We start from the raw sequence: 57,671 nt of genomic DNA on the forward strand, positions 1-57,671 counted from the left end.
AGTCAGCGGCACCGCCCGCGCACAACAATTGGCTGGTCTGGCGCTCGCAGACGAGGCTCGGCAGCAAATCGCCGAAGAGGCGATGCTGGCCGCCCTGCATGATCAGGGGCAGCTCGACCGACTCCCGGAGATCGGACTATGTCACGGCATGGCCGGGCTGCTCCACTCGGCCTGGCGGATGTCCGCCGACGCACGAACCGCGCGCATTGGGAACGAACTCCCCAGACTCGCTGTCCGGCTCACCACGCAACTCTCCCTCACCACTCCACAGCCTGGGCTCCTCGACGGCATGGCAGGAGCCGCGCTCGCCCTACACGCCCTCGGCGCTGGAGCCGTCGCGGCGAGTTGGGACACCGTCCTGCTCTTGGCCTGACCCGGAGGAAACCCCGTATGGATCCCCGTCCGTGGTGGCAAGTCAACGTCGCCTTCCCCGACTGGGCCACGGCCGAGCACACCGCCGTGACCCATCTCGCTCCGCTGCTGATCAAGGCCGAAGATGAGCAGCTCATCAGCGCCTGGTTCTTCATGCGCAAGACGCCCTGTTGGCGGGTCCGCTACGTACCCACCAGCGGCCGGACCCAGGACTACCTTCGCCACCACCTGAACGACCTCATCGGGCAGTGCCACATCGACGCCGCGACCGAGGTCATCTACGAGCCCGAAACGCACGCCTTCGGCGGCGGCCAGGCTATGACGTGCGCCCACGACCTGTTTCACATCGACAGCCGGCATCTGCTCACCTATCTCGCCTCCTCACCCTGCGTCGAGCAGCGCCGCGAACTGTCGATCCTGCTCTGCACCGCCCTGCTGCGTTCCGCCGGGCTGGACTGGTATGAGCAGGGCGACGTGTGGGCGCGGGTAGCCGACCACCGCGATCTCCCCGAACCAATCCCTATAGACCGGCGGCGCACCCTGGAGGCTGGCCTGCGACGGCTGATGAGCGTGGACGCCGACCCTCTGATGCGCGACAGCGAACATCTGGCGTTCGCCTGCGAATGGGCCGCAGCCTTCGCCGCCACCGGTCACGAACTGGCTGCCCTGGCGGCTCGCGGGCTGCTGTACCGCGGCCTGCGCGCCGTTCTCGCCCACCACATCATCTTCGCGTGGAACCGGTTCGGCCTCTCCCACGCCGCCCAGGCTGTCCTGGCCCATACCGCCAAGCAGGTCGTGTTCGGATGCGATCCCTCGACCATCCCCGATGCCGATACCGCTAGGAGCCGACGAGGATGAACGCCTTGGAGCGGATCGCGCAGCGCTTCCCTCTGGTCGCGCGTCCTCGTCCGGCGTGCCTGTCCCTCACCGCCCGCATCGCCGAGTTACGCGATCTCGCTGATACCGCCGCTATGGGCACGAAGGCTGCCCACCTTACGGTCGCCGCTGAGGTGCTGAACAAGGCGGCATTGGTCGCCAGTGACTGCGGCGTCACCGCCCTGGCTCGGTCCCTATGCTGGCGCCACTTCGCCGCCTACCTGCCCGCCTGGCCACTGGACGCAACCCAGGCACGCCATGCCCTGGAGCCACTCGTCAATCTCGCCCGGCTGGCCATCCGCGAACGCGACGGAGCCCGCGGCTACCTCCTGCTGCGCACCCTTTTCCAGACCGTCAGCGACGGCGGCACGGCCGACATCAACGGCCATCGCGTCCCGTTCGACGGCCTCGCCAGGTCAGCGAACGATCTCCACACCGTACGCAAATGGCTGTGGGGTATCTTCCTGGCCGAAGGCATCCGGGCGCTCATCAGCGCGGGCCAGTGGGACCAGGCGGCCGCCCACGCACAGCAGTATCGCGGGATCGGACAACGGCTTCTGGACGGCCGACAAGCCACGATCGTCGCGCACTGCCTCGCCGGGCGCACCGACGACGCACAGAAGCTCGTTGCCGACAGCGCACCCGAACAGCCGTGGGAACATCTGGTGGCCGAATGCCTGGACGCGCTATGCAGCCGTGCTATCGGGCTCTCACCCGGCAGCACCGACGCCCACCTTCAACGCCAGTTACTGGAACTCGACCGCGCGCCAGGACTATTGGTCTTCCGCACGCGACTCGGCTTGACCATCCTGGACCTGACGACCGAGACCGACGGGCCCTTGGCCGACTGCATGTTCACCTTCCTGATCGGCGACATCATCGCCACGGCGGACGGGTACGCCGCGCGAGAAGTCCTGACCCACGAGCGGACCCGTGCGCTGCTCAGCCTTGCCGAGCAGCGCGAACTCAGCTCAGCAGTACAGAATGCCGGGCTCGGACTTGGCACCATCCCCACCCCGTTGATATCCGACCTCTTCTCAGCCGTGAAAACGAGCGAGACGGTGATAGCGGCTGGCCTGAACGTGCCCGCCGAGTCCATCAAGGGGCATGCGTCCACCTAAGTTCCCATCCCGGCCGTGGTTGTCGAGCGCAGGACCCCAACCACGGCGCGGAGGCGGCCAACCGGAGCGCCTGATCCAATGCCGAATCAGACTTCTCGGTCGAGCCGCATCTCGCGACCAACAGAAGGGAACTAAAGAGTGCAATGTACGCAATATGCACAGCAACAATGCTGGCATATGCGACCCGTGCACCATCTGCAGGGGTCCAAATGTTAGGAACCCGTCACACATTCGCACAAACTATCGAACTGGCCCCTACCGTGCGATATGAGAACCTCTCATATATGGAGTTTTAGGATCAAATTGTCCCGAGGACTCCCGATGCACAATTTTGTCGGGGGTGTTGATTATCTTTGCAGTATGGGCACCTCGCCGTCGGCGGACCGATTCGCCATCCCCGACGATCACCTGCGTTTCATGGCGCTGCAAGCCTCCCTCCTGGCCGCGGATGCCCTGACCGAGCCAGCCATGAGGAGCGACAGCCGAGCAAATGCGCTGACCAGGGCGTACGGGCTCGTGATGGCGTTACGTGGCCCTGCACACTCGCTAGGTTTCGCCGAATTCCGGACCCTGGTCAGAGGCCCTGTCGCCGGACTCCTTCCGCCCGGTTGCCCACCCGAGGGACTCGAGGCCATATACGCGATCAATCCGAAAACCGGCGAACGGAATGTCGAGCTGGAAGCCCTTGAAGGCGAATTCGGCGAGGTCGCGCGGGAATGCGGCGTTCTGCCCTACTGGCCTTGGCTGCGCCAGGAGCTGACGGAGCACAAAGCGTACGCGCTGTTCCGTAAGGGCGGGAATCAGGCAGCCTACATCCTGAGGAGGAGCTTCGTCATCCGTAACGCGGCGGGAACGCAGGCGATGTTACAAATGATGCCCAAAGAGCTCAATGACCTATATGGGCGGGTGCCAGAAGACCGCGTGTACGACCGCCGCTGCTTCCTCTGCCCGTTGTGCCGATGGCCGATGCAAGTGCTGCCGAACGGACCGATCGTCACGGTGTCGTGCGCCAACCGCGATCACCGAGATCGTGGCGCTCGATACCTGTTCGACGATGACGGGCTCGACCGGGCTCCCCGCCTCGTCAGGACCCGCGACGTCCGCGATCGGCTTCTGGCTCCTGCCGCGAGCGACGCGATCGTGCACGAGGCCGCCCGGGTCCTCATGGTGGACCCTGCCTGTTGGCGCTCACACGTCATCCCCGGGCTGCTGGAGACAGCTCTTCATGACGAGTTGAGCTCCCGGGGCGTACAGGTCGAGCTCTGGCCGGAGATGGATCGTTACGACCTGCGGGTCATCGTTGCCGGACGCCAACCTCGCGTGTGGAAGATCGACGTGAAGGACGTGCTCTCCGTCGATGCCCTCATCAACCGACTGGACAGGAAGAACGCCGATGGCACCGGCCTGCACCTAGTCGTCCCCGACCGCCTCAGCAGCGACGTCCCGCTGCTGAGACGCCGGCTCTCGAGCACTGGCTGGAAGGTGCGAACCGCCTCGCAGCTCGCCCGCGAAGTCTGCAGGGCCCAGGGGGTGCCATGGCGATAGGGCGGCAGGAGTCGGACACCGCGATGAAGGCCGCCGAGCTGGCCTTGGTGCTCGCCGCATACTACTTCCCCGGCGCGGACGGCGAGGAGGCGCGGTTCACGGACGCGGCCTTCCTCCTGTCCGGCCACCTGCACTGCTGGGACCGCTGGCAGGGCCTGCCGTACCCGGAGAAGCAGCGGATAGCCCGCCTGCTAGCCATGCGCCCGGAACGCTACGCCAACCCGACGGTTTTCGCGCGGACGATGCGGCATGTGCTGTCCTTTCAGGGCGAACGGCTTCCCTCGTTCCTCCTCTCCGCTGACCAGAACGGCGCGCGGCCGATGCTCGGCGGGGATCTGGACGGGTACGCCTCCCGGCTCCTTGCCGAGTTGGGCTCCACGCCTTCGCGCGCTGGAACGATGCAGACCGCGCAGCCTGGCGCCTGGCTGATCAGACACAAACCCGATGGCCGCACCGTCGAGGTGACTGTGCCGCACTTCCAGGCCGCGAAGGCGCACCTGGTCAAGCCCCCAGCCGTCCGCAAGGCGCCTCGGCGCGGAGAACTCCGCGTGAAGATCGAGGATCTCCTGGCTCTCGCCCAGCGATTAGACGCCTTCAGACCGAGTTCTCGGCGATTCCTACATGCGACGCTGATCAAGCTAATCGCGGGGCTACGCGACGTGGACGGTCCGCTCAAGGATGACATCGCCTTTGCGAGTGGAGTGCTCCGGCTGTTGAATGCGCCCACGGGGACGGGCAAGAGCGTCCTGATGCGCGTACTCGCCGTACGCCTCGCGCTCGACGGCGTGCGGGTGGCCGTGGTCGTTCCGAACGTCGAAGCGAGCCTCGCCACAGCGCAAGAGATCGACGACGACCTCGCGCTGCTCGGTGACTCGTCGGCCTGCACGCCGCTGATGTCACCTAACGGGCTGAACGAACGGATGGAAAAGACTCTGGAGGGCTCGACCACCGAGGACGGTTGGGGCGAGTCGCTCGCCTGGCGAATGAATCAGCTCGCATATGGATGCGCCCTGCTGGAGCTCATCGATCCCGCCTCCAGGCCTGAAGCGGGGAAGGAACCCTGTGACGGGCTCTTCCGCCCAGACGGCAAGGGTGGCACGCACCGAGAAACACGCAGTTGCCCATGGAAGCCGACGTGCCCGAAGTTCGCACAATCACGTGCCGCGATTACCCATCGCGTGGTGGTCACCAACCATCGCAACTTCCTTGTGGGCAAGCTGCAGGTCACGGTGGAACTCGACGGCCGGCTCCGCAGCCGGATACCGATCTCCGAGTATCTGCTGACCGCGTTCGACGTCGTGATCATCGATGAGATCGACCAGTTCCAGTCAACGGCGGTGGAGACCTGCGCCCGCGAAATGCTCCTGTCATCCCGCGGCCGATGGGACGAGGTACCGCTCAAGCGGCTGGACGACGACCGAGCACGTATTCCCGTTCGTGACTCCTTGCGCATAACGCCCGCCCTGAGCAAGCTGCGCGCGCTCTCCGATCAGCTTGTCAACTTCGTGGCCGACGGCTCTCTGCGGATCCCAGACGTGACACCTGGGCTACACACGACGAAATGGCAGCTCCCGACCATCTACGACCGCACGTTGATCGGCGCCCTCTTCGACGTCCCCGGCGACGCGCCAGCGAGTCCCGCTATCTACCAGCGGCTCGACGCGTTGTTTCCCGACTACGAGCCCGACCGCGTACCCGGGGCTCTGGAGGAACCGCTCGCAGCGGTCAAGGAGGTTCTCCTGACCTTGCTAGGGCACCCCGACGAGAGCTCGCTGAACGAGGCGCGTTTGCGGCTCGACGCCATACTCTCCGCCAAGGTGGAGCGGCCAGAGGCCAGAGCTCAGCTCGTCACCATGATGGTGCTCAAGGCCTGGTACGCCGCCCTCCAGCATCACGTGCGAGAGCTCCAGGGAGAGGCTTCGCGCCTGCGTTCCTTCGATCTGTCATCCGCGCGAGAGTTCACCGACGGCCTCGCGGCGCACACTCTTCAGGGTCCCTTCCCGTATGGCCCGCTTGGCTACCCCCTGGTGGGGTTCCGTTTCGCTGGGCTCAATGACCCGGAGAAGTCGACTGAGCTTTCCCTTCAGACGATCACCGGGGATCCGCACGCCTTTACGACTCAGCTCGGCGGCTTGGTTGCACTCACCGTGTGCGGTCATGAGCGGATCGTCCTCGGGCTTTCGGCTACCGCCTTCTTCCCCGGGGCGGTCCGCGAGCACATTCACGCCCCGCTGACGTGGTGGATGACGGATGCGGACGAAGACGCCATCACCGTCAGAGACGGCAGGGTGCGCAAGGGGGCCGAGTACGTGCAGATCTCCGGCCAACCCAAACAGAACAAGCGCTATGAGCTGATTGAGATGGGCGAGCGGCTCCACGAGACCCACATCCTCAAGCACCTGCAGCACATGCGGATAGTTGATCAGGACCGCGCGCGGGTAGCTCTTGCTGTCAACTCCTACGAGCAGTGCCTCCATCTGGCACGCGGCATCCTCCAGGCTGCCGGCTACACAGGTGGTCTGTGCGTCGCCGTCCCTGCCGACAAGCAACGGCGGGAGGAGCTTCTGGCGCAGTTCCCGCTGCCCCGCGGTGTGAAGACGCTGACGGCCGACGAGTTCGAACGTTTCCCCGAGCACGGCGACATGCTGGTCGCGCCCATGGCCAGGATCACCCGAGGGCTGAACATCGTCATCGGCATTCGTTCGGCGCTGTCCGCCATCTTCTTGTGCGTCAGACCACTCGCGCTGTTGTCGGAGCCGGCTGAGATGTTCGCCAGCATCAACGCGGCGGGTCACAGCGGCATTGAGCCCTCTGGGCGTCCGTCCGTAGCATTGGCCGCCGCGCGGCGACGATCTCGCGATCGCCTGTACCTGGTCTTGCGTGCCGCCCCGCACTTCCGCGGGCAGGACGACACACTCCAGGAAGAGGTCGTCGCGGGTGTGATCGTCGACTTGATCCAGCTCGCCGGACGCGCCAGGCGCGGGGGGACGGACATGCGCCTGTATCTCGTCGATCACGCCATTCACGACCAGACTTGGCGGAGCGATATGGGCACGATCATCCGTCGTATGTACGCGACCTGGCCTGCCGGTACGCGGACGATTATGGCCGCCGTATACGGCTCTGCCCTCACCTCCCTGCTCAAGGATGTCGCCGGGATCAACCCCGACGACCTGTCCGACGAGGAGCGGCCGACCTTCCGTCTACTGGCAGGTGACGAATGACCACGCCGAGCGCGGGGGCACGCAAGCTTGCTGCTCTGGTTACCGCAGAAGGGCTTGACCTGGCGGAGTTGCTACGCCGCGCCCGCGAGCGCTTCCCGCGCCAACCCGAGACTCTGCTGTCCCGATTCGCCGAGGAGGCGGTATCGGCAGGGCTGCTTGTAGCGGAATCCGGCAGGCTGCGGCATGCGAGCGGCGAACCGCCAGCCGCCGCCCAGGAGGCCCCCAGGGTTCTGCGCGCTGTCGCCGTCGACGTCGAGTCCGTGGTGCGCACCACGGACCGCGAGCCATACACGAGCCGGAGAATCTTCCAGATCGGGGCGGTCCGCATCGGTGCCGACGCGGAGTGGTCCGCGACGAATCGCTTCACGCGCTGGCTGGAGCTTCCTCCCGGAGAGGACTGGCCGATCCTGTCGGAGGAGATGCGCGTGCGGCACGCCGCAGCAGCCGTTCCTGCCGCCGAAGCGCTCTCGGATCTTCTCGCCTATTTGGACGGCGCCAATCTGATCGTCGCCTACAACGGCACGGACGCCGACTTTCCCATGCTGGCGGAGGCCCTGAGCCGCGAAAATCTCCCGGCCCTGCCCGGCACACAGGTGGACGCCTACTATCTAGCCTTGGCGCTGTGGCCTGGTGCCCCCTCCCACCGGCTCGCGAATCTGGCAGAAGATCTCGGCGTCGACCGCGCCGGGCTTACCTGGCACGACGCCGCAGATGATGCGGAACTGCTGGGCAGGATCCTCGAAGCGGGAGCGTCCGCCCTCAAGGAGTGGCCCTCGGACCTGGTTGATCTCGTCGCGACCGTCTGTCCGGACTCCATGGCCTGGCGACTGCTGTGGGAGGTGACGGGTAGCGGTGTCCCCTATGATCGCGGCCAGATCCGCCACCACGCTGACGTGGCCGAACTCCTCAGTCGCCTCCTCGCTGACCATCAACCACGGCGCGGCCCGGCGCTGTCGCCCATTCCGGACACGTTGTCCGTACCGGCGAGTCTTCGGGGAGAGGACGGCCGGGTTGATCCTGCAGCACTGGCCGCGATGAGTCACGGTGCGACGGTGGCGCGGCGCCCGGCCCAGGACCAGATGGCGAAGGTCCTCCACACTTGGGTGGCGGAGGGCGTCAGCGGAGCGGTCGAAGCCCCCACCGGAACAGGCAAGAGCTTCGCGGTGATCGCCGCCGCCCTGGACTGGCTGGCGGCGGACCCCGCGAGAACGGCCATCATCACCACCTTCACCAAACAGCTCCAGGCCCAGCTCGCTCATGACCTCGGCACGCTGGAAGCGGAGATACCCGGACTGCTCGACCTCACCGACGTCGTCAAAGGCAAGGCCAACCGGCTCTCTCTCCGGGCCCTACTGATGGCTATCGCCGACGCCACCGCCCCTCGTCCGGTACCAGTACGCCTCGGGTTCCGCGAGTTGCTGATCTATCTTGTCCTACGCTTGCTGGACACCGGTGCCCTGCCGCCTTGGGCGACACGATCAGTGGACCCCGCGGACCTACCGCCCTTCTTCGCCGAATACCTGGGCCCAGCTATGCCGGTCTGGCTGGCAGCACTCTCACAGGCCGAGTGCGGAGACTACGCGCTCGACCCGGATAAGCCGATCTCGCTCCACACCGACACGGTGCCAGAAGCGATCTCCAGCCGGCGGCTCATCCTCGCCAACCACGCTCTGCTCCTGGCCCACCTCGAACATCTCGAACTCCTCGGCGAGAACAGCCTGCTGATCATCGATGAGGCCCACGAGCTGGAGAACACTGCGACCTCCGCTCTCACCGCGACCCTCCGTTACCCGGCGATCGAAGACCTGCACGCCGAGCTACGGATCTGGTCCAGAGACGCCGCCTCTAACCGTGCCGGGCAGGCGGCTCGCGAGGCTATCTCCAGCCTGGGCAGGCTCCTCGACCAGGAAAGCCTGCCCAGGGTCGTCAGTCAGGCGTTCGACGCGCGTTCGTCAGGGACCGCCGCAGGTACCCGCACGGCTACCCTCGCAGCGCCCTTCGGGGGGGTATCAGGGCTGGGACCGGTGCGCACGCTACAGGGACTCCTCTCTCGGCTGGCCGGCATTTGCGATGCGGTGGTCGGCGCTATGAGCGCATACCGCGCAGATCACCCACTGGACTATTACGGAGCTGAACGCATCGGCACCCTGATCAGCCGTACCGCGTCGGCTCGCTCGACCGCTCTCCGCATCGTCGCCGATCTGGAGCTCGTTCTCGGCTCCGTACCGGTCCAACAGTTCGACGGCGAGAAAGCGGGCTCTGACACTGAGGCGGACATCGAGCCGGTGGAAGAGGCCGAGAGCGACAAGCCGACGGTCTCCGGCGAGTGGGGCGAACTCCCCCCTGGGACTCCCAACCGGATTGTTCACGCGAAGGAGGATGGCCTGCCGAGGGCGGGCCTGCGCAACTATCGGTTCAGCCTCGCCACCTCGCCTATCGAACTCGCCGAGGACGCTGACTGGAATCGGTTCCTCACCGCTTTTCGCCGCACTTACCTAGTCTCGGCGACGCTGAGAGTAGCGGGCGAGTGGCAGTTTCTCCGTTCCCGCCTCGGCCTGCCGCGAATCCTGCGCACCCTGGAACTGGCAAGCCCCTTCGACCTCGCCCAGCAGATGCGGTTGGTGTGCCTGGCCGATTTCCCGTCCTGGGCGGAGCAGGCAGACGGCGCCAGTAGGACAGTCGCGCACCAGCTCGCGGGCTACGTCGCCGAGATGGTCCACCCCGCCAACGAAGAGCGGGGAGGCCACCACGGTGGGGCGCTCGTCCTCACCACCGCCCGTTCGACCGCAGGGGGGATCGCAGATCGGCTCGTCACGGCGCTGCGAACCGCTGGTAACCCCACTCCAGTGTTGTCGGCGCTCGTACTCGGCAACCGGCAAGGGGTTGAGCGGTTCACCGATCCCTCTTACGGGGGAGGTGTCCTCGTCGGCACCAAGGGGCTGTGGCAGGGCGTCGACATCGCCGACCCCGACCGCCTCCGGCTGGTCTGGATCAACAAGCTGCCTTTCGCGCCCTTCGCCGATCCGGTGATCCAGGCTCGGCGAGCGGCGGTGGCGGTACGAGCCGAGTCGCTGGGCGCTGACGATCCAGAAGCCGCCGCCACGGAAACGTACTACCTGCCGCTTGCCGCCTTGCAATTGCGCCAGGCAGTCGGCCGGCTGATCAGATCGGAGCGCCACCGTGGAGTCGTGGTGATCTCCGACAGGAAGCTCGCCGGGGCGTCCGCATTGAGACGCACCTACCGGCGCGTGTTCCTCGGCTCCATGGAACCCGAGCTCCTGCGCGGCGAGCACGGTGCGGGCAACGTCGAGATGATGATCGATGCCTGGCGCGGAATCTGGCGTTTCCTGGCGGACCACGGCCTCATCTCCCCCAGTCGCACCGATGAACTGTGCGCGGGTGAGGCGCTCGACAGGCAAACCACGCTCCCACAGACGCGTGCGATCAGGCTGCTCGAACTCGGCCACGAGGAGGCGGAGCAGCTCCGCACGGGAGGTGGCCTCGCCGACGAGGTCGTGAGACGGTCGGCGACCATCGCTGGGCTGCTCCGGCTCCAGGACGGGCCGATGGAACTGAAGCCAGCGCAGGAGAAGGTGATACGCGCGGCCGCTGAGGGCAGAAATGTCCTGGGCCTGCTCCCTACCGGTTATGGGAAGAGCTACTGCTTCCAGTTGCCCGCGCTCGTTCTGCCTGGCGTGACGCTGGTGGTCTCCCCGTTGATCGCGCTCATGCATGACCAGGCGTTGGAGCTGAACCGCTCCATCGGCGGGGCTGTCCGTGCCCTGATCGGACCGATGCGCGAGTCGAACTCCCGGGCCGGTCGTACCGAGGTGGGCGACCAGCTCCTGCGGCGAGGTGACCACCGTATAAAGATCATCTATGTGTCGCCCGAGCGCCTGTGCCAGCGCAGGTTCCGCGAACTCGTACGGTCAGCCGTACGCGATGGTGTCATCACCCGGATCGCGGTGGACGAGGCGCACACCGCCATCCAATGGGGAGACGACTTCCGGCCGTCCTTCCGCCGCGTCGAACGGTTCCTTGCCGAGCTGCGCGCCAACTACGGCCTGGCGGTGACGGCGCTGACCGCCACCGCCAACCATGCTGTCCGAGCCGGTCTCAGAGAGCGCATGTTCGGTCTAGGTCCCGGCGAGCCGGACGGTGACCTGGTGACCGTCCAGGAGAACCCCATCCGGCCCGAGCTGGCGATCTACCGGCGGGTGATCGCCACCGCCGGCCCGTCCAAGGTCGCCAAGCTGATCGAAGCGGTCGTGCGCGAGTTGGACGGTCACGCGATCTTCTACTGCCTCACTGTCAAGGAGGTCGTCGCGCTCCATGCCCACCTCCGCGACCACTTGGGCGAGGGCTGTGTTCACGTCCGCAGGTTCCATGGCCGTCTCACCGAGGCGGAGAAGGCTGCGGTCATGACCGAGTTCCGCGAGGCCCCCGCACGGGACGAGGACGGCTTCGTTCCCCTTCTCGTGGTTGCCACGTCGGCGTTCGGCCTGGGTGTCGACCGCAAGGACGTCAGGACGGTGTTTTGTGTCTCGCCGCCCACCGACCTGGCGGCCCTCTACCAGCAGATGGGGAGAGCAGGCCGTGACAGTGCCGCCTCTTCGCAGGAGAGCGTGGTCAACGCAGGGCTGGCGCTGGCCACGAACCGGAGCATGCGAACCGTTCAGTTCATGACCGACAGGGATGTCTCCGCCCTCCTTCTGCGGCGAATGGCCATGGCTGTCCTCGGGGCTCGCAACTACGTCCTGGACCCACCTGGCCTGGCCGACCGACTCATCGCCGAGGACCTGGCCGCGGGCCGCATCGACCCGGCCACGGCGCGGGCAGGGAGCACGCACGACCGCTACGTCGAGGCTGTCGCGCGGGTCTTCGCCACCCTGGCAGACCTCGGCGCGGTTGAGGATCTCGGAGACTTCCCGCCTTGCGTTTCCCTTGGACCAGGCGAGCTCGTAGACCCGTCAAGCGATCTGAACGAGGTGGAGGAGCGACTCATCACCGCCGTACTGGAGCTTCCCCCGCGAAGAGGTGACCTGCACCGGTCGGCGTTGTCGATCGCCGCGCTGGACCACCATCTTGCGGAGCGAATCGACGGGTACCGCGCGATGGTCGAAGGTCCGGCCGAAGCCTGGCAACTACTCTCCGACCTGCACGATCGAGGGCGCCTGGATGTCTCGGCTGCACCGTCGCGACACTTCGTCACAGGCGTCAGGCCACGCTCCGCCCGGCTCCCCGACGGCTTCCACGACGCCCTGTCGGGACGCACCGCGAGAGCGGCTGCCGAGCTCGAACGGCTCCATGACTTCTTCGACGACGTCGGCACCTGCGCCAACCGCAAGTTCGCCGACTACTTCGGGGTCGACCTCCTGCCGGAAAGCTGCTGCTCAGGTCCAGAGAACCGGTGCTCCGCCTGCTGGGACCGCCGACTCGACATCCCCAGAGGGGAACATAGGCCAGGCGTTGGGCACGCGCTCTACGCCCCCGTCCGTCTGGACCACGACGACTCTGGGGCGGGTGCCAGACTGCTCGGCCGCCAGATCTCGGCATTGCTGTGGCACGTCTCACGGGGGCTCAACACCGACCACCTGCGCCTGGCCCTGCGTGGCGAGGACTCCTGGTTCCACGCGGGCGCCAGACAACGAGTACGCCTGCCGCGCACGATCACCACGAGCCGCTATTTCGGCGCCGCGCCAACCGTGACCCGGGCGATGGTCGAGCGGATCCTCGCGCGGTTGGAGGAGGAAGGAACGGTGTTCTTCGACGGTGGCCGATGGCGGGACGCCGGCAACGTCCGACGCGAAGCGGCCCGCCGGACAAGGGAGGGTCGATGAAGCCCTGGCACCCTTACGTAGACGACCCGCTCTTCACCGCCGAGCTAATTCTCGGTCACGACGCCTTGGCGGCGGACCAGGTACAGCGGCTGACCGCGTTTCTGGAAGCGTTAGCGGCTCATCGAGGGGTCATTCACACCGCGACGGCCTTCAACGCCGTCTACTTCGGCTACGACCTGGAGTATGGCGGCTATGTCGGAGGCCCTATCGACTTCGACGACTTTCCCGGGGTCGAACCGGCCATGGCGCCCGTCGGCGCGCTGGTGAAACTCGACGCCGGATCCGCGCCCCTCTACGGCGAGGTCCTCTACAAGGAGGGCGCGCACCCGGCCTTGCGGGCAGACGGGGAGACACCAGACTGGCTGTCCGGAGCCCCTCCGGGAACCGCCGGGCCTGATCCCGCGGCTGCCCCGATGGACCGGTTGATTCTCGACTTCGACGCGTTCGGGCCGGGCGTGACAGTGGCTTGCGAGCGGCTAGACCGGCTTCGCCACCGCGGCCGGGTACTCGACCAGTTCGGGCACCTGATCCTGCCCAGCGCTCCAGACCATGACGACTTCGTGCGGTACCTGACCGGGCCCGCCCGCCGGAGCCTGATCCGCGGACCGCTCCCCTTGCTGCTGTCGCACGATGCCGATGACGCCGATCTGGAGGCGGGCGTGCGGTCGGCTCTCCAAACGCTCGACAAGATCCTCCAGCTCGCGCCTGGACTCCGTCGCTGGCAACGCTACGCCTTCCCCCGCGCCGCCCTCGCAGCCCGGCTCGCGGACGGAGGCGAGCTGGGCGGCGGCGACATCCGATCGATCGTCAGCGGTCTCACACAAACCCCGGACCGACGAAGGCGGTTCCAGCCGACCAAGGTCATCAGCTATACCGCCATAGGTTCCCGCATCGCTTCCATCGTCCGAACCCGCACCACTCTGACCGGCATGGCCTACGCCGCGGCGGTGTGCCACATCAACACGGCCGTCGCCGACGTCATCAGAGGCGAGACAGACGAACGCGGGCTCTTCCCCTCGGGCGGCCATCTGCGACTCGACGACTCCTTTCAGGGAGGCGGAATCTGGCGGATGTCGTTCCCTGGCGGAACTCACGCCACCATCGACCCGCTCCGCCCACTCGGCCTCGGCTGGATCGGCAGCCTCCCGCCTATACCAGAGCAGGAGCCTCCGCTCGCCGAACCCGTTCCAGATGAACGGCTCACCATCTCCGACTCCCAAGTGAGCTGGACCGTACCCGTCCGGCTGTGGCAACTGCGCGAGCAGGTCATGCCGCTCCCCAGGCTGCCGGAGGGGGAACGGCTCCCGGCCCTGCTCCGTCTGAGGTTGAATCACGACGGCCACCAACTCGAGCCCGAGGAGTCGGATCAGAACGTCCTGGTCGTCTGCGACCGCGACGAGCTCCGCCTCACAGGGATCTGCTGGCCCCTGGAATACTTCCCCGGCATCCTGCTCACCTTCTGGTGGCCCCGCGGCGCTCCAACGCTCAACGGCACTTCGACCAGGCTCGACGTGCCCAGGCTCGTCAACGGTGAACTGCTGAGCCACCGATACGACCCGGCCATCGTCACCCGTGACCGAGCCCCCAGCGGAGCGGGGCTCAAGGAGCGAATTCTGCGAGCAGTGCGGCACACGGGCCTGGTGCGGCCAGATGGGACGGCCCTGCTACCCGAACGGGCGCTGGCTCCCACCGTCCTGGAGCCGAGCGAAACGGATCATGCCTTACTCGCGCCCGCCCTGGAATCGTTAATCGCCGAAGGTGAGCTCAGCCGAGCCAACGCCGGCCTCACCTCTGACGGTCAGCTGGTCTTCCCTGTTGGTGCGGAGCCGTCAAAGATCGGTGTGCTCCTGTGGCGGCCCGCCATCTCGACCCCGACGGTTCGACTTGGCACCTACGACGTTCAGTCATTCCTGCGCCGACTCCCCGCAGGAACCCAGGCATCTGAGGCGAAGCAGGCGGAGTATCGCGAGCTCAGCGAGCGCTTCGGAGTCGGTTCCGAGCTACCCCCGGGCTTCACGCTGGTGAGCGCCCACACACGCGGCGTCGCAAGAGGAGAGGAGAAGCACTCATGAAGTCGGGTCACACACACGGCGGAGGCGCATTTGCGGATGCCCTCGCCCTGATGGACGATCCCATCGGCTCAGCTGCGGCCGAGCTGACCGCTTATGACCTCCGGTTCGCCGCCACACGCTCTCAGGACCAGGACAGGAACGCCGTCCTGCGGTACCTGGGCCTTGGCAACCTCAGGCCCAGACAGTGGGGCGACTCACTGGCGGAGAACGTGCTCCGTCGCCTCCGCAGACCTGACCGCTTCGACCTGCGGTCCATCGGCCTGTTGCTCACCCAGCCGCTGGAACAGGTGCTCGCCGACTGGTTCGCCGGAGGCGCGGCTGACCTTCCTGACGAGTGGCCAGACGCACTCAAACGGCTTGCCGTGTGGGCGCGGATGTGCCCATGCCCGGGCAGCGAGCGCCTGCTCATCCGCGCCGCCGAACATTCCTGGTGGCTGCCTCCGGCGACCCCGGCAGAGCTCGGCCAGGAGGTCATCGAAGCAGCACGAACCCTGGCTGAGGCAGTTTCCGATCACGATACGGAGAGGATCATGATCCCCGAGAATCTCGAAGACGCGCTAACCACTGCGCAAACCGAAGCGATCATCGAGGCCGAGCGAGTCGTCGACGAGTTGCGGGCGGGGCATCTCCCGGATAACCGTCTCACAGCCGCCTTGGCGACCCTTGGCGAGGTCGTCGAACAGGTCGAACTTCACCTCGCCTCGGCAGGCACCTTGCCGGGAGATCATTCCGTACCCGCGCTCCTCCAAGCCCTCGGACAGGTCCGCGAAACCTCGCTCCAACGTGACCGACTGAGCCGACTCACCGAGCTCTCCGGAGACACGGAAGTCGAAGAACTGGACGTTCTCCGGGCAACGGTGGAGGAACTGCTGACCGCACAGGCTTGGGAGGAAGAGCAGTCCGCACTCGCGGCAGCCCTGCTCGCGATCGGCGACATCGTCGAACTGGTCGAGGCCGCAGACGGTCAGATGCCCGCTGATCGGGACCAGCTCTTGGGATGTCACGAACGCGCTCGCGGCCTGCCAAGCAATCTGGCGCATTTGGTGAGCTACGCCCTCATGGGCGCCGTGCGATGGCGTTCGTCAACGCCTGAGGCACCAGCCCCGCAAGCCGAGCTAAGCGTCATAGAGGCGCCCTCGCGCGCCCCGGCCTCAGAACCGCACAGTGCAGAGCCGCAGAAGATCACCGAAGTCGCTCCTCGCGACGTCACCGACGCGCTGGCCGACCTGGTGGCCGAGCGGCGCTTCTCAGCGGCGTACACGGTGGCGACCGCCATCGGCCGGCCGGTCGGCGAGCTGTGGGCTTACCGCGTGGCCGCACTGGCGGAGGCCGTACGCTCGGACACTGGCCCCTGCGCTGCCCGGCTCGCGACCGAGTACGAAGCAGTGACCGAGGTAACCCCGGAGCCCCTACCGCTCCTGCTGGCCGTTCCCGCCCTGATCCGTGCCGCGCTCGTCACCGGTGAGCACCGTGCAGGCGCGCTACTGCTGGACGCGGTCGGGCACCTCGACAAGGATCTCGGCAGCGTCGCGCACCATGTGGGCACCCGGGTGCTGCAGGGAGTCCTCCTCCACGCCCCGCTCATTGGTGTGCTGGCGGACGTGACCGAACTGGAGAAACGCGTCGATGACGCGCGGATGGCAGCACGCAAGTTCTCCCAGCGGCGGCGCAAGCTGCGATTCCAGCGGGCAACCGAGATCGCGAACGCATGGCTCGCGCCCGACGGGATTCTCGGGAGTCTCCTTCACGCCGCCAGTGCCGACGATCGGGCGTCAGCACCGCAGATCGCCCAGATAGTCAAGAGATTGAACGACCCGGTCGCTATGAACAAGGAGATCGACCTCCTTGACGCCACATACCGGACGAGCGCCAAGAAGCCCATCACCGGCGCCGCCCGTCAGAACCTGCTCACCCTGGCTTCGGGCGCCCTCACGACGGTTGGAGCCTGGCTGGAAGCCGTGGCGGCGTTGGGCCGCCAACTGAGTCAGGACAAGTCATGGGCGACCGACGAGATCGCTGACATGCGCGCCGGGATCCTGGCACTGCGTAGCCCAATTCTGGCCGGCCTCCAGCCGCATGCGAGCCTCGACCAGCTCACCCGCGCCGCGACTCAGGCCGCAGTCACCTCGCTGACGTCCGTCTTCGCGCTCCTCGACGGCTCTCAGACGCTCCCACCCGGCGAAGCCCAAGCCGACCTCGCCCTGACGCTTGAGTGCCTCAAGGTGCCCGGCGCCTTGCTCGACAGCGAGACCGGAAGAGTTGACATCCGCGCGAATCAGCACGACACGGACGTCTACCTGGAGGCATTCAGCCTCTCCTGGCAGGGTGCCTTCGCCCGCCAGGTCGCCGCGGAGAACTACGCCGCCGCCCACGAGATTGTGAACGTCGCGAGAAGCGGACTGCTGCCGCGCGAGTCCGTCGAGTTCGCTGCCGAAGCCGACATGCTCACGGCGGAACAGAACACTCGGGTACGACTCCACGCACTGCGGGAAGAGGTGCGACTGGAACTGCAGCGCGCCAGACTGCAAAACCATGTGTCGGAGGACGAGTTCGAGCAGTTGTCCACAGCACTCCACCACGCCGCCCCAGGAGAGCGCCCCGACCTCGACGCGGTTCGCGATGAGCTCCAGACGCTCGCGGAGTTGCTGCCGAACTACCGCTCTCTGGCAGCTGAGCGACTTCGGGAACGTCTCAAAAAGCTCGCGGATCGTCCCAACACCACGAAACAGATTGAGCGGATCAGCCACCTGATCGACGACGGCAAGCTCGCCACCGCCGAGGAATTCGTCAACTTCGTGGAACTCAAGCAGGATGTCCCGTCCCTGAATCCCCGCGATGATCTGAGGCGCTTCTTCCCATCCGTGCCCAACGCGCTCAGCGACGGCATCACCAAGGAACTCGTCAACGCGGCACGATCAGGGCACCGCTATGGTGACGTCCCCGCGCTGGACTACGCCGACCTGCTGGACGCTCAGGCCAGGCAGCGCGCGGCCGACGCGCTGGACGGCTGGCGCCAGCTGGCTTCCACACCACCCCTCGGCCGCAACAACCTGCCGCTCAGGGACTGTCTCTTCCCCGCTCTACGCGCAGTGGGGCTCGGCGTGGGACGGATCGAGGTCCTCAGAGACATCCCCTTCGACAGCCAGCGCAGGTTCGTCGAGGTCTCGGGCGTAACCATCGTGGGCAAGCGCTTGGTACCGGAGTTCGGCACCAATCTGGGCGTCGATTCGCCAGACAGCGGGACCCTCCGCATCCTTCTGGTGTGGGGACAGCATCCGGCCGAACTGCTGATGAGCTGGGCCGACCAGGACACCTCGGGCCGTCCACTGTTGATCGCGCACTTCGGCACCATGACCGTGCAGAACAGACGGATGCTCGCCGTACGCTCCAGGAGCACGCGAGCTCCCGTGATCGTTCTAGATGACGCCGCCCTCGCGTATCTGGCGAAACGCGGTGACAGCCGCATCGAAACCCTGCTGACGATCACCTTGCCGTTCTCCTCTGTGAACCCCTACAGGAAGGAGAAGCGAGGGCTTGTTGCCGAGGAGATGTTCTACGGCCGCGACGAGGAACGGCACAGCGTGGAGGACGCCGACGGCACCCAGCTGATCTTCGGCGGCCGAGGCCTCGGAAAGTCCGCCCTGCTACGGGACAGCAAGCGGCGTTTCGAGCGGGTGCCGCAGCACGTCGCCATCTACCTCGACCTGAAGACGTCCGGAGGTGCCACCAGCGGTCGGGGAGCCAGCGCCGTCTGGGACAGGTTGCGGCAGGAACTCGTACAGGTTGAGGTGCTCCTCCGTCCAAAGGCACGAGGAGAGCAGGACACGAGTGCGTACGAAGCCGTCCGCCAGGGGGTTCAGGCCTGGCTGGCGGAAGACTCGCGCCGTCGGCTGCTGATCCTGCTCGACGAGGCCGACAGGTTCTTCGAATCCGACCATCACACGTCCTTCCAGGAGACTCAGAGGCTCAAAGAACTCGGGCAGGAAACCGGCGACCGGATGAAGGTAGTTTTCGCGGGCCTCCACTCCGTTCAGCGATTCAGCAAGATCAGCGGAAACGGGCCCTTCTCTCACATGGCACAGAAGCCGACCGTGATCGGACCGCTGGCGCCCCAGCACGCGCTCGACCTGATCGCGCAACCGCTCGAGGCGCTCGGATTCGTTTTCGCCCCCACTGACATTGACCTCGTGACCAGGATTCTGGGTTACTGCTCTTACCAGCCCTACCTCATCCAGAAGTTCGGCCATCAACTGGTTGATGTGTTGCAGTCCCGGCGGTCACCACAAGACGCCGGCCCGCCATACACGATCACCTCAGCGGATGTCGACGCGGTCGAGTCGGACCCGGAACTCAAGAGCGAGATAAGCCTCGCCTTCCGCGACACCCTCTACCTCGACCCTCGCTACAACGTGGTCGCGAATGTGCTGGCCCACCACGCGCGCGAACACGGCATGGCCGCGCGCCTGTCCGACGTCGAACTCAGCGACGAATGCGAATACTACTGGCAAGCGGGATTCGAAACCCTGGATATCGAGGCCTTCCGCGCCTATCTCCACGAGATGGTGGGGCTCGGCGTTCTCATGCCCAACTACGACGGCCTCGGCTGGCGCCTTCGGTCCCTGAACGTCCTCGACAGGGTGGGGACGCACGACGAGGTCATGGCCCAGCTGGACCGAGCGGCCAGAGATTCCATCCCGCACGAAGACCTGGCTGAGGAGACACGCCAGTTGCTGACCGGCAGGACGACCCGGTCCCCGCTGACGGCGGCCCAACTCGACGATGTTCTCGGCAACTACGGAAACCAGGTCAGGCTGGTTCTGGGGTCGGACGCGACAGGGATCTCCATGGTCTCAGATGCCATTAGGGCCATCACCGATGACCTCGGTGGTCGCTTCGACGTCGACTTCGTCACCAACCGCCGCAGATTCGAGGAAGCCCTGACCAAGGGGGCGCCGAACAAGCGAAGAGTAGTGCTGTCCGACCTAGCCGCGGCCAACACCAAGCCGGATGGGTGCATCGAGAGCCGCGACCTCGCTCTTCGGCTGCGTCCCGACACGCCGGGGGTCACCCGGTCGGTGATCCTCGTGGCTTCTCCCACGTCGATGCCCTTCTGGGCGTCGACGCTCACCGCGAACCTTCCAAGTCTGTCCGTGGTGCACCTGCGGCGCTACACACTGCGCACTCTGAAGATCTGGGCGCTGGACAACGAGGCGTTCGTCGAACGAGTAGACGAACTCTATAAGGCCACCTCTGGCTGGCCATATCTGGTCGACCAGGCCTTGGACCTCAAATCCTCCCTGTCAGGCGAGTCTGCAGCCATCAGCGCGATCAGGGACGACCTCACCACGCCAAGAGGACGTCAGAACCTAGTCGACAAGGTCGGCATCGAACAAGACACCCAACTCGCGAGCGCCTTCCACGGCATCATCTCCCTGGCGGACGGCCCAGATGGGGCCTTGTACACCGACCTCATCACCGGGGCTGGCTACTATCAGCAGCACCCCGACCCCGCTGCCGCCGTCGAATGCCTGCTCTGCCTGGAAGTGTTCAACACGGACCGAAAGGGGCGCTACCGAGTCGAACCGCTTCTCGCGGAAAGTTGGCGCATCCTTCACCTCCCCAACGGTTGACACAGGCACGCCCCTGACGCTGGGACCAGCGTCAGGGGCGTGGGGCATCCACCCAAGTGAAGGAACCCCCAACGTCGGCCGGGGTGTCCATCGTCCGAAGAACGCGCCTACCCGGGCGCTCAACTACGGTTCACCGACATCGACGGGCACCGCTTCACGTGTTTCGTCACCGGCACCCGGCGGCGGCTGTTGCTGGGAGCAGAGCTCGCACTCTGGGAATGGCGGCATTCGGGTGGTGGCCCGGAACGCCGGAGTCCATGAGGTCACCGTGTCCACTGGGAGTCGATGAGCTGGAGGTGGGCGCCGAGCCGCTGGGCCGCGCAAACGCCGGCCCCCGTGGGGCTGGCCGTGCGGCAGCGCTAACAACCGTTTCAGATACTGCGGCGGTACGAGTGCCCACCTCCCGGACAGGGACATCCGGGGGCGGGCGCTCCCGTGCACTACTACATGTTGCGGTACTCCACCCACGCCCGTCCGGCGGCGGCAGCGCGGGCACGATGCTCCCGCGCTTCGGCGGGACCGAATTCCGCCTTGTAAACGCGGAACAGCGTCCACAGCGCGGCCAGCGCGGTGACCGCGCGAGCGGGCGCGTCCTGCCATCCGGGCAGTAGGCCAAGAATGCCTTCGGCCTGCTCGGGGGTGTGTCAGGCCTCGATGAGGCGTGGCGCGAGCATGACGCCGTCGACCCACGCCGCGCCGCGGGAGGCGAACGACCAGTCGATGACGTGCACATCATGGCCTGTCATGCGCAGGTTTCCAGGGTGCAGGTCGTAGTGGAGCAGCGTCTCCCCGGCAAGGTCCTCGACGTCGAACCCGTCCAGCGCCCGCTCGTACATGGCCCGGTCGGGGACCATGTCGGCCCGTGGGCTAGTTTGCGGACACGACCTGGGAAGAGTTGCGGTGAACTGTTCACCGGGCTTTGCTGGTAAGCATGACCCAGCGCTCGTTCTCCCCGTCTGCGTTGGCCAAGCAGCGCGAGCTCAGAGGAATAAGCGTCAGGGAGTTGGCCGCAGCCGTCGGGGTGACCAAGCGTGCCGTGATGTACTGGCAGGCGGGCAGAAGCGTGCCAGACGACCGATCGTTCGGACGGCTGTTGAAGGCGCTTCGGTGCGATGCGCAGGACCTGTCTGGGCGGCAGCGAGGAAGCGAAACCTTGGCCGACCTGCGGCGCGATGCCGGCATGAGCGCGAGCGACGCCGCAGCAGTTTTGGCTCGGAAGCGGTACGCCCAGGGACTGAAGATCGATAATGAGAAGATCCGCGCTTTGGAGCTTGGCCGCTCGGTTCCCGGGTGGGGGACGATTTCTCCAGACAAGGCCGGGCGTTTGGCGCGCATGCTGGCACAGATCTACAGGGTGCCAGAGCGTGTCCTGATGGATGCCTGGCGCCGCAGTCGCCCCGAAGACATCCCGCCTGTTCTACCCGAGCGGCGGTCGCAGACGACTGAGGCCCGGACGACCGTGTGGGAGGCGTTGAACGACCGGCAGCGAACGTATCTGTCGTGCATCTTCTGGCAGGACCTGGAGGAGGAGAAGAAGAGCCAGGGTCGCCGGTCCATGGGAGGTCAACGGCCTCCGGCCATCGAATGGCGGCGGATGCTACTGGCTGTGCATGCCCCACCAGATCTTGTCGGCTACACCCGGATTCAGGAACGCCTACGGGTGGAGGGAGTACACGATCCCGGCGTCGGGTCCTCGGTCGCCGCGTTGGAGCGTCGCGGCTTGGTCATCACCTACCGCGATCGGGTGCGAGTCGACGGTGAGGGGGAGGTCCCCCGGACACGCGTTGAGCTCACGCGCCATGGGCGTGCCGTGGCGCGTGCCGGATTGGAGGTGTCCCGGGACTCGGGACCACCAAAGCCGCTGCTATCGCGCTGGCTGTGGCGGATCCTGGTACGTGTGGCTCGCGCCGACGGAAATGGTTTGGACGGGTCGCTGGCCGGGCGGGGCCCTCATGCTCTTGCGGTAGGGCGCAGCCCCGACAGAAAGAACCCCAGCCGAGGCTTCATCGTGCTGCGCCATCCGGACGGGGTCGACAGTGGCGCCTACTTCTGGTTCCTCACCGAAGATGGCCGACGCCATATAGCCGACTATTTCACCCTTTATCAGGATTTGTACCCGGATGTAGATACCTCCGGGCTTGAGAACGTGGCCGGGTGACTTCCTTCTCGAATTCCGCTAATCGGTCTATCGCACTGCCCTAAAGTGGGCACTTGTGAATAATGAGCAGGCGGTCGGTGATGCCGAACTCAGGCAGACCGAGGCACTGTTGACAGCTGCGATAGCGTTCGCAATCTGCGGTGACGCGCTCACCCGTGCCGATCTGAGCGGCCCCGGCCGCCTAGCACGGATCGTGGAGGCGCAAGGCGCTTTGATGGCTGCCGCCGGTCCCGGGCACCACATCCGGTTCGCCGACCTGCTGGACCGGCTGGCTGGTGAGCAAGTTGGTGCGCTGACCGGGCTGATGCCGGAGTGGGCGGACCCGGGAAGCTTGGAAGGGTTCCGGCTCCTAGATCCCGACGGGGTGATAACGAGCGAGGGCTTCGACTTCCGTCTGGAGGCCGAGCTAGTCATTCGGTCCGCGAAGAAGGTGGGGCGTTTCGCTGGCGGGGTCACGTATTCGGCGCTGGAGGGTGAATATAGCCAGGAGGCGGTGTTCAGCGCGATCAAGGGTCCTTTCTATGAGCGGCATCGTACGAGCTTGATCGAGTACCCCGTCGTCTTGATGCAAGAGCTCGAGGGGGAGCAATCCGGCGAACTGACGCTCGCGGACTTGAATCTCCCGACCCGGGCGCTCGACTTCTACCAGCCGATTCCTCAGCACGCGCGTTACCAGGGCTGGTGGTTCCCTTGCCCGGCGTGCCGGTGGCCGATGAAAATCTCGGTTTCCCGGTTCGGGGCGAAGGAGCAGGGGTCAGCCCGCTGCCTGTATCCGTGGCATGAGCGGACCGGTGCGTCGTACTTGTTTCGGCCGACACCGGGGGAGCCGCCGGTGCTGCACCCCGCGTTCGAGTGCCGTGTACCGGACCGCCCGCAGGCAGCATTGTGGACAGGATGTGTGCCCAAAGTGCCGAAGGCACGGCCGGTGGCTTCCTACAGTGCGCTGGTCAGGCAGGTCTGGCGGTCTACTTGTATCCCCGGCTGGCCGGAGCTGCGGCTGCACCGCGCGATCAATGCTGCGCTGGAGGGAACCACGTGGCGGGCGGAGCTGTGGCCCGACGGGGACCGCATTGATCTCCACATCGCCACCGGAGAGGGCTCGCGCCGCAAGGAGCTGTTTCCGGCGGACTTCAAGGACTACACCTTCGTCACCCACCTGATCAACAAGCTGCACATGGATGCCGGAGACAAAGGCGACGCCGAGTGGCTCGTCGTGCCCGATCACCGCCAGGAGCAGATTCCCCCGCTGGATTCAACCTGCCGCAAGTACCGGATGCGGGCGATCACAGCGAGCGAATACGTGCAGATGGTGATATCTGCAGTTCGAGAGGGGCGAGCGTGAGCGATGAATTGACGAGTGGCGAGGCCGGGCTGGTGGCAGCGCTCGCTCTGGCCTCACACTACTTTCCGCGCAAGGACGACGAAGGCAACATCTTGGCGTCCTTCCGAGATGCCGCGTTCTTCGCTCACGGCAAGCCGCAGGCATGGGACCAATGGGCGTCGCTGCCACTCGCCGAGCGGCGCCTGTTGCGGCAAGTGACGCGACTGATGTCGACGGAGTGGTCCGATCCCAAGCGGTTCAAGTCTGCCGCGTTGGGCTTCCTGGGAAAGCTCACACCTGACGGGGAGGGGAAGGATAAGTCTGGCGGGTTGATCACTCTGGTCGGTGACGATCCATATCAGGCCGATGCAGCCATTTTGAAAGTGGGAAGCGACTTCCTCGGACACGCAGAGCGGATCACCCGAGGATTCTTCACCTTCGGCAAGCGACCGAAGGCGCCCGCGTTCGCCGGTCCAGGCTTATGGAAGACACGCAGCGCCTACCTCGGTAAGGAGCATGGGGTCACCAGCCGGGAGATCGAGTTCAGGGCCACGCCTCTGTTCGCGGAGGCTCCGGGCCACGAGGCGCTTCCGCAGCTCACGACGACGCTCCCCCGAGATCGTGTTGCGCCTCGTCTGGAGGAGCTTCAGGAGGTCGCCGGGTGGCTGGCCGAACGGGACGAGACAGTCGGCTACCTGCACGACGTGCTTGTGAAATTCCTCCAGCAGCTCAAAACCAGCAGCGGTCGTGAGTTGCACGAGTTGGAGCTCATCTCCGGCGTGCTGCAGATCCTCAACGCGCCGACCGGCAGTGGCAAGACAGTTCTCGTACGAGTCCTGGCCTCATGGGCGGCCATCCACGGACTGAAGCTAGCCCTGGCGCTCACCGACGTGAGAGCCACCTTGAGCATGGCATGGGACATCAACAACGATCTCGCTTGGCTATACAAGATCGGAAAGCTCGACAAGCCAGCGCACTGTGCACCGCTGATGGCTGCCTCCGGAATGCACCGGCGGGCGATGGACTACGCGGCGCTCACCCCGTCCACAAAGCTGACCGAATGGGACTTACGAGGTAAGCGGGACATCGCTCACCTCGCCTATGGGTGCGCGCAGCGATCACTCATGGACCCACCTGATCTCTATCCGGCAGGGCAGGAGAACTGCCTGACGCTTGCCAAGCCGACCTCGGACAACAGTGGCCCATCGCGAGCCTGCCCGTTCATTCCAGTGTGTGACAAGTTCCGGCCCGTCTACGAGGCTGCCAACGCAGCGATCGTGGTTACCAACCACGCCAATCTCCTCGAAGGCACGTTGCGAGTCGGGGCGGTGATTGACGGCCAGCAGTGGCGCGACACCCCTCGTGGCACTGCAGGGCTAAGCGTGCTGGAGCTAACGCTGCGATCGTTTGACGCGCTGGTCATCGACGAAATCGACGCATTCCAGAAGACCGCGATCGGCCGGTGCACATCGCAGACCGTTTTGGCCTCACGAAAGCGCGAGAGCGTACTGCGGGAGATCGACCAGGACGCAATGCGGCTGCCGACCGCCCACGAGGAAGGAGTTCTCTCTCCTGTCAGTCACTCTCGGTTGATGGCAGAGTTCCTGCTCCTCTGGCTGTGCTCCCGTGCCCTGAAGCTGAACCCGGGCAACGAAGCCGAGGCGTGGGGTGCCGCCGGCCGGGACAACGATGGGTGGAGGCTGACGCACTCCCGCGACCGGGAGATCCTGCAATTACTCTTCCCCGATCAGGCTCCCGGCCCCGATGACATCCCCAGACAGCTCTACCTCTTCCTTGAGCGAATCATGCCCGAACGCTGGGACGATCCCGAGCTCCGCGAGCCGCCAGATCTCCCCACCGGGGCTGATTGGGATGCGATCCAGCGCGCCCTCGCCGCCCTCGCGGCACCCCGCAGTGAGAACTACCTCAACTCTGTGCAGCAAAGCCTCCACGAGCTACTCGCCGAGACGATTCCCGAAGCCAACCGACGCGCGGCGGTGGTGAATCTCCTGGCAACCCGCACCATCCTGCGGGAGCTGGATATAGCAATGGATGGGTTGCGTCGCCAGGCGACCAGCCTGGCGCACCTGGATCTGGTATCGGTACGCAAGATCCTTGAGGGCCTCAAGAAGAGCACAGTCACCACCCTGTACCCGCTGTCGACGCTGGGCCAATCCATCAGCGGCTACCAGATCCGCGGCCTCGAATCGGCGGAAATCGAAGCGGAGCTGCTGTCACGCAGCTTCGAGGGCGATCCGCATACCTTCGTGTCCGAACTGGGCGGCCTCACCTCACTCATGGTCGCCGGTGTCCAGCGGCCCGTGCTCGGCCTATCGGCCACCGCCTACTTCCCCCAGGCCGTTCAAGAGCATGTTCACGCACCGGTGAAATGGTGGCTGCCCGATACCCGCCCGAAATCCATCGTCACCCGCGCCACCCCTGTGATAGATCCAAATGCCGGGGAGGGCGGCGAACCGATACGCGTCGGAGGTATCTGGGCGGACAAGAAGCCCGCTGTCCTGCGAGATCTCGGACGCCTGCTGTACGAGCAACAGTTGGACAGGCGGCTACTGCGTCTGGAACAGAAGGAACGGGAACGGGATCGGGCCCGGGTGATTCTGACCGCCAACTCTTACGAGCAGTGCGCCTACATCGCCCATGGCGTCGCCCAGGCCGATGGGCTACGTCATCGGGTATGCCTGCTGGTGAAGGACCACCGAAAGCAGGACTACGAACAGCACCTTCCTTCCCATGTCCGCCGAATGGTGCGCGAGGAGTTGGAACAGTTTCCCGAACACGGGGAGATCCTCATCGCCCCACTGTCGGTGATCGCCCGCGGCCTGAACATCGTGGTGGGTACCAGATCAGCGGTCCGCGAGATCTTTCTGTGCGTTCGGCCAGTGCTCAGCATTGAAGACACCGAGTGGATGCACGGCTCGGTGAACGCCGCCGGGATCAACACCCTGCCACCCGGAGGATGCGCTGACCCGATACAGGCCATTGAAGAAGCTCGCATCGTCGCGTGGCGTCAACTTCACCGGATCCTGCGATCCCCCTCGCGTTTCTCGCAAATGGCACACGAGCTCCAAGAAGAATTAGTCGCCGGAATGCTCGTCCAGCTCGTGCAACTTGCCGGCCGCGCACGTCGCGGCGAGACGGACATGACCCTGCATATCGTGGACCACTCCCTCCACGACACCAAGTTCAGCTCCGATCTGGCCACCATCATCAAGCGGATCTACGGGAACTGGACGCCGGAGCAGCGGGCAGTCATGAACGAGCTCTACGGCCAAGCCCTGTACGCCTTTTTGTCCTATGCCGGCGTACCTGAGGGAAATCTTTGACCACATCGCTCCTTGCACCGCACCCGGCGACACGACGAAAAGAGAGGTAACCCACAATGGGGCGACGCGCCACCGCACGCGATTTGACCGCGCACACCACTGCGATCCACTGCACCCCCAAGTTGCTCGACGGGATGAGCGCGGTAGTTTGGGAGTTCGATAAGGACACCCAGAACGCCTGGCGGGCGCTGGGAGACATCGCTCGGAAGAACAAGAAGGCGATCCGAGGGGAACGTGAGGAAGACGTCTTCCTAATCCCTTACTCCATCGTTGTTACCGTTCTCCAGCAGTACACCGATGGGTACGTTTATCTCGACCGCGGCTTGCGCTTCATGGTTACCCTGGCAGAGGTCCAGCCAAAGATCCTCAAGAAAGTTTTCACGTTCCTCGAAGGCATAGTCTCCAAGGTGCCGCTCGACGAGATTCCTTTCACTGTTACCTCTCGCGTCGCCGACCGGATCGCTGCCACGCCAGCGCAGCGGTTGCCTCTGGCCGAGTACATTCTCGCCAAAACCGAAGAGGGCGTTGCCAATCCGCCCGCATGGGCATATGAAGCAGTGAAATGGCTAGTCGCGAAACGTCTCGCGGCCGTTCCCTTCGTTGATCAGGCTACGAAAAAGATCACCGCAGAGTACAAGAACGACGAGGGAGAGGTCAAAGAAAAGTTCGCCGGGTGGGAGCTCGATAACAGCGAAGGTGCTCTTGCGGAAGTAAGGTACCGGCCCGCGAGTGACGGCAGCCTTATCGCCTGGGATTACCCAATCGGCCCTCCCTTCGTTGGCCGTGGTCACCCCATCGAGCAAGACGACATCACCCGGGACTGGCCGAGCAATCCCAAGCCCAGTCAGGTCCAATACGCGATGTCCCGCCTGTCGATCAAAATGGCCACCTACACCGCCGTCGATCACCCGATCCTCAACACCGACGCACATGTGCGCCGCGTCAACAACACACTCATCCATGCTCGTACAGCCCTGGTCGACCAAGGCCAAGAGCGTCCCTTGCTACAGGTCACCTTGGACGGGCGGGGTCTCAGGCAGACCAACGCCTACGCGCTGGAGATCCTCGCCAAACTGGACGCCGAGCGATCCTCTCTCAAAGCGCTGGAAGATCGAACCCATCGTGAGCAGGAACTCTGGAACATGCGGGATGAGAACGGCAACCGTCTCCAAATCCTCACTCCACCGCCCGGCACGGTGCGGCCCACGGTGCCCAAAACGCCGAGGTGGTTTCCGGTTGGAACCGGCGCCGGCATTTATCACCTTGAGCTACTCCACAAGCACATTCAAAGAGCCTTCGGTGATTCCGTACGTTTGCTGGAACTGAAGTCCAGCGGAAGCATCTTCACGCCACGGGCCTTCGAAGTAATCACAGATGCAGAAAAGAAGACAAAAAAGAACAGCGGAGACTACCTCGATCTGGTTGGACTCCCATCTCCTGCCAGCGTCCAGCGTTCGATCGAGGCCGCAGGATATAAAACACTGCGGTTCACATGCCTTTGGTATCTCGATCAGACTCGCATGCGCATGCTCCACGGTCTAGCACATTCGTACGGAATCGACCCGTCCACCTTAGACCCAGCCGATGGCGACATCGTCGCTCTCGCCCCTGGAGTGGAAGTTGTCTTCCACTTTGCTGAGGCGCTTTTGGCCCACGGGCCCAACATCAATCGGGCTGGCGAAACACAGGCCATCCTCGACTCTTACGGCGAACTAGGTGTGCTCTTAGCGGCTTGGTGCGAGACCGAGGTCCCCACCCGCGGCGAGGAGCACCAGGGCATGAAACCGGACCAACTCGAGAAAGAGTTGGACGATAACGACGCGAAATTTCAGTCTAAGCGAACCATGGCGCAATCCGATATGCCTACCCAGTACCTCATCGGTCGCTACCATGACGGTTTGAATGGGATCAAGATACGCACCGTCCCGCAGAAGGCCTACGAGGACCACCGCGTATTCATGGGGCTTCTAGACATCTATCGGTCCTGCGGCATCATCGACGACCGTTTTGAAGACGCCCTCTACTCTCCGGACGATGCTTACCCGCTTGCACGGCTGGCTTGGTGCGGCATCCACATTCGGAAGCAAGCCACCGAGTTTCGGTACAAGGGCGAGCCCAAGCGCATCGTCTGCGCCACAGCAATCATTCCCTCGGTCGAGCCACATGGCGCATGGCGCATGTTGGGCTGGAGTAACCTGCACCCCTATTGGGAGCACTACCCCATCGCCCAAGCTCGCTTCCACGCCTCGAACTACCCACCACACAGGGCTGATGCGGAAAATGAGTTCCAGCGATGGACTCAGGCTGGCCATGATGTGAAACTCGCACTTCAAGATCTCGCCGACGAGCTCGATGGTCTCCCCTACGCTCTGCTCCTTGATGGCCACGCCTGCCGTCGTGTCTGGCCCGGTCTGCACAACAACAAACAGGGCCGCCAACCGGACCCCGACGACCCGCGACTGTGGCTCCCGGGTACCGGCCTGTCCGTCGATGAGAAACCAGCTAGCATCATCCGCATCAACTGCGCGCAGGAGGAACTACCCCGCCTAGCCTATGTCACAGTGAAACAGAAAAACGGCACTGAAAAAGTTATCAAGACCTCCAGCGACCTCTATTATCCGGCCGATCGCCCAGAAGGTCACTCATGGTTCCTCTACACCGAGCCCCGAAACTACGGGAAGAAGCGACACGGCCAGTACAAGAGTCGCTGGCGCGCAGAGGCGGGTAAGGCTTCAGATAGGGCTGACGAGCGCAAAGAGAACGAGTTGAACTCGCCGTGGTACGCGATGACCACCCGCGAGATCACCCCTATGTACACGCAGCCCGATTTCGACCGCGCAGCCCTCGCTGTCGCCACCGCTCGCTTAAGTCACCATGCTCTGTCGTGGTCTGACCGCACCCGTTACCCGGCACCTCTGCATGCGGCGCTCCAGATGGACCTTGACCACCCACAGTTCCGCCGCTCCGTTCCCAAGGATGCTGACGCTCAGAAGATCCTTGCGGACGCGACGGGCGAGAACTTCGGCAGCGAAGCCTGAGCCGTCCGGAGAACCATCGACCTTCGCCCTGCCATGACGCCCCGACACGGGGCCGGCGGTGCGGGATGATGAGGGGACTGCCAGAACCTCGACTCTAAAGACCCAGATGACGCTCACTGGTCAGGGTTCACTGCGTACCCAGTTGGAAGTTGCACATGAACCGCCAGCTCACGGTCAACCTCGTCACGGACGCCCGGCTCATCGCCGACAACGCCGAGCAGATGGCCCACGAGGTGCGTCGGACGGCGGCGGCCATCAAGGTAACCGTCCATAACCTCACGGTCATCTACAACGCCGTCAGGCCCTTCGTCGAGTGGCTCAAGTCCAAGCAGGCCGACCCTCAGGCCAAGGTCCACGTGCTGGTCTCGACAGAGAGAATGTCCTAAGGCATCACGATGTCTGCGCGACGTTCACCGCGCACGCCGTTTCCTTCCCTACGTCAGCACATGGCTGTGGGGCTTGCTCCGATCGCTGCCTTCACGAATCAGCTCCCTGTGCCGGGCAGAGCGGGTGATGCGGTTGCTCATCGGCACGCGATACGGGGCAACATTCGCGCACCACAAGCGGGGATTTTAACAGCGGCGAATCCGGACGGTCAAATATAAATGGATAGCTTACGGTATTGGACGACACTAAGATTGCCGACTTTAATCCGTAGGTTCAGGATTCGAATCCCTGGCGCCCCACCACCTCACATACCAGATCGCTTTTGTCCAAAGCGGAAATGTTACGTGGCGTCACCTTTTCCATTGAGGAAGGAGGATCTCTTGCTTGTCGGTGACATATCCACACGAATGATGCCGTTGCTTCGGACGTACGAATCATCTGTCACAAGTGGTGTTCAGCTGCACGCGCCCATGCCCCGCGGACCCCAAACTGATTTTGGCGCCAATCCTGGGTCGCGATAAATGCCTTATCGCGACCCAGAACCTTGATCGTTTCAAGATGGGAGACCGCCCGATGATCGAGCTGGACGGCTGGAGGACGACCAGACCCCCCGTTACCGATGTCCTTCACTACCCGCCTCAGGCCGCGCTCGTGCCGGTCGAACGAGGACCTCCCAGCGGCGGCACGACACTTTCCGAATCGGCCACCTCGACACTCTTCGCCTCGATGGCGTGGGCCCGCTCCTTCTCCACCTCGGCGATGATCTCCTGGGCCTCACGCTGTTCCAGTCCCCACCGGCTCATCAGCGGGCGTCGGCCGACCCGATGATTGCCTTCACTGAGGCTCTCGATATAAGTGAGCCGCGCCGCCTCGTACCGGTCGGTGGGCAGCACCGGCATCACTCGTTCCACCTCGACGAGAGTCTGGGCGGGCTGGCACATGTGGTCTTCGGCCAGCGTCTCGATGGACGGTTGCCGGGTGTTCCGGACGATCCACATGAGCAGTTCGTACGCGCCCGCGAAGGCCAGCGGTGCCAAAGCGCTGACCAGGCGCGATCCGAGTCCGCCGGACCAGCCGTGCGCCACGTTCGCCGCCAGCGTCACTGCCCCGCCCAATGCAAGTGCCACCCACGCCAGCACTGGCACACGTAGCCGGCGGCGCGAGCAGTAGACCATTACCAGCGAGGCCATGACGATCACGCCGTCGGACATCGCCGGATACAGGATGGCCATGTCGTGCCGCTCACCGAGAGCTATCGCCAGACCGTAGAAGTGGTGGTACGAGACGTAGGCGGCAGCTCCGGCGACCGCCAGCAGGACGGCCACCGCAAAGCCGAGGATGATCCGGTCCCCAGCCTGATCTCGCTGGGCACGCTCTACCCAAGCCCCTTCGATCGACACCACCTCCCCGGCAATTGCCAGCGTGGAGGGGCGGCGCATGGCGTGTTCAGGTTGCCGGGATTCAGGAAAGGGTTCGGTGTGGCAATCACCAAGGCCCTGCCCCTTTACCACCGCTGTCCTAGGCGCAGCTGAGATTGTCTGCTGAAGGCCCTGGGCTGGCGGTTGCTGTACTTTCCCGGCATGGGCGTGTACCGCGGAGTGAGGGCCGATCTCATTGAAGTGGGTGCGGGCATCGCCTCCCTGCGCGCCTATTCCGGGCATGAGATGTCCAGCCATGGAGCATCAGTGCTGCTCAGGAGATGGGCGAACGGTTCAAGTCCCCCCTCGGACACCAGATCAGTCCCGACTATGTGCAGGTCACAGATTCGGGACGTTCTCATGTTCGCCCTAAAACGACTCCCTGATACTGCTCTGATACTTCGCGGGTCACTGTCGCTTTCCGACCTTGCTCTCAATCGCCGCATGGAGCTCAGCCGCGATCTCGTGTCGCAGGTTGATCCGAAGGCGACTTGTTGGTTCCCCTCGTTCTACGAGCACGGCCTTCTCTTGCGCGATGCGTTGTTCCGCTTCGGGTGTGCTCGCCAGAGATAAGTAGGCCCTCAGAAGCGGAATCAGCTCTGGGGACACCATGGCGGCAAGAGTCCGAGAGTGCCGATCGAGGCCTGGTCGAGGCCATTAACGCGGACAGGTACGCGGACGGCGGCATGGTCGGCCGGACCCACTACGCCTCGGGCGGGGAGGTGAAGATCGGCGGAACCATGGTCACCTCCGCCCAGCTCCGGCGCCTCGCCGACGACATGGGCAGGAGCTTCGCCCGCGCCGCACGGCTCGCCGACGTGGCTGACCGGCGGGCTGTGCTCAAAGAGACGATCGCGGAAGCACGCCAGTACGCGGCCGGGGTCACCACGTCGGCGAAGGGGTTCGCCGGGTTGGGCTCGCTGGCCGGCCCCACGAACGCGAGCCAGATCCGGCAGGGCTTGAACATGAAAGCTGTCCGATCTGACCCGCTTCACGAATGTGATCAAGAAGCTGAAGTCCAGAGGGCTGTCCGGGTCGCTCCTCCGGCAGGTCCTGGACATGGGACCGGAACAAGGCCTCGCGTACGGGGAGATGCTGCTGGCCACCGATGCCAGCACCTTCCGCCAGATCAGCACCGTCCAGACCAGCATCGGCAAGGCCGCGAGCTCGCTCGGGACGACCGGCTCGGACGCTCTCTACGACGCAGGGAAGAACGCGGGTGCGGGCTTCCTGGCCGGGCTGAAGACGGAGCTGACGCAGCTCGACAAGACCATGGCCAGCCTGGCGAAGACCATGTACGCGAGCATCAAGAAGTCGCTCAAGATCAAGTCCCCGAGTCAGCTCCCGGAGATCCGCTACTCCGGAGCCATGACCGTGGCCGGTATCGCCGCCGGGATGGACCGAGCGCTCCCCGAGCTCGACGCCGCGTCCCAGCGCATCGCCAACCGGCTCACCCGTTCGGGCTCGCATGGGTCTCGGATGGCGCCCGCGCTCGTCGGCCCGGGTCACCGGAGCACCGCCGCGGCGAGCAGCTCGGGGAGCTCCCCGAGCGTGAACGAGGTCCGGGTGTTCATCGGCGGCCAGGAGGTCCGCGCGGTCGTGCAGTCCGAGACGCTCCGGTACGGCCGACGCAACAGCAACATCGGCCTGGACCGGCTGATGCCCGCCTCCCGCATGACTGGCCCGCCGTCCTGGGGACGGGCGGCTCTTTCGTTCGCACCAGATTGAGCCGGTATGCAATAGTCCTGAAGCGTGAACAGCCCACCATCCGACCTGATGGCACCAACCCGCAAGGGCTATTGCGGCCACTGCAACACGCACAGCAACTTCACCCGGCGATTTACCCGGCTCCTCCACCCACGTCCTCGTGAATTCCAAGGATTCCCGTCTGAGGCATTCGTGATCGACGAGGCATGGGAATGCAACTTCTGCGACGGCGCCACAGTGGAGCAGCTGATCTACGAGGAGGGAATGGGGCCCCGTCCACCAGTAAAGGTCCGACAGACGTGGCCGCTCAAGCAACCGAGAGACCTGGATCAGTCGGTGCCCGCAGCGATTCGTAGCCTTTTCCTCGAAGGAAGCGTGTGCGAGGCGGCAGGAGCGATGCGAGGGGCAGCGGCGATGTATCGCGGCACTGTCGAGGAGCTGTGCAAGGATCGGGGTGCCGCTGGCCGAACCCTGTATGACCGGATCGAGAGCCTAAAGGCTGGCGGGCTCGATCCTGAGGTCGTCCAGTCCCTACATGAGGCCCGAATGCTCGGCAATGACAGCATTCACGATGGGCTCATCTATGCCTCGAATGAGGTCGCCGATGTGGCAAACCTGATTGAAGAGGCGGCGATCATCTTGTATGTCCAACCTGCGCAGCGTGCAGCCCTGCGTGCCGCGCGTCAGGCCCGGAGATCCCCCTGATCGGCACCCCCCAAGGCCAGGTTCGCGCGCGCGTAAAGCTGCGCGTGGGATGCGCGCTCGAGAATTTTGATCTTGCTGCCACGGGTGCCACGGAGGGGTGCCAGAAACCGTGGCACCCCCTCTGACCTGTAACCCTCCCTCCAACCTCCCGCCCGGGAGCGGCCGGAGGGTGCCACGCATTGCACCCTCGCGGAGGGGAGGGGGTGCAACGGGCGAGGGTGCTACAGGTCAGATCCTCGTGGCACCCCCGTTGCACCCGGGCGTTGCACCTCCCGTTGCAGGGGCCTCACGGCACGCGTGCAGTGGGACACCTACTTCCCGGAGACCGCCCGCTTCGGCGGCCCGGCCGCCATGGACGCGGCCGAGGCGTACTTCGCGGCCGACTCGGCCACCGCCCTCATCCAGTTGACGGCGATCACCTCCCGGGTGGGGCCCGACCTGCGCGCCATGACCGCCGCCAGCCTGCTCGACATCGCCGCCGCCTTCCTCGGTGATGCCGACACGGCGATGCGCTGGCTGATCAGCCACACCCAAGCCGACCCCTCCCCACCGGACCGGGCCATCTACGACCAAGCCGTACGCCTGGCCCAACCCGGCGTTCACGAAGCCCTTGCCGGGAGTAGGGCCGTAGACCGGGGGCGAGCCTCCTGTTGGATGCGCAGAACGCCTCGCCACCGAGGATGTGGCGGGGCGCACTCCCGCCGGGCATGCGATCGTCACGAATCCGATGGGGTTTCCTCGCGCTGGCGCCCGTCGCCAACTGCTATGCCGAACGCTGGGTGGGCACAGTACGCCGCGAATGCACCAACCGCATGCTGATCTTCAGCGAACGGCACCTGCGGACGGTCCTGGCCGAGTACGTCCAGCTCTATAACCGTCATCGGCCGCACCGATCCCTGCACCAACGCCCGCCAGACCCGCGCTCTGAAGTGATCAGTTTGGACCAGGCACACGTTGCCCGGCGCCAGGTCCTCGGCGGACTGATCAACGAATACTCGCAGGTCGCCTGACTGAAGACGGATTCTCGGACCCCGCACCTACCGGTCGTGGGCTTCGTTCCTATTCCGGGCATCCACCTACGGCATCATGGACGATCGCGATCCCCAGGCGCAGCGCGCGTGATCAGTCAGCAGCGGCCGCTTACTCCTCGTCGTCGAGCTCGTCTATGTTGGCGCTTTCGGGAAAATCATCGGGAAATATGGGGCATACCACTTCCCGGGTCAGCGTGCCTACCAGGAATTCCGAAAAGGATCCCTGGTAGTGCCACCAGTCGCCGCCATTGGTGATGACCACCGTCCACTTTTCCGGATCCGGATCCGTAAGCCAGAGCAATTTGTCGCCGTTGTCGGTCGCCCCCCATGGGTAAACTCCGCCGCGATCAGGGTAGATGGGAAATGGCCTGGCCCTCCTCGACCCGCCGTCCTCGTCCCTCATCCAGATGAAATCGCGCTTCGTCCCCAAGTGACGGAGGGACCTTAACGTCCGGAGCGCCTGCTCTCGCACGGAAAGATCCTCCCCTCTCTTCAGATGGTAGATGTAGAGGAACTCATCCACCTGCACGTCGGGGTAGCGGGCCTGCCACTGCTTGTAGTCGTCCGGGAATTCCAGTCCCACGTCCGACTCGATCTCGGCCCAGTCCACGGGGGACGGCTGCCTGAACGGGGACCCGATCATAACGAACAGCTCAGCAATTCTGGCCATAATTTGTCTGCACCACCGGCTGATTTAAGAAGCATGCATTGACATGCAAGCCATCATTTTCTCCGGATATTGCTATCATCCGGATCCGATCTGGCTTGTCGCTTTGGTCTGAGTCGTATTCAGGAATTACCGTATAGCCGATATTCTGCCCATCTTCGACGGCGGCTCTGATATCGTTTTCGATCTCCTTCATATATTCGTTGTTGACCGGCTTCTGATAGCAGGTCACGAGATTGTCTCTACCGGCATCCCGCTTACCGGCGCCACCTAACTGGCGTGCGATGAGGTGACATCGGGCAAATTCGTATTGGCTTCCTATTAGCTTGTTCTTCTTGGGCCAACCTGGCGGCTTGATATACTTGGCGGCCTCCTCGTCGTCGGGAATCTGCTTATTACAGTACATTGCCGAGGCCCCCGTCGGCCGACCGAATCTATTCCTGCCCCAGGAGTTAACGAACGGCTGGCAGTCGTCAGCACCTCCATTTCCCGGTCCTCGCCCCGGTCCTTGCCCCGGATCCGGCTGGGGCTCTGGGACCGTTACCGGGTCTCTCGTTGGTGGTCTTCTAGAGCCAGGATCGAGATCGACGCCGCGGCCGCCGGTATCTACGTGGACGTTGATCGATGGACCGCATTGGTCCTGCGGCATGATGGAGCAGACACCATACGTATAGTCATCCGACAGCGCGGGCGTGGCACCGGACCATGCTGGCGATCTTCACGTCGTATGGCCGGATGACACGCCGACCGTTATCAACCGGTATCACCACTTCTCAAACACGCTCTAAGACCATTGACTGGACTGCGCAATATCTGTCCGGCGTCATGCGGACGGGGCGGCCCAGGAACTTCGGCGGAATGGCGGGGCGGGCAATGGGCGGAGTTACCCGAGGTCGTCGTGCGGAGATCCAGCGGGAGGCATCTCGGATCCGTGCTCAATGCCAGCGTGACGGGCATGCCCAGGAGCGAATCGTCACCACCCTTCGATCGGCGCTGCCGGAGCTCACGGCCCTGGAGGCATGGCGTCTGGCACTGGGATGGTCACGACCCCAAGCCATCCGAGAGGTGGCCGCCGCCTACTTGGCCGACGGCCTGCTGCCACCGGGCCTGACGCCCGCCATGCTTTGCCGGTACGAGCACGGGCAGGAGTAGCCGGGCGAGGAGTACCGGTTGATGATCTCCCGGGCTTACGGAGCCCGCCCCGACCAACTCGGCCTGGCGACAAGCTGCCTGTGGTGCAGCACCTGCACGTCCTCGTCTCCACTCCACTACGGTCAGCACCAGCGCGAGGAGACGACTATCAGCCGAAGGAAATCCATGACGACCGCCAGTGGGCTACCCGCCATCCGCGAATCCGTTCAGTGGGCTGTCCTGGACGCGCCGGAAGGTTCCCCAGCCCTCGTCGCCCTGGCCGAAGCCGCCGTGGAGCACTACGCCCTCAACTACAGCAAGCATCCTCCGGCGGTCCTGCTGGAAGAGGTTCAAGGGACCCGCAGCCTGCTCTCCACCGTGGTAACCGCAGCCGACCGCGAAACCGCACAAGGCATTCGGCGGCAGGTCGGCTGGCTGTCAGCTCTTCTCGGCAACCTCGCCTACCACTTGGACGATCGCACCGGCGCCCGAGCCCACCTCACTCTGGCGAGTGCCCTCGGAGAGTCCACCCAAGAGAAGCCCCTAATCGCCTGGGCCAGTGGCGCGCTGGCCATGGTCGCCATCGCCCGGGAGGACTGGGAGCATGCCCGCAGGCATGCCGAATACGGCCTCCAGCACGCGCCCCAGGGCCTGCGCCGCGGTCAACTCCTCGGCTGGGCCCTGCTCCCCACGTTCGCCGCCCTGAAGCGGGCACCGGAAGCCGACAACGTCATCAGCGAGAGCGACGAGATCATGCGATCCGCCGTCGAACTGCCGGGACGCTTCGGGTACGACCGCGCCGAACATCGACTGCACGTCGCCGAAGCCCACCTGACCCTCGAACGCTTCGACCGGGCCGCCGAGGTCGCCCGCGAATCCATCGCCGCCGCACCCGCCAAAACACCGGCATGGGCAGCCGCAACCCTCGTACTCGCACTCGCCGAAGCCCGTGACGCCCCAGACCAGGCGGCTGGCCGCGCGCTGGGCGTGCTCGACCTCATCCCCCCGGCGCGGCTTCGAGCGACCGCCCGCGATCGCCTGGCGCGGCTCGGACGCCTGCTCGACGGTTCGACGGTCGCCTCAGCAACCGAACTCGCCGAGCGCCTACGGACCCTTCCGGCTCCGATCCGTGCCGACGGGACCGCCGCATAGTCGCCGCTGGTCTGTCTTGATTGAAGACAGACCAGCGGAGGATAGCTGGACTCATGTAGACGGCTTTGGAGACGTTCTGAACTGTTGACCGGAAGACAGCGGTCGGTGATGAGCAGGCAACAGAGGCCATGGCCCCGACGGCAAGCCACGTCGATGAGCGGAGAACCAAGTCGGGATGAGCCTCATGAGGTCTCGACGACAACCAAGGTACCGATCTTGCCGCGATGATATGTGGCGTGCTGAATCGGTGACTACTGCTGGCCGTTTGGTTCGTTCTGACTCTTTATCGCGAACACCTGGTTCAACCTCGGGCAACGCCACAATTGGTGTCAGTTGGGTGCTATCGAAATCGGCGAGCCACGATGTTCGGCTGCCACCATGCTTTCATGGGTAGTCCCGTCAAGCGCTCGATCAGCCGCCTCACCGTCAGCCTGATCGCCGTGGGGGTCGTTTTCGGGTTTGCGTTTCTGATGGTCCTCAAGCAGTACGACCCCGCCGTCATCACCACTGTCGTCACGGGCACGAGTCTCGCCGCAGCCGAACTCGTTCGTCGCCTGCAGGCGCCATCGCTGGATCAGTCTGACCTGGGCCGCGTCCGTCAGCCGGACCGAAACTCTGAGCTGGACGGGACCGCCGATCAGGCTCCCCCCTCCTCGCCCGGCCGTACTCCACCGGACCAGTCGTGATCCGGCCGGCCGTCGCGCTGATCGGGAGCTTTCGGCAGCACTATCCCCACGTCCTGGCAGCCGCACAGGTGTTCCTGGACAACGGGATAGCCGTGAAGTCACCACCGATGTCCTGGATCACCAACCCGGGACGCGAGTTCGTGCGCTTCGCGTCCGATCCGCCGCGGTCTTCGGACCATGCCATTCAGGCGGGGACTCTGGAGAAGATTTTCGCTTCGGACTTCGTGTACGTCGTTAATCCCGGCGGATACATCGGCCGTACCACCGCCTACGAACTGGGACGTGTTCGCGAGCGGGGCCTGGCCGTCTTCTACGCGGAACCGCCGGAGGATCTCCCGATCGATGTTCCCGAAGGAACCGTGGTCAGCGCGCTCGATCTGGCGATCGCCATCGGCAGAGGCACGGGCGTGCGGCCAAGGCCGATCAGACGGCCCCGGGTCGCGGCACTGCCGACCGCCGACATCGTCATTTTCACCATCCGCTTAGGGCGACTGCACGTCCTGCTGGTCAAACGCGGCACTGACCCGTTCCGCGGAAAGCTGGCCCTCCCCGGTGGGTTCGTCCGGCCGGGCGAGTCCTTGGAGGACACCGCGATGCGGGAACTAAAGGAGGAGACCGGCCTGGACAGCTCCGGCATCCGGTTGCGGCAACTGCACACCTATTCACATCCGCAGCGCGATCCCCGAGGCCGGATCGTCACGACCGCGTTCCTGGCGATCGCCCCGAACCTGCCCGAGGTGACCGGTGCGACCGACGCTTACCGGGCGGACTGGGTCGAGGTGGAGGAGTCGCTGTGGCAAAACGGCGGCCGCCTTGCCTTCGATCACGGCGTGATCCTGCAGGAGGGGCTCGAACGCGCCCGGCAGTTGCTGGAACACACCACCGTCGGGCTCGACTTCTGCGGGAAGCACTTCACCATCAGTGAACTGCGCGAGGTCTACGAAGCCGTGTGGGGCGTCAAGGTCAACCCGCAGAACTTCCAGCGCAAGGTCCGCAACACCACTGGCTTTGTGGTGAAGACCAAAGAAAAGCGTACCTCCCGGCCCGGAGCCCCAGCCGAATTGTTCCGCAGGGGCACAGCCCACATCCTGTACCCGCCAATGATGCGACCCGGGCAGCAGCAACGGACCAGACGCGAGAACCAGCCCACGAACATGGTTTGAGGGGGTGGAACGCCGTATATTCGTCAGCCGAAACGTCACGATTATCCCTCACGGAGATGCTGTTGCTACTCCGGTGTGGCTGGAGAAGGTGCCACAAGCCGACTCCAGCGCGCGTGGTACACTGCAGTCGGCCGGATGCGTGGCCTTGCCGTTTTGGGACTCCCGGACTGATGTTCCAAGTAGGGCGGCTGAAGGGGTTTATAACTCTCGCAGTCACAAACAGCAACGATTCTGTGGCACCTAGCAGATCTCGATTGCCGCTGGCCGGGTAGCGGAACGGGAGATGATCGTGCCGCCTGTTGATCTTGTTTCTCTGCCCGGGGTTGTGGTTCGCCCGCTTGTGGTCGCAATCGCCCATCTCCCGATCCTCATCGTGGCGTTCTGCGCAATACCAGTGTGGACAATGGCGGTCATACGACCGGCGACTCACGGTGAGCTTGCCTTCCGTCTGCTCAAAGAGCTCCGCACCTGGAGCCGCGACGTGATCGGCGCGGTGCACGGAGCCCAGCGCCGATGAGCCGAGACAACCGAAAAAGCGACGTAAGGCGGAGAATCCACTACACAGGTGAGGCGTACGTACAGGCCCTCCATGAGATTGCAGGCCTCAACGACAATCAGCCGTTGACCCTGGACGCAAAACACCCTGCACAGCAGCGGGTTGAGTCGGCTGTGTTGCACCGGCTACTGAAGGGGGCGCGGGCGCAGTGGCCAGCTAATGTCCAACCCGCGTACCCACTCTTCGTTGAGTCGGCGCGTCCATCGACAACGCGGCTGCGCATGGTCGTTCCGGTCTGTGATGCGGCGGCCTTTGGCGCGGCGCTGGCCACGCGAGGGACCGCTGATACTGTCCGGCCGTCAGCTGATGAAATCGAGATCCGCCGCCGTGCGAAGGGCGTCCAGAGCCTGGTCATCGTAGATGATGCTCCGGGTGTGGTCGACCTGGAGTGCTCATGGAACGAATTGCGTAGAGCAGTCGAGACGGACCCTCACGTCTCGACGGTTTCTGCCGTAAGTCTGCGCTTCAGCACTGACTCCGTACCGCGACTACCACCCGACAAGCGTGCGACCCTCAGCAGTCTGCTGCGCAGGATCGCATTGTTCTCCGAGCCCAACGCCCTCGATTGGTTGTTCATCTGGCACGAGTGGGTGATGCGAGAACGCAGCGGGGTGATGCCGCGGCTACCCGACAGCTTGATAACCGATTTGACCGATGAGAATTTCGGACTGCATCCCATACAGCTTCAAGCCCTAGGGATCGACCGCCCGCGATGGTCGAGAGCTACGAGTGAGAAACGCGGTTCCAAAAGCGGCGACGAGAGTTCGACAACGCACAATGGGCGACGCGACCCGAGCACTGCGGGGGCGCCGGCGACCCCGGCCTCGGAAGCATCCGATGAGGCAGCCGTATCTGCTGGAGAAACACGCCCCTATCAGGAAGCGCGACTGCGTGAGAGCGGACGCCGCTACAACCACCTGGCCATCACCGTCCTGCGGCTTGACCCCGAATACCCAATCAAGCGCGAGTTCTACTCTCTGGGCTTCCCCAGACGATGGAAGGAATCGTTACGCTTGCTGGCGACAGCCAGCCGCGACGGTGGTGAGTTCCCCGCACGCATCCCGATCGCCTCGCTGAATGACGCTATCAGCGCTGTGGTTCCCGACTGCATAGTGACACGGCCCTATGCCACCGACGACGCCAGCGAAGACTGGCTTCTCGCCTACAACCCAGTGAATCCAGAGGCGATCTTTCGCCTGGTCACCGCGTGGGTCCGTGCGCAGAAGGCCGCACCGGAGCAGATCCAATCGACGCTGTCACAGCTCAGCCCTAACGATCTCAACTGGTCATCGGTCAGCATCAGCCCGGACTTGCCCTTCTCACAGCTCACCCGCCTAATCCCGATGGAGGTGGCGGCCAAGCTGTCGCGGCCCGATGCTCAGATGCCTTTCGGCAACCTGCGCTTCGTGCATTGCCCGACGAAAAACGGCGCCGAGCTCATGTCCTGGCCGCCGGAGCGGATCGAGGACGGCGAGCCATTCTCCGTAACGATCGGCATCTCGGCGCAAACGATGCCGTTTAGCAGCGAACTGTTGATCTATCTATCCTTTGGGGTCCGCCGGTGGATGCCGTCGCGCGGGAGACTGACGCTCGGCCAGCGCTATCCGGCCTACTTCGAGCCCACACGCTCCTCTCTGAGCGGGTCTACTCCACGGCATCTGGGCACTGCCAAGATCGAGCTCGCCCGGTTACCACTGGAGGGCGGACGCAACGCCTGGTTGCCGCAGTGGCATAGAGGGTTGGCCAGGGTGCTCGATCAGGCCGGGTATCTCAATCAGATACCAGATCCAAGGCAGCTAATTGCCGAACCGTCGCAGCTACTGCGATCCCCGGATCCGACGGCACTGGTCTATAGCAAGAGGATGCTCCCCTGGCCGAAGGTCAGCGAAGGCCTGCCGGTGGTTGACCGAGCTGAGCTCATGTCCTGGGTCGTTGGCGAGCTCACGCCCTCCCTTCGACCAGCCGGGCCGTTGCGTCGGGAAAAGAGCACGATCTACAGAGGCCTCACCGTCGCCGCGAAAAGTGTCATCGCGCCGGACGCTCTCCGCACTGCGATCGGGCCGCGCCTGACTGTCGAGTTGTTCACAGAGTCCGAGTCAACCGCCCAGCATGCCCTCGACCGCCTCGCAGCGCGGCTTGGACTAGAGCTCCCTCAAGCAAACGAGCTTAGCGAGGCGGAGGTTCTAGTAGATCTTGGGGTGGTGTCGGTTGGTGTGCGGCGCATGGCCTTCCCGAGCATCGACTTCGCCGGAGATCGGCGTCGTAGGCAGGCGGCAGTCGAGGCACAAATCGACCTCATCACGGGTCCACCAGGTCAGGCCACAAACCCAACGATTGCCTTGATGGAGGTTTCGAATCCGGATCGCGATATAGGTAGAAATCACAACGCTGGCTTCAAAGCTATGCTGCATCGCAGATTGGCGAGCACCGGCCGACTCAGCCAGTTCGTGACTACAGAATTTCACGCGCAGAGCTCCTCCGGCTTGAGCGACGACCGAGAACTCAGCCGCACGCGAATTTCGGCCGCCGTCGACGATCTGTTCCGACAACTCGGTGTGCGGCCAGTGGCCCTACCGCTGCCCGTATCCAAAACGCTGACCTACCGCCCTGCCCTGCTGGCGATCTGGATCCTCCGTCCAAACGGCCGCAGCGGCACAAGTTTTCAGGGGCAAGTACCCGTCGCTTTGCTCTCCGATCCGACTGGCCAGCAGGTGTTGGTGCGCACGCCCGAGATGGGCTGGAAGCCGTTGCACTCGGGGCTACTCGAAATCGGCCAAGATAACGGTGCCGCCGATCAGCGATACGGCACGAACAACATCACCAGGTTCATCGACGACACCACGCGGTTTATCAAGGACGTAGTCGAAGACGCCGTTGCGAACCATCCCAACACGCTACTGCTAACGCACGCACAGAACCTACGGACTGTATGGGGATTCCTGACGAACAGCCACCTATACATGGACACCATGGGGTCCGACGTCGCATCGAGGCGGCCGATCGCTACGATGCCTGGCTTGCGGCATGTGCGAGTGCGCACAGCAGACTACGGAGAGACGCCAGAATGTTACGGAATCAATGGCGATGGTGTCGGGCAGCCTACGGGTCTTTGGCGACACCTAGAGGAGCCGCGGCTATTCGCCAGCACGGCTGGCAAGCCAGCGACACACGTAAACGCGTCGGTGAGCGTCTCGAAACTCTCGCCGGGGGAGCGTAACGGCAAGTCCATTAGGATGAACACGAAGGCGCAGGTGTGGAATGAGCAGGTCGTCGAGTTGCTTGTTGCAGGGCTCCAGGACGGTGACCGTCCAGAACATTGGGCAGCGCTAGCGCACAACCTCCGCAACGCGGAGCCGTACTCCCACTGGATGACCACGTTGCCGTGGCCGCTAAGCCTCGCCACACAGATCGAAAAATATATATCATGGGAAGATCCTGGCATTTCGCCCATTAGGCAGAGAGGCGGATAGTGCGCCTGCCGGAAAATCCATGTATGCGGCCATGCTCGCAGTCATGCAAGAGAGCTTATATCGGCGCCCATTTCCGTCGAGCTATCATCGCGGGATCTACAACGTTTGAATCCGTTGATATTCACTGGCCGGCCGTCCCACCGATGAGAAGGCCAACTTGGGCGTAAGCGTGACGTAGGCGGGCGAATGGAATTCCGAGGCTTTCAGCGATTTCTTGGACTGATTCGCCGTCGTGGAATCTTGCCGCCGTCGATGCAGCCAAGGCGTAGAGGTCGAGCTCGTCGTCCATGTGCGACACCACGGACGCTTGGCCTAGCAGATAACGGTCGATCGACTGGACAACCTCAGTGATCTGGTCGTCGCTTACCCCCTTGTTGGTGAGCTGGTCGTTCACGAGCCGAGCGATCTCTTCTCCGAGGCCCGCCTGGAAGACAGCAGGAGCAAACGAGGTCAGCCACCCTTCAATGGAACTGCGGGAGGTGGATCGGATTGTCATGACAAAAGATCGAATTCGCAGTACTAGAGGAATGGGGACGTCCCAATCGAACGCCGCACTGGTTGGCCTCTCGACTCCCCGCCCCCAGGTCTCTGCATATTTGCGGGCGGCGTCGGGACCCATCTCCTTATCACTGGAAAGCCATTCGACATAGGAATCGAAGGCTTTCTCATCTCCCGTCAAGCCGTCCAGGCGAAGCCAGTCGAAAAGCAACCTGGCCCGCAGTACCTCCCGTTGACTTGTCAGATCCCCGATCTCTGCCCTAAGCAGATGGATCTCTTGGTTGCGGAGAACCTCGATGGGCTGACGCAACTCGTCAAGCGAGAGCTTGAAGACCCTCGCGAAGGCCACGGCCTCATCGACGCTGATGGACCGGCGTCTCTCTCTGGGCTTCACGATCTTTGAGATGGACGACTGGTGCATCGGGCAGCCGACGTCGGTCATCTCCTTGGACAGCCGCTCTTGCGACCATCCGCGCTGGATCATCTCCCACTCGATGCGACGGGCGATGTTCTCCTCGTCGCTGGCCTGGCCTTGGCTGGCTGGGCCGACCTGCATGGGCTACACCTCTCATTCATTCGGAATGAAGTCTATACCGTTCTGATTGCCGGTTCATCACAGTGTGTGCGATCCTGAACGCTCGCATAGTCATTCGAATCGAATGGCTTGATGTGGCACGTTCCGGCACGCGGCCCGCGTTGGCCCCGACAGGAAGGCGAGGTCCCTAATGTCAGGCGTCCTCATCAGCGCGAAGACCGACGCCGACCTTGAGAGGTCGACCCAGATCGCCCGGGAGGGCATGAGCGTCGCCGAGCTTCTCGAACTCGGCGCGGCCCGTGCCCCTGATCATGGCGGGCCAAGCCCTGGGTCAAGAACTACGACCGGTCGGAAGACTCGCCGGCATTTCTGATCCACTCCGCCTGGGGTCAACCAGCACGCAGACCGACCCCGCAGGCAGCCCCAAAGCCCCTTCACATATGACACAAATCACAGCTCGGCCACCCCACCGGAGCGATACGCAAGCCCATCTTGAAGTCCACCATCACCTCGAACCACGCCCCTATCAGGCGATTTGACACTAAGGCGGCAACTCGCCACCCTCCATCCACCCGAAACGATCACGTCCTCCCGGGGGAACCGATGCAGCACCCTGACCTCGACCGCGTCATGAGCGGCCTCGCCTGGATCCGCGACGCCCGCGAGAACCTCCTGGAGGCCCTCTACCCCGGCACCCCCGTGCCCGCTCAACCCCTCGACCCGCTCGGGCTCGACCTCCAGGCCCTCCGTGACGCCGAGGCCCGTGTGGAGTGCATGGAGCGCTCGGAGACCACCCTGGGCGAGTCGCCCGCCCCGATCCGCCTCGACGTTTTCGACGTCCTGGTGGACATCACCCGCCGCGCCTACCTCAACGCCTGGGCCGTCCATCAGGCCAGCGGCCATCCATGGCTCTACAGCCCCGACTCGACCATCACCGACCCACAGCCGTGGCTCGGCTACATCCACTTCGGCATCAACCAGCTAGGCCACGAGGAGAAGCACCACTGGCTCGTTGACGAGATCGGCCGCAACGCCGACGAACTCATCTCCCGCATCATCCGCGTCCTCGGCCTCATCCACGACGGGCAGACCATCGCGGCACGTGTCCCTGGTGTCAGGGCGAGTCCACCTGGCGGGTCCGCGCCCTTCCGGGCGGCCCGGGGCGCGATCGTGTGTGAGTCGGGCACATGTGAGGCCTCGACGAGCAAGTGGTGGTGGAGGAGGCCAGTGTGGCCGATCAAGGAGTGAGGGGTCCTGGCGAAGCGCCTGCGCGCGGACGGTCCGGATGCGGCAGGATCGGGCGCGTGAGCGTTCCAGACTGGGTCGAATGGGTCAACGCGGTCGGCACCATTACCGCCGCTGCGATCGCGGCCGGCGCCTACGTACAGTCCGTCCGGTCGAGCGCAGCCAACGAGCGGGCTCTAGTTCGAGAACGCCGCATCAATTTCGAGTTGGACAAACTTGGCGAGATCGCCGAGGCGATCACTAGCTTCGATCTAGGTGGCAGTTCCTACCGTCTTATCGGGCTCAGAGTGGAATGCTGCCCCCGGATGAATTCCCGCTTCTAAGGGCCACGTTGGGCTACCCGGCCACACCTCAAGCAAGGGCGTTCGTCGAAAAGAAGACCGAAAACATAGCTGGCAGCGGGCAGACCCGCTGGGACGTTATGAGTGCGGACTTAACTATTGAATTCCTCGTAGCGATGCGCAAGCGCATAAACGACCGCGGGAGCAGCAAACTCTGAATCAGGCACGCGTACAGTAGCGGGGATGGCACGACCAACGTCCAGATGAAGGCCGAGGCTTCTGGGCAAGGTCGGGTGTATCAGGCAGGCGCGATCAGACCTTCAACGAGCGGTGAACGCACCATCGGCCGATCAGGGCGGGGATACCTCCATCCGGCTGGAAGGCACGGCAACAGGCGATGGCCGGGTATACCAGGCCGCCCGTGACCAGACCATCAACCAGATGGTGCTGCCGGCCGTGGCGCTACGGCCGGTGGAGCAGGTCGGGAGCGAAGCGGTATAAGCACAAGAACGACTTGCTGGATGAGTTCATAACCAGGGGATTATGTGATGCTCGATAGCGGCCCTGTGCCCGGGCTCGAGCCCTGGTCGTACGCCTCTAACGGAGGGTGCCGTCGAAGATCGCCTGATTTCCCCGCTGCCAGTGTGGAAACTGCTCGACCTTGGTGATCCGCCACCCTCGATCCCGGACCAAGTGGTACTCGTAGTAACCGACCTGCTGCTGGAACTCACCGTCAGTCGCCCCCGCGAGGTAGTGAGTCGCATTCAGCGTCGACCAGACAACCGCGCTGTCGCCGTCGATGGTCACCTGGTGGTTCGCACTGATGTGTTGAGTGGCCGTGTAGGACTCGAACGCGCGCCGGAGCACCGTGATGACCTCGGGAAGCTCGAGGCGCACCCACCGGCCTGTCCTGATCGTGTTGAGCTCGATCTCGTCCACGAAGCAGCTCGCCAAGTCATCCCAACGACGTCGATCGATGCTGACGGCGAACTTGCACACGACGTCGATGATGGAGGTTCGGTCCAGCAGGGTGTTCAACTGCTCCTGAACAGACTTGTCCGACATGCCTCTGTCTCCTTCGCCGACTTCGCCGGCCCGCAACTCTGGGCGGCACAGGGACTGCTGTGCCTGCTTCCGTCTCATCTCGTCGTGAGGGTCACGTATCCAACCTCATGCTAAGACGCTCGGATCGCAGTCGTTCACCCCGTTCTGGTGGCAGGAATCGTCTCGACGTCGGCCTCCGCGACCCGGACGCTCAGAACTGACCAGATGAACGGAGCACTCACATGACTGCAATCTCGTCCGGGCCGCTGGCGGGCAGACGGGCGCTGGTGACCGGGGGCTCGCGAGGCATCGGAGCCGCGATCGTGCGCCGCCTCACAGCAGACGGCGCCCACGTTGCCTTCACGTTCAAGTCCTCGACCGCTGCCGCTGAGGACCTGTGCGCAGAGGTGCGCGAGTCGGGCGGCGTGATCGCCGCCATCGCGGCAGACAGTGCCGATCCCACCGAGGTGGGAATCGCTGTCGACAGTGCGGTCGCTGCGCTCGGTGGGTTGGACATCCTCGTCAACAACGTAGGAGCTGGACACATCGCCCCCATCGACAGCTACTCGCAGGAGAAGTTCGACGAGATGGTCGCCATCAACCTCAGTGGGACCTTTGCCTTCATCCACCACGCACTTCCTCACCTCGCCGAGGGCGCACGGATCATCAACATCGGCAGCATCAATGCCGAGCGCGTTCAGAGCCCAGGGCTCGCGGTCTATGCGATGACAAAGGGGGCCATCGCTTCGCTGACCCGAGGAATGGCGCGCGATCTCGGCCCGCGGGGCATCACGGTGAACAACGTTCAGCCTGGACCAGTTGCCACCAGCGCCAACCCGGACGAAGGTGACCACGCCGACCTGTCTCGATCGATCATGGCCCTCGGTCGGTACGGCGCCACCGACGAGGTGGCCAGCGTGGTGAGCTTTCTCTCTGGCCCCGAGTCCGCCTATGTCACAGGCGCGAACTGGAACGTCGATGGAGGATTCACCGTCTGAGATCGTGAACCCAAGAACATCTCAAGACCACCTGACTGCTCCGTCGAAATCTGGAGGCCATGCATGAGCGCAAACGACCCCGAAGCCTCGTCCCATAACCGCATGGCCACGCTGAACAGCTTCTACGATGCCGAGCAGCGCTACGTGGCGGCCGGTGGTGCCAAGGCAGGCGCGGACTTCAGCGAGATGGCGGCGCATCTGCACCCCGAGGTTATTGCGCGTCAAGGCCCTACCGTGCCGTATCCCGGTGACTGGCACGGCATCGCCGGCATCGAACGATTCTTCGCCGTGTTCACCGAGACGTGGTCGACCCTGAATCTGACGGAGATCCAGTACTTCGCCGGCGAGACGGGTCTCGCCATCCAGATGCGCATGCAGGCCACCTCCGTCGCCACAGGCAAAAGCCTGGACACCCTGGTGGGCCATTTCCTCATCTTCGAGGACGGTCTGATCCGGGAATTCAACGTCTTCTATCACGACCCCGTCCAGGTGCGGGAGGCGACGCAGCCTTAAGTCGCTGGGGCGGCGCGCCTTCTTTGAGGCACCCCTCTTCCGTGTCGGCCCTACGAGAAGCGAAGTTCCAGACCTCGGCTACGTCAAGGCGAAGCCGGGCATCAGGTTCAACGCGTTCGAGCCGGGCAACTGATCTGGTGAGCGCATCGATCGACACATCGTCATCGCCGAAGCAGCGTCCCGGGCCGGAGTTGTCTCGCGCCGCCTCGACGCCATCGGCCACGCTCAGCGCATATGACTTCCTCCGTCCGTGACAAGGACTTGGCCCGTCAGAGCCTCGGCGCCTTCCGAGGCCAAAAAGGCCACCGCATGGGCGGTGTCCTCTGGGATGAGTGCTCGCTTGATCGCCTGACTCGCAATCGAGGCGTCGAGCGCTCCCTCAGCAACGACGGCTCTCGCCGCCGGAGTGTCAGTGTGGCCCGGCGCCACAGCGGTCACTGCGATGCCGCTCTCGCCGTATGAGACGGCCAGGGTGCGCACAATCCCGAGAAGCGCGGCCTTGCTCACGACGTAAGGGAGGAAAGTCTCGTTCGGTGGCATCCACTGCCCGTCCGAGGAGATGAGGATGATCCTGCCGAAGCCGCGCTCGACCATCCCCGGCACAAACGCCTGCGCCAACCAGAGCGCGGCCTCAACATTGACCGCCATCAGATTCCGCCACCGCTCCAGGTCGAGATCGGCGAGAGTCATTGGGTCGAGGTAGCCGGCGCAGTGGACGAGGACGTCGCACCGCCCGTAACGCTCCAGAACCTGTCGAGCGGCCGATTGGGTCGCCAGCGAGGAGGCCAGATCACACACCACGTCGCCACTTCGATCAAGTACGACTGTGACGTGGCCAGACGCTCGCAGCGCGGTCACGATCGCCGATCCGATGGCTCCTGCGCCGCCTGTCACGACCGCAACACGTTGGTCGACCATGATGCATTCAACCTTCTCTCGGGCGGCGCTGATGGATCTCGCCTCCGCTGGCCGGCTTCACGCCGCCACGACGTAAGTGCCATGCCCGGGTCGACCCGCCTTTCTGTCGGCCGATCCGGGGATCCTTCCCGACGGACTTCCGACTCAGGCCACTCTTCGACGGCGCGCAATGGTCGAAATGACGAGCGCGATCAGCAGCGCTGCCCCGTTGAACACATCCTGAATGTAGACCTCGGCACCCATCTGGTTGAGACCGGTGATACCCACGCCGATCACATAGACAGCGATCACCGTCCCGGCGACGTTGTAGCGTCCCGGCCTGAAACAGGTGGCCCCGAGAAAGGCTGCAGCGAACGCCGGCAACAGCGAGCCGAGGCCGATCACTGGTGACGAACCGCCCAGACTCGTCATCGATATGCATCCCGCCACTGAGCACAGGAACCCGGCGGTGATGAAACTCTGACGGATCTGGCGGTCAGCGTTGATCCCCGACAGTCTCGCCGCCGTGGGGTTCGCGCCAACGGCGTAGGAACGGCGCCCCCACACCGTCAACTCCAGCAATACGAACAACAAGACGGCTGCTACAGCGAGATAGATGAACGGCAGGGGGACGCCGGCGACTCGCACCCTCCCCAGGTCGAGGAACCAAGCAGGCGCCGGACCAGTGATCACGTGATTCTGTGTCAACCATTCGGTGAGTCCAAGAATAAGCATGCCGGTTCCGAGAGTCGTCGTGAACGACGGCAGGCCAAGTCGCGTGATCAATTGACCGTTGACGATCCCGATCACGACTCCGATTCCCACCACGACGACGAGCGCCAGAAGCGGGGGCCACTGATGTTGGATCACAAGCACCGCACAAAGACTCTGTGCAAGACCGAGTTGGAATCCTGTGGACAGGTCGAAGTGGCCGGCAACGAGAGGGACGACTACGGCTAGCGCCAGCAGTCCCGTCATCGCCTGTACGGACAGGATCGTCTGCAGGTTCGATGTCGTGGCGAAGACCTGAGGATTGTTCAGGCTGAACGCCACCCAGAGGAGCACCAGGACTCCGAGCAAGGCGAATCTGGACACGAACTCGGAGACCAGGTGAGTACTCCCCCGACGTCTCGACTCTCGTGGTTCCTCACCCGCCGCCGAGTCCGCTCCGATCGCACCCTCGCGGTCGAAGACCGAGCGTGGCTGTATGTCGACACGCGTGCTTTCATCACTCACTTGGTACCCCACAGTTCGCGGAACATCGACTGGTAGTCAAACTCAATGTCCCAACCCTGCTCGAACGCTTCTTCGGGGGCGGCGCCGATGTTCTCCGCGGTCCAGATGCGCTGCGGAAGGACCCAGAACTTCTCTGCTGGCTGGCCAGCCATCAAGCGAGCGAGGCTGTCGATGGCCAGCCAAGCCGAGTAGGGAGTCGGTGACGCCAACTCGAACGCCATCTCCCCGGTCTTGATCTGGGTCATCTGCTGGGGATAGCCCGTCATCGACATGAGCTTGACGCTGCCGGTCTTCCCGGCCTGCTGAATGCCCTGCTGCATGAAACTGACGCAACAGTCATCCGATCCCCAGATGTAGTTGATATCGGGGTGCTGCTGGAGCTGAGTCGTGACGAGCGGCGCAAGGCTCGTCCCCATGGTCGCTGCCGTGATGTCCGCCTTGTAGACGACGCAGTCGCCGCAGTCGCTGTCAAGCTTTTCGGCGATCGCCGCGGTCCGCTGCTGTACGTTCGTGAAACCCGGAACGTCGAGCAACAGCACGTGCGCCTTGCCCCCGGAGTCGGCCGTGATCCACTCGGCAACATCGGCCCCACCCACCTTTGGGTCCGGCGCGATGTATGTGTCAACTCCCTCGACGTCGTCATCCCCCGGGGTTTGCTGAGTGAGCACGAAGGGGACGTCCTTTGCCGCCACCGACTCCATTGCGTCGCCGAAGAGGTTCGGGTCCGCCGAGACTGCGACAATGCCATCGATACCGGACGCGACCGCCTGCTTGACGGTCTGGTTCCACACCGTGGGATCCAACTTGCCGTCGATCATGTCGACAGTCCATCCCAACGACTCTGCGACCCGCTTCTCTTCCTCTGCCTCGTTGACACACCCTTGGCCGGCGCTCCCGCAAGGCATGATCAGGATGTGCTTGCCGGTTGGCGGAGTGAACTTCTCCGTGGGGCCATCAACCTCATCGACCGGCCCCATGGCGTCCGTTACTACCGCTGACTCATCGCCGACGGCGCTGCCATTGTCTGTGCCGACGTCGTTCGAGCCCCCTGAACATGCTGCCAAGGTCAGGACGGATGCGGTTGCGATTGCTCCCCAGAGCATTGCGCCACTTCGGCGCAGAACGCGCCCGCCTTGTCGGTTGATACTCACCGTTGTGCCCTCCATCTTGTTAGAAGAATTCACGCGTGGACGACCCGAAGTCGCATCTGTGGGATCCTGACCACGTCGTCACAACGACGTGCATCGCGGACTGCTGTGTCAAGAGAGTCGTGACTGAACCCGATTCACGACCTGGCTTGGTCTTCCAAGGAACGTCCGGTTCCCGGCAGACGAGTGGTCGGCGCGACTGCGTAGCTCGCCTCGGCCAGCCGGTCTGCGCTTACTTCCCTGGCATCGGGGAACTCCGCGGCAATCAATCCGTGGCTAAGCACGAGCACGCGGTGAGACTGAGCGGCCACCTCTTCGAAATCGGTGCTAATCAGCAGCACTGCCGTGCCTGCGTCAGCTGCCTCATGGATGAGGTCATAGAGGACCTCCCGAGACCCAATGTCGACCCCCGCGGTCGGATCCTCCAGCACTGCGATCTCCGGGCGGTCCGCAAGCGCGCGTGCGAAGACGATCTTCTGTTGATTGCCGCCGCTGAGCTCTGAGACGTCGCGATCGGCTCGATCTCGCGGAACCACGCCAAACGCTTCGCACGTTCGAAGCACGGCTTGCGTCTCGCGACCAGGACTTCGGAATCCAGCGCGCGACCAGGCCCCGAACGCTCGGCGAGTGGGGAGCAGGTTCTCTCGCAAGGCAAGGCCGGTGATGATGCCCTCGCGCTGACGATCACCTGGCACGACCGCACACCCGCGGCTTGCCAGAGCCTCGGGACGACCGAGCGGGAGCCCTCGGCCGTTCAACTCGGCCGTTCCGCCGGTTGGCTTGTACGCCCCGGCGAATGTCTGCGCGAGTTCTCGCGTACCGCTGCCAACCAGGCCGCAGATCCCGAGTACCTCGCCGGCGTGAACGTCGAAGGAGATCGGTCCGGTCATCACGTCTGTGGTCAGGTCACGGACAACCAGCTTTGGTACGCGTCCGTGAGCCGAGTCGTCTTGTGGTCGCGCGCGCCGGCGAGATGCGCGGACTTCGGCTCCAACGATGTGCCGGACCAGGGCGTCGTGAGAGAGATCGCTCATCGCCGCCGTCACTACCTTCTTGCCATTGCGCAGCACTGTGACTCGGTCGACCAGTCCGGTCAGCTCGTCGAGCCGGTGCGTGACGTACAGGAAGGCCGCGCCGCCGCGACGCATGCTTCTGAGCGAGCGCGACAACCGCTCGACCTCAGGCTTGGGAAGGCTGGCGCTAACCTCGTCCAGGATGACGATGCGGGGCTCCAGCGCAAGTGCGCGAGCGACCGCACACAGCACCTGCTCGTCCCTCGAGAGCGAGCTGACCATGCGGTCCGGAGCGAACTCGGCGCCGATAGTCGCGAGCACGCGAGCCACCCGAGCGGACGTGGCGCGACTGCTGACGAGACCGAACCGCTTCTCGTAGCCCAACTGCAGAGCAATGTTGTCCGCGACGCTGATGTCCTCCACGAGGCCGAGGTCCTGGTGTACGAACGCGATCCCTGCTGCCCTGGCGGCCTCGGGGTCATGGCCGTGCCCGTGGGCGGACTCCAGTGGCACACCGTGGACCTCAATGCTGCCCGAGTCCAGGCTGTAGACACCGGCGAGGATCTTGATGAGGGTCGATTTTCCGGCTCCGTTCGCACCCAGGAGAGCGTGGATCTCCCCCGGCGCGACGTCGAACGAGACGCCTTGCAGCACTTCGCTCTGCCCGAACCGCTTGGTCAATCCCGAGAACCGGAGAGCCGGGGGCTCAAGGGCCCAATCAGCACTTGCCTCGCTCATGCGCAGGACCTCCCTGGATCAAACCACCATCGACGTCGTAAATTCGACGTAAAAGTAAACTCACGCTACGCGCGGCCATGCCGTGTGTCAACGGTCACAACCAGGCGAGGCGAGGCGATTCCGACAGGCAGAAACTCCCTGCGCGGAGAGAGGCATTTGGACCGTACGCCCGTGACTTCACTACACAGTCAATACTTTGACGTGTACGTTGGAGCGCGCCTAGGCCTCTCGCGTGAGGGCCTGGCTCACTGAAACGCAGCGCGGGTGGGGCTTTGTTGCCAGCCTCACTAGCCGACGACGTCACGGCGAGGAGCATCGGTATGTGATGGCGAGCATGCACATTCTGAATGTGCCGTGGGTCGAGCCGGTTGACATCAGCCATGCCGTCCTATGGCTCGCCTCGGACGAGGCTCGCTATGTCACAGGGTCGACTGTTCCCGTCGATGCCGGCGCGTTGGCTCCGTTCACCATCCCGCACGCAACCAGCGAGAGCTGACCAGATCGTCACGAAGTCAGGAGATCCAGATGTCCACTTCCCATGGCACGGGGCGCCTTGAGGGCAAGGTCGCCATCGTCACAGGCGCGGCGAGCGGAATGGGGGCCGCCGAGGCCGCCCTGTTCGTCGCAGAGGGCGCCCATGTCGTGCTGAGCGACGTCAATGACGAAGCGGGCATGGCGCTGGCTGAAGACCTCGGACCGAACGCGGCGTACGTGCACCACGACGTAGCTGACGAGGCGAGCTGGAACAAGCTGATCGGTCTTGTCGACTCGACCCACGGGCGCGTCGACATCCTGGTCAACAATGCTGGGCTCTCGCGCACCGGGACCCTTGCCGACCTATCTCTGGACGACTTCGACGCCATGGTGCGCGTCAACCAGCGCGGTGTGCTTCTCGGCATGCGCGCCGTGAGCCCAGCGATGCGGCGCGCGGGTCGTGGCAGTATCATCAACATCGCCTCGGGGGCAGCCTTGCGGGGCGTCCCGGGCCTCTTGGCGTACACCGGCACGAAGTTCGCCGTCCGAGGGATGACCCAGGTGGCCGCTCTCGAGCTCGCGCCCGACCAGATCCGGGTCAACGTGATCCATCCGGGTGCGATCGACACCCCGATGCATCGCGAGAACACCCCCGAGAGGCAGACCGAGCTCCTCGCCCTCATGCCGCTCAAGCGGCTCGGTGACCCGAGGGATGTCGCCGAGATGGCCCTCTTCCTCGCTTCCGATGCCTCGTCGTACGTGACCGGAGCCGACTTCCTCGTCGATGGCGGGGCCATGCTCTGACTCCCTGAATCAAGAGTAGCCCTGTTCGCGTAGGGCGGTGATGGCCGCGTGGCGTTCTTTCGTCTTGGTGACGATCTTCAGCTCATGGGCCGGAGTCGTCTGCTTGGGCATTCATGAGCGTGGCGAGCAGGTCGTCTCGAGCCCGGGCACAGGGCCGCCATCGAGCGGCACATAATCCCCTGGTTATGAACTCATCCAGCAAGTCTTTCTTGTGCTTATACCGCTTCCCTTCCGACACTGTTTCGGTACCGCCGGAGACGAGGGAGCCCCATGACAGCGATCGACACGACCACGGGCAACAGCGGAGCGGGGAACCAGGACCCGGACGGCGTGCAGATGCGAACCGGCCTGTCACCCAAGCTCGGCCCAGCGGCGGCGCAGATCCCGATGCGGCCATATCCGGAACACGCTCTGCCCCCTGGGGCGCATCCGAATGTCGTGGCTCCCGAGCACTTCCCACGGCTCTCCGCCGCAGAACGCGATCGGCGTTGGGACGGCCTGCGCAAGCGCATGATCTTCGGGGGTGTGGACTGCCTGATTCTCCTGGGCACGGACATGTACTGGGACATGGGCTTGGCCAACCTGCGCTACGTGACGGGCGTCGGGGCAAAGATGGGCACCAAGGGCTTGTTCTTCCTCGACGCGGATCCGATCGTCTACAACGCGGTTCCGCACATGAGCCGACCCTTCCATGCCCAGCAGACCGTGCAGGATTGGATCAGCGACATCCGAATCCTCCGCGGGCCAACGGAGATCGCCGCCGAGCTCCGTGACCGAGGGTTGGACAGGGCGAGGATCGGCATTGTCGGGTTCAGCTCCGCGATCCTCTCCGCGAGCGTCTTCGTCGACGCCGAACTGCAGGCTCTACGGGCCGCACTCCCAGAGGCGAGATTTGTCGACTTCGGCTACGCGCTGGAAGAGATGCGCATGATCAAGAGTGAGGAGGAGCTCGCCCTCATGCGACAGGGTGGGCAGGTCGCCCGCAAGGTGATCGACGCCATGGTGGAGGGAGCCCGCCCGGGCGTTCGGGAGGCGGAGCTGTACGCGGACATGGTGCGGACGCAGATCGCCAACGGCGCTGAGCCAAACATCTTCAACCTGATGACGTCCGGTCCCGTCGAGCACCCGCCCACCGAGATCTGGCACCTGCTGCACGGGAGTGACCAGCCGGCCTCGCCCACCATGCGTCCCTTGGCCGAGGGTGACAACGTCATCTCGGAGTTCCACACCAAGTACGGCGGCTACCTCGTGCACACCGAGTACACCGTCCACGTCGGGTCCCGCGTTCCCGCGCGGCTGCAACGGATCTGGGACGTCGCGGTCGAGTGCCTGGACATCAGTCAGGACATGATGCGTCCGGGGGTCACCGTCAGGGAGCTCCTGGAGGCATTGCGGCGACCCGTGGCGAAGGCACGCCTCGAATGGGTTGAGCTCGGGTTCCACGCCATGGGGTTGGTGTCGCCGGAGTTCCCGACGGTCGTCTATGAGCCGGGCTTCGGCATCGACACGGCGAACGGGAGCAAGATCGGGGATCTGGAGCTGGAGGAGGGCATGGCCTTCGGCAACAACATCGACCTGTTCGATCCCACCTGGAAGCCCGACGTCGGCTGCGTGCTCTCCGACTTCATGGTGG

At 64.3% G+C, this 57,671-nt stretch carries 41 protein-coding genes (1 of these 41 running past the window's edge); 30 read left to right on the forward strand and 11 right to left on the reverse strand.

Features of this window, described 5'->3' with window-relative positions; all coding sequences use genetic code 11:
• From Aple_RS12430 to Aple_RS12465, 8 genes are all read left to right on the forward strand, one after another.
• Window positions 1-373, forward strand: a 373-nt coding sequence (locus Aple_RS12430; RefSeq protein ID WP_281361547.1) for a lanthionine synthetase LanC family protein, incomplete at its 5' end; no start/stop codon positions are given.
• Between the two features lie 17 nt (window positions 374-390).
• On the forward strand, window positions 391-1,230 hold the full coding sequence (locus Aple_RS12435) for a thiopeptide-type bacteriocin biosynthesis protein (RefSeq protein ID WP_155344708.1): 840 nt from the start codon (window positions 391-393) through the stop codon (window positions 1,228-1,230).
• Window positions 1,227-2,369 carry a hypothetical protein gene (locus Aple_RS12440; RefSeq protein ID WP_155344709.1) on the forward strand — a complete coding sequence of 381 codons (1,143 nt, stop codon included), beginning with the start codon at window positions 1,227-1,229 and terminating at the stop codon, window positions 2,367-2,369. The genes Aple_RS12435 and Aple_RS12440 overlap by 4 nt, the downstream gene beginning before the upstream one ends.
• 360 nt (window positions 2,370-2,729) lie before the next feature.
• Window positions 2,730-3,914, forward strand: a complete 1,185-nt coding sequence (locus Aple_RS12445; RefSeq protein WP_155344710.1) for a restriction endonuclease-related protein — start codon at window positions 2,730-2,732, stop codon at window positions 3,912-3,914.
• Between the two features lie 23 nt (window positions 3,915-3,937).
• Window positions 3,938-7,138: a hypothetical protein gene (locus Aple_RS12450; protein WP_155344711.1), complete on the forward strand. Its 3,201-nt coding sequence runs from the start codon at window positions 3,938-3,940 to the stop codon at window positions 7,136-7,138.
• Window positions 7,135-12,978 (forward strand): DEAD/DEAH box helicase, encoded by a 5,844-nt coding sequence (locus Aple_RS12455; protein WP_155344712.1) that lies wholly within the window; start codon window positions 7,135-7,137, stop codon window positions 12,976-12,978. Before Aple_RS12450 ends, Aple_RS12455 begins: the two co-directional genes overlap by 4 nt.
• The gene (locus Aple_RS12460; protein ID WP_155344713.1) at window positions 12,975-15,050 is read left to right on the forward strand and encodes a hypothetical protein; all 2,076 of its coding nucleotides are present in this window, start codon (window positions 12,975-12,977) and stop codon (window positions 15,048-15,050) included. The genes Aple_RS12455 and Aple_RS12460 overlap by 4 nt, the downstream gene beginning before the upstream one ends.
• Before the next feature lie 50 nt (window positions 15,051-15,100).
• Entirely contained in the window at window positions 15,101-20,680 is a 5,580-nt protein-coding gene (locus Aple_RS12465; protein ID WP_155344714.1) for an ATP-binding protein, read from the forward strand.
• Between the two features lie 644 nt (window positions 20,681-21,324).
• Here the strand turns inward: Aple_RS12465 and Aple_RS12470 are convergent.
• Complete coding sequence (locus Aple_RS12470; RefSeq protein WP_155344715.1) at window positions 21,325-21,534, reverse strand: phosphotransferase; 210 nt, start codon at window positions 21,532-21,534, stop codon at window positions 21,325-21,327.
• A gap of 77 nt (window positions 21,535-21,611) precedes the next feature.
• On the opposite strand from Aple_RS12470, the gene Aple_RS12475 reads away from it, so the two are divergent.
• From Aple_RS12475 to Aple_RS12495, 5 genes are all read left to right on the forward strand, one after another.
• The gene (locus Aple_RS12475) at window positions 21,612-22,838 is read left to right on the forward strand and encodes a helix-turn-helix domain-containing protein (RefSeq protein WP_155344716.1); all 1,227 of its coding nucleotides are present in this window, start codon (window positions 21,612-21,614) and stop codon (window positions 22,836-22,838) included.
• A gap of 55 nt (window positions 22,839-22,893) precedes the next feature.
• Complete coding sequence (locus tag Aple_RS12480) at window positions 22,894-24,180, forward strand: restriction endonuclease-related protein (RefSeq protein WP_155344717.1); 1,287 nt, start codon at window positions 22,894-22,896, stop codon at window positions 24,178-24,180.
• Window positions 24,177-27,503, forward strand: a complete 3,327-nt coding sequence (locus Aple_RS12485; RefSeq protein WP_155344718.1) for a hypothetical protein — start codon at window positions 24,177-24,179, stop codon at window positions 27,501-27,503. Before Aple_RS12480 ends, Aple_RS12485 begins: the two co-directional genes overlap by 4 nt.
• 56 nt (window positions 27,504-27,559) lie before the next feature.
• Entirely contained in the window at window positions 27,560-30,541 is a 2,982-nt protein-coding gene (locus tag Aple_RS12490) for an RNaseH domain-containing protein (RefSeq protein WP_155344719.1), read from the forward strand.
• A gap of 155 nt (window positions 30,542-30,696) precedes the next feature.
• Window positions 30,697-30,927, forward strand: a complete 231-nt coding sequence (locus Aple_RS12495) for a hypothetical protein (protein WP_155344720.1) — start codon at window positions 30,697-30,699, stop codon at window positions 30,925-30,927.
• 639 nt (window positions 30,928-31,566) lie between these two features.
• On the opposite strand, the gene Aple_RS12500 is transcribed toward Aple_RS12495, so the two are convergent.
• Together Aple_RS12500 and Aple_RS12505 are read right to left on the reverse strand one after the other, a co-directional pair.
• Window positions 31,567-32,439 (reverse strand): DUF2637 domain-containing protein, encoded by an 873-nt coding sequence (locus tag Aple_RS12500; protein ID WP_218038281.1) that lies wholly within the window; start codon window positions 32,437-32,439, stop codon window positions 31,567-31,569.
• A gap of 610 nt (window positions 32,440-33,049) precedes the next feature.
• Complete coding sequence (locus Aple_RS12505; RefSeq protein WP_155344722.1) at window positions 33,050-33,313, reverse strand: hypothetical protein; 264 nt, start codon at window positions 33,311-33,313, stop codon at window positions 33,050-33,052.
• 32 nt (window positions 33,314-33,345) lie between these two features.
• Between Aple_RS12505 and Aple_RS12510 the strand changes: the two genes are divergently transcribed.
• The 4 genes from Aple_RS12510 to Aple_RS12525 all read left to right on the forward strand — a co-directional run bounded on the left by Aple_RS12510 (window position 33,346) and on the right by Aple_RS12525 (window position 35,768).
• Window positions 33,346-34,074 carry a hypothetical protein gene (locus tag Aple_RS12510; RefSeq protein ID WP_155344723.1) on the forward strand — a complete coding sequence of 243 codons (729 nt, stop codon included), beginning with the start codon at window positions 33,346-33,348 and terminating at the stop codon, window positions 34,072-34,074.
• 24 nt (window positions 34,075-34,098) lie between these two features.
• Window positions 34,099-34,758 carry a DUF4145 domain-containing protein gene (locus tag Aple_RS12515; RefSeq protein ID WP_170321431.1) on the forward strand — a complete coding sequence of 220 codons (660 nt, stop codon included), beginning with the start codon at window positions 34,099-34,101 and terminating at the stop codon, window positions 34,756-34,758.
• Window positions 34,759-35,055: 297 nt separating this feature from the next.
• Entirely contained in the window at window positions 35,056-35,577 is a 522-nt protein-coding gene (locus Aple_RS12520; RefSeq protein ID WP_155344725.1) for a thiopeptide-type bacteriocin biosynthesis protein, read from the forward strand.
• On the forward strand, window positions 35,466-35,768 hold the full coding sequence (locus Aple_RS12525) for an integrase core domain-containing protein (protein ID WP_155344726.1): 303 nt from the start codon (window positions 35,466-35,468) through the stop codon (window positions 35,766-35,768). The genes Aple_RS12520 and Aple_RS12525 overlap by 112 nt, the downstream gene beginning before the upstream one ends.
• Before the next feature lie 130 nt (window positions 35,769-35,898).
• Here Aple_RS12525 and Aple_RS12530 read toward each other — a convergent pair whose 3' ends face one another.
• The gene (locus Aple_RS12530) at window positions 35,899-36,459 is read right to left on the reverse strand and encodes a hypothetical protein (RefSeq protein WP_155344727.1); all 561 of its coding nucleotides are present in this window, start codon (window positions 36,457-36,459) and stop codon (window positions 35,899-35,901) included.
• Complete coding sequence (locus tag Aple_RS55510) at window positions 36,443-37,105, reverse strand: DNA/RNA non-specific endonuclease (protein ID WP_155344728.1); 663 nt, start codon at window positions 37,103-37,105, stop codon at window positions 36,443-36,445. The genes Aple_RS12530 and Aple_RS55510 overlap by 17 nt, the downstream gene beginning before the upstream one ends.
• A gap of 668 nt (window positions 37,106-37,773) precedes the next feature.
• Between Aple_RS55510 and Aple_RS12540 the strand changes: the two genes are divergently transcribed.
• From Aple_RS12540 to Aple_RS12555, 5 genes are all read left to right on the forward strand, one after another.
• Window positions 37,774-38,739 (forward strand): hypothetical protein, encoded by a 966-nt coding sequence (locus Aple_RS12540; RefSeq protein WP_218038283.1) that lies wholly within the window; start codon window positions 37,774-37,776, stop codon window positions 38,737-38,739.
• Window positions 38,740-39,125: 386 nt separating this feature from the next.
• A complete protein-coding gene (locus Aple_RS12545) occupies window positions 39,126-39,425 on the forward strand; it encodes a hypothetical protein (protein ID WP_155344729.1) in 300 nt (99 codons plus the stop codon).
• Complete coding sequence (locus tag Aple_RS56025) at window positions 39,422-40,588, forward strand: NUDIX hydrolase (RefSeq protein WP_308805503.1); 1,167 nt, start codon at window positions 39,422-39,424, stop codon at window positions 40,586-40,588. Before Aple_RS12545 ends, Aple_RS56025 begins: the two co-directional genes overlap by 4 nt.
• Window positions 40,589-40,871: 283 nt before the next feature.
• A complete protein-coding gene (locus Aple_RS53190; protein WP_218038284.1) occupies window positions 40,872-41,105 on the forward strand; it encodes a hypothetical protein in 234 nt (77 codons plus the stop codon).
• A gap of 260 nt (window positions 41,106-41,365) precedes the next feature.
• Window positions 41,366-44,614: a pPIWI_RE module domain-containing protein gene (locus tag Aple_RS12555; protein WP_218038285.1), complete on the forward strand. Its 3,249-nt coding sequence runs from the start codon at window positions 41,366-41,368 to the stop codon at window positions 44,612-44,614.
• A gap of 121 nt (window positions 44,615-44,735) precedes the next feature.
• Here Aple_RS12555 and Aple_RS12560 read toward each other — a convergent pair whose 3' ends face one another.
• Window positions 44,736-45,668, reverse strand: a complete 933-nt coding sequence (locus Aple_RS12560; protein ID WP_155344730.1) for a helix-turn-helix domain-containing protein — start codon at window positions 45,666-45,668, stop codon at window positions 44,736-44,738.
• A 582-nt stretch (window positions 45,669-46,250) separates the two neighbouring features.
• On the opposite strand from Aple_RS12560, the gene Aple_RS12565 reads away from it, so the two are divergent.
• The 3 genes from Aple_RS12565 to Aple_RS12575 all read left to right on the forward strand — a co-directional run bounded on the left by Aple_RS12565 (window position 46,251) and on the right by Aple_RS12575 (window position 47,674).
• Complete coding sequence (locus Aple_RS12565) at window positions 46,251-46,895, forward strand: hypothetical protein (RefSeq protein WP_155344731.1); 645 nt, start codon at window positions 46,251-46,253, stop codon at window positions 46,893-46,895.
• Between the two features lie 56 nt (window positions 46,896-46,951).
• Window positions 46,952-47,215: a hypothetical protein gene (locus tag Aple_RS12570; RefSeq protein ID WP_155344732.1), complete on the forward strand. Its 264-nt coding sequence runs from the start codon at window positions 46,952-46,954 to the stop codon at window positions 47,213-47,215.
• A gap of 288 nt (window positions 47,216-47,503) precedes the next feature.
• Window positions 47,504-47,674, forward strand: coding sequence for a hypothetical protein (locus Aple_RS12575; protein ID WP_155344733.1), 171 nt, complete (start codon window positions 47,504-47,506; stop codon window positions 47,672-47,674).
• Window positions 47,675-47,770: 96 nt separating this feature from the next.
• Here the strand turns inward: Aple_RS12575 and Aple_RS12580 are convergent, their stop codons facing one another.
• Window positions 47,771-48,238 (reverse strand): nuclear transport factor 2 family protein, encoded by a 468-nt coding sequence (locus tag Aple_RS12580; RefSeq protein WP_170321433.1) that lies wholly within the window; start codon window positions 48,236-48,238, stop codon window positions 47,771-47,773.
• Between the two features lie 221 nt (window positions 48,239-48,459).
• Here Aple_RS12580 and Aple_RS12585 point away from each other — a divergent pair, with 221 nt between their 5' ends.
• Complete coding sequence (locus Aple_RS12585; RefSeq protein WP_155344735.1) at window positions 48,460-49,215, forward strand: SDR family NAD(P)-dependent oxidoreductase; 756 nt, start codon at window positions 48,460-48,462, stop codon at window positions 49,213-49,215.
• A 63-nt stretch (window positions 49,216-49,278) separates the two neighbouring features.
• Window positions 49,279-49,728, forward strand: a complete 450-nt coding sequence (locus tag Aple_RS12590) for a nuclear transport factor 2 family protein (RefSeq protein ID WP_155344736.1) — start codon at window positions 49,279-49,281, stop codon at window positions 49,726-49,728.
• Between the two features lie 225 nt (window positions 49,729-49,953).
• Here Aple_RS12590 and Aple_RS12595 read toward each other — a convergent pair whose 3' ends face one another.
• The 4 genes from Aple_RS12595 to Aple_RS12610 all read right to left on the reverse strand — a co-directional run bounded on the left by Aple_RS12595 (window position 49,954) and on the right by Aple_RS12610 (window position 54,760).
• Window positions 49,954-50,646, reverse strand: coding sequence for an SDR family NAD(P)-dependent oxidoreductase (locus tag Aple_RS12595; protein ID WP_218038286.1), 693 nt, complete (start codon window positions 50,644-50,646; stop codon window positions 49,954-49,956).
• Window positions 50,647-50,790: 144 nt separating this feature from the next.
• Window positions 50,791-51,690, reverse strand: coding sequence for an ABC transporter permease (locus Aple_RS12600; protein ID WP_155344738.1), 900 nt, complete (start codon window positions 51,688-51,690; stop codon window positions 50,791-50,793).
• A 167-nt stretch (window positions 51,691-51,857) separates the two neighbouring features.
• Window positions 51,858-53,012, reverse strand: coding sequence for a sugar ABC transporter substrate-binding protein (locus tag Aple_RS12605; protein ID WP_170321434.1), 1,155 nt, complete (start codon window positions 53,010-53,012; stop codon window positions 51,858-51,860).
• A 134-nt stretch (window positions 53,013-53,146) separates the two neighbouring features.
• Entirely contained in the window at window positions 53,147-54,760 is a 1,614-nt protein-coding gene (locus Aple_RS12610) for a sugar ABC transporter ATP-binding protein (RefSeq protein ID WP_155344740.1), read from the reverse strand.
• A 232-nt stretch (window positions 54,761-54,992) separates the two neighbouring features.
• On the opposite strand from Aple_RS12610, the gene Aple_RS55515 reads away from it, so the two are divergent.
• From Aple_RS55515 to Aple_RS12625, 3 genes are all read left to right on the forward strand, one after another.
• Window positions 54,993-55,256 carry an SDR family oxidoreductase gene (locus tag Aple_RS55515; protein ID WP_281361548.1) on the forward strand — a complete coding sequence of 88 codons (264 nt, stop codon included), beginning with the start codon at window positions 54,993-54,995 and terminating at the stop codon, window positions 55,254-55,256.
• A gap of 29 nt (window positions 55,257-55,285) precedes the next feature.
• Window positions 55,286-56,038, forward strand: a complete 753-nt coding sequence (locus tag Aple_RS12620) for an SDR family NAD(P)-dependent oxidoreductase (protein WP_155344741.1) — start codon at window positions 55,286-55,288, stop codon at window positions 56,036-56,038.
• 270 nt (window positions 56,039-56,308) lie between these two features.
• A protein-coding gene (locus Aple_RS12625) for a M24 family metallopeptidase (RefSeq protein WP_218038287.1) crosses the window boundary here: on the forward strand, window positions 56,309-57,671 show its 5' portion. The gene runs 62 nt beyond the window's last position; 1,363 of the gene's 1,425 nt are visible here — the first part of the coding sequence; it begins with the start codon at window positions 56,309-56,311; its stop codon lies off the right edge, out of view.

It is taken from the genome of Acrocarpospora pleiomorpha, assembly GCF_009687885.1.
In the GTDB taxonomy this organism is placed as follows: domain Bacteria; phylum Actinomycetota; class Actinomycetes; order Streptosporangiales; family Streptosporangiaceae; genus Acrocarpospora; species Acrocarpospora pleiomorpha.

Excerpts from the sequence above, each read along its gene's own strand:
- Aple_RS12435 (WP_155344708.1), top strand. The coding sequence starts at position 391 with ATGGATCCCCGTCCGTGGTGGCAAGTCAACGTCGCCTTCCCCGACTGG.
- Aple_RS12440 (WP_155344709.1), top strand. The coding sequence starts at position 1,227 with ATGAACGCCTTGGAGCGGATCGCGCAGCGCTTCCCTCTGGTCGCGCGT.
- Aple_RS12445 (WP_155344710.1), top strand. The coding sequence starts at position 2,730 with ATGGGCACCTCGCCGTCGGCGGACCGATTCGCCATCCCCGACGATCAC.
- Aple_RS12450 (WP_155344711.1), top strand. The coding sequence starts at position 3,938 with ATGAAGGCCGCCGAGCTGGCCTTGGTGCTCGCCGCATACTACTTCCCC.
- Aple_RS12455 (WP_155344712.1), top strand. The coding sequence starts at position 7,135 with ATGACCACGCCGAGCGCGGGGGCACGCAAGCTTGCTGCTCTGGTTACC.
- Aple_RS12460 (WP_155344713.1), top strand. The coding sequence starts at position 12,975 with ATGAAGCCCTGGCACCCTTACGTAGACGACCCGCTCTTCACCGCCGAG.
- Aple_RS12465 (WP_155344714.1), top strand. The coding sequence starts at position 15,101 with ATGGACGATCCCATCGGCTCAGCTGCGGCCGAGCTGACCGCTTATGAC.
- Aple_RS12470 (WP_155344715.1), bottom strand. The coding sequence starts at position 21,534 with ATGGTCCCCGACCGGGCCATGTACGAGCGGGCGCTGGACGGGTTCGAC.
- Aple_RS12475 (WP_155344716.1), top strand. The coding sequence starts at position 21,612 with ATGACCCAGCGCTCGTTCTCCCCGTCTGCGTTGGCCAAGCAGCGCGAG.
- Aple_RS12490 (WP_155344719.1), top strand. The coding sequence starts at position 27,560 with ATGGGGCGACGCGCCACCGCACGCGATTTGACCGCGCACACCACTGCG.
- Aple_RS12495 (WP_155344720.1), top strand. The coding sequence starts at position 30,697 with ATGAACCGCCAGCTCACGGTCAACCTCGTCACGGACGCCCGGCTCATC.
- Aple_RS12505 (WP_155344722.1), bottom strand. The coding sequence starts at position 33,313 with ATGTTCAAGCCCTGCCGGATCTGGCTCGCGTTCGTGGGGCCGGCCAGC.
- Aple_RS12525 (WP_155344726.1), top strand. The coding sequence starts at position 35,466 with ATGCGATCGTCACGAATCCGATGGGGTTTCCTCGCGCTGGCGCCCGTC.
- Aple_RS12530 (WP_155344727.1), bottom strand. The coding sequence starts at position 36,459 with ATGGCCAGAATTGCTGAGCTGTTCGTTATGATCGGGTCCCCGTTCAGG.
- Aple_RS55510 (WP_155344728.1), bottom strand. The coding sequence starts at position 37,105 with ATGCCGCAGGACCAATGCGGTCCATCGATCAACGTCCACGTAGATACC.
- Aple_RS12540 (WP_218038283.1), top strand. The coding sequence starts at position 37,774 with ATGACGACCGCCAGTGGGCTACCCGCCATCCGCGAATCCGTTCAGTGG.
- Aple_RS12545 (WP_155344729.1), top strand. The coding sequence starts at position 39,126 with ATGGGTAGTCCCGTCAAGCGCTCGATCAGCCGCCTCACCGTCAGCCTG.
- Aple_RS53190 (WP_218038284.1), top strand. The coding sequence starts at position 40,872 with ATGATCGTGCCGCCTGTTGATCTTGTTTCTCTGCCCGGGGTTGTGGTT.
- Aple_RS12555 (WP_218038285.1), top strand. The coding sequence starts at position 41,366 with ATGGTCGTTCCGGTCTGTGATGCGGCGGCCTTTGGCGCGGCGCTGGCC.
- Aple_RS12560 (WP_155344730.1), bottom strand. The coding sequence starts at position 45,668 with ATGCAGGTCGGCCCAGCCAGCCAAGGCCAGGCCAGCGACGAGGAGAAC.
- Aple_RS12565 (WP_155344731.1), top strand. The coding sequence starts at position 46,251 with ATGCAGCACCCTGACCTCGACCGCGTCATGAGCGGCCTCGCCTGGATC.
- Aple_RS12580 (WP_170321433.1), bottom strand. The coding sequence starts at position 48,238 with ATGTCGGACAAGTCTGTTCAGGAGCAGTTGAACACCCTGCTGGACCGA.
- Aple_RS12585 (WP_155344735.1), top strand. The coding sequence starts at position 48,460 with ATGACTGCAATCTCGTCCGGGCCGCTGGCGGGCAGACGGGCGCTGGTG.
- Aple_RS12590 (WP_155344736.1), top strand. The coding sequence starts at position 49,279 with ATGAGCGCAAACGACCCCGAAGCCTCGTCCCATAACCGCATGGCCACG.
- Aple_RS12595 (WP_218038286.1), bottom strand. The coding sequence starts at position 50,646 with ATGGTCGACCAACGTGTTGCGGTCGTGACAGGCGGCGCAGGAGCCATC.
- Aple_RS12610 (WP_155344740.1), bottom strand. The coding sequence starts at position 54,760 with ATGAGCGAGGCAAGTGCTGATTGGGCCCTTGAGCCCCCGGCTCTCCGG.
- Aple_RS12620 (WP_155344741.1), top strand. The coding sequence starts at position 55,286 with ATGTCCACTTCCCATGGCACGGGGCGCCTTGAGGGCAAGGTCGCCATC.